This is a genomic window from Rhodococcus sp. NPDC059179 (assembly GCF_042754885.1).
Lineage (GTDB): Bacteria > Actinomycetota > Actinomycetes > Mycobacteriales > Mycobacteriaceae > Rhodococcus_G.
The window spans coordinates 57,407-104,822 of record NZ_JBHZBV010000015.1 but is presented as its reverse complement, the minus strand read 5'-3'; the positions used below and the strand labels follow the sequence as shown (position 1 = coordinate 104,822).

Below are 47,416 nucleotides of genomic sequence, written 5' to 3'. Positions count from 1 at the left end.
CCGCGGCCCGGGGATCGGTTTTTGTGTTTTTGGTATCTGTGATCCGTAATCCCGCCCCCCGCGTGGGGGGGCCCGTGGCCGGCGGGGCCCCGCCGCCCCCCCCCCCCCCCGCCCCACGGTCCGATTCCCCGCGAGCTAACGCGCCAGCGCCGCCGCCAGCTCGTCGACATCGGTCGCCGGCCGGTCGCAAACGAACCCCCGACACACGTACGCGGCCGGCTCCCCGTCGACCAGCGGGCGGTCGGCCAGCAACGGCGACGAGTCCGGCGCACCGCCGATCACCACCGCGCCGCCCGGCGCCTCCCGGCGGGCCGTGTCGAGCAGCTCGGCGGCGTCGCCCGTCATGGCCACCGCGACCTGGATCGGTCCGCGCACCGACGCCTCGGCGACGGCCAGCCAGTGCCCCGCGGACCGGGCGGCGCGCGCCAGCAGCAGCGCCCCGCGGTCGAGGGTGTCCGCGGCGGCCGCGGCGTAGCGCGCCGAGCTCTCCGGCCCGGCCAGCGCGGCGGCCGCGAGCAGTGCCTCCGCGATGGTGGATGCCCCTGAGGGCGTCGCCCCGTCGAACGGGTCGCGCGGGCGGGTGATCAGCCGCTCGGCGTCGTCGGCGGTGTCGAACCAGCTGCCGGGCTCCGCGGGGTCCTGGAAGTGTGCGATCGCCAGCTCGATCAGTTGCTCTGCGCGGGTGAGCCATTCGCGGTCACCGGTCGCCTGGTGCAGCGCCAGCAGCCCGACCGCAAGCGCGCCATGGTCATCGAGCACCGCGGCCGCCTCGCCGACCGCTCCACCGAGCGAGGCCCGTCGCAGCCTCCCGTCGACCAGATGCTCGTCGAGCAGCACCCCGGCGCAGCGCGCGGCGGCGTCGACCCACTCGGGGTGACCGAGCCCGGCACCCGCCTCGGCCAGGGCCGTGATGGCCAACCCGTTCCATGCGGTGACGACCTTGTCGTCGCGTCCCGGCTGCGGGCGTCGCAACCGCGCCTCGAACAGCCTGGACCGCACCGCTTCCCAGCGCGCCGGGTCGTCGGGATCCGCGGGCAGCTGCAGCACCGAGGTGCCCGCCTCGAAGGTGCCCGCCGAGCTCACCGCGAGCAGCCCGGCCGCCCACACCCCGTCCTCGAAGCCGAGGACCGAGAGCAACTCGTCCGGCGTCCACGCGTACGTCAGGCCCTCGATGCCGTCGGTGTCGGCGTCCAGCGCGGAAGCGAAGCAGCCGGTGTCGGTACGCAGATCGCGCAGCAGGAACTCGACCGTCTCCTCCGCGACCCGGATCGCGAGCGCCGAACCCGTCCGCCTGCCCAGGTGGGCATACGTCCGCAACAGCTGGGCGTTGTCGTAGAGCATCTTCTCGAAGTGCGGCACCACCCAGTCGGCGTCCACCGAATAGCGCGCGAAGCCGCCCGCGAGCTGGTCGTAGATGCCGCCACGAGCGATCGCCCCCGCGGTACGTTCCACCGCGGCAAGCACTTTCGCGTCCCCGGTTCGCTCGTAGCCGCGGAGCAGCCCCTCCAGCAACGCTGACGGCGGGAACTTGGGTGCCAGCCCGAATCCGCCCCTCGTCTGGTCCTCGTCGTGCAGAGCGGCGAGTACCGCGGCATCGAGCAGGTTCGCGTCGAGCACCACCTGGCCGCCCGGGACGCCCGCGGAATTGGCCGTCAGCTGCGCGGTAATCGAGGCCGACGCCTCCTCGACGTCGCCGCGCCTGCCCCGCCAGGTGTCGGCAATGGCCTCGAGCAGTTGGGTGAACGACGGCATCCCGCCGCGCGGCACCGTCGGGTAGTAGGTGCCGCAATAGAACGGCTCGGCCGAGGGCGTCAGGAAGCAGGTCATCGGCCAGCCGCCCTGACCGGTCATCGCGACCGTGGCATTCATGTAGACCGCGTCGAGGTCCGGCCGCTCCTCGCGGTCCACCTTGATGCAGACGAAGTTCTCGTTCATCAGCGCCGCCGTGGCCTCATCCTCGAAGGACTCATGGGCCATCACATGACACCAGTGGCAGGCGGAGTAGCCGACGGAGAGCAGGATCGGCACGTCTCGCACGCGCGCCCACTCGAGCGCCTCCGGGCCCCACTGCTGCCAATGCACCGGGTTGTCGGCGTGCTGGCGCAGGTAGGGACTGGTCGCCCCGCCGAGCGAGTTTCGGTCAAGGGCAGTCAAGGCGCGGTTCCTAGCTCGCCCCGCCGGTCGGCGGTTCCGAGTTCTTCTCGCTCGAGGGTGCCTCGCCCGCGGCTCCCCGGTCGGTGCCCTCATCGGCGGCCTGATCGAGCTCCGGATGCTCCGGCTCGAACGTGTCGGGCAGCTTCTTGAGCTGCTTGTTCATCGAGCGGACCAGCAGCACGGTGCCCACGAGCAGCGCCACGATGATGACGAACCCGATCGGCGAAGCCTTGCCGAACTCGGGTCCGACCGGATTGCTGGGGGTCTGCGCCAGCCAGCCGCCGACCGCACTTGCCAAGATCACTTCTTCTCCTCGTGGTGGCCTGCGCCGTGATGTCCGTAGCCGACGTGGTCGATGCCCGCGAACAGGTCGGACTCCGGGATCGCGGTGCTCACCCTCGTCTTCGCGAGCTCGAACTCCTCGGTCGGCCAGATCTTCTGCTGAATGTCCAGCGGCACCGCGAAGAACGAGCCATTGGGGTCGATCTGGGTGGCGTGCGCGCGCAGGGCGTCGTCCCGCTGCGGGAAGTAGTCACCGCAGGCGATCTGGGTGGTCACCCGAGCCATCAGGTCGCCGTGTTCGGTCTTCCACTTCTTCAGCCATTCCGCCATCGGGAACTCCTCGCCGCGACGGTCGTACTCCTCCTGGAACAGCTGCAGGCGCTTACGGATGAAGCCGTGCGAGTAGTAGAGCTTGAGCGGCTCCCACGGCTCCCCCGCCGCCGGGAAGCGCTCGGCGTCGCCCGCGGCCTCGTACGCGGCCATCGACACCTCGTGGCAGCGGATGTGGTCGGGGTGCGGGTATCCGCCGTTCTCGTCATAGGTGGTGATGACGTGCGGACGGAACTCGCGGATCACCTTGACCAGCGCCTCGGCGGACTCCTCCAGCGGCACCAGCGCGAAGCAGCCCTCGGGCAGCGGCGGCAGCGGGTCACCCTCGGGCAGACCGGAGTCGACGAAGCCGAGCCAGAGCTGCTGAACGCCGAGGATCCGGGCGGCCTCGGCCATCTCCTCCTTGCGCACGTCGCTGATCCGGTCCCGCACGCCCGGCACATCCATGGCGGGATTGAGGATGTCGCCGCGCTCGCCGCCGGTCAGCGTCACCACCAGGACCTCGTTGCCCTCGGCCGCATAGCGGGCCATGGTGGCGGCACCCTTACTCGACTCGTCGTCGGGATGGGCGTGCACGGCCATGAGACGCAATCCGCTCACAGTGCTCCTTCACCTCGGGTCCGACGCCGGCGTCCGCCGACAGCGCACCGTTGTCCTTCCCCTATAGTTCCACCCGGTACTTCCGCCGTCAGCCGTGGCCCCGCCCCAGCAGTACGCGAGGTACGCCGACCGGGCCGCCGCAGGCCCGGTGCCGCTGCACGAGAGCTGAGCGATATGACCGAGACGCCTCCCGCCGACCGTTACCCGACGCCCACCCGCGACCTGCGCGGGTCCCGGGTGGTGGCGATCATCCTGAGCATCGGCGTCGTGCTCCTTGGCCTGGCTCTCGCCTTCTTCGCGTACAACAAGTTCGCAGGCGACGACGTCGAGGGCCAATCGATCGCCTACAACCTGGTGGACGAGTCGACGATCAGCATCCGCTTCACCGTGACCCGCGAGAACCCGTCCGATCCCGCCGTCTGCATCGTGCGGGCAAGGTCCAAGGACGGCTCCGAGACCGGCCGCCGTGAGGTGTACCTGTCGCCCTCGGACAGCGGAACGGTCGACGTGACCACGCTGATCAAGACCTCGCAGCGTCCCGCGATCGCCGACATCTACGGCTGCGGGACCACCGTGCCGGAGTACCTGACCACCGGCTGACCCCGCGGCTCCGGCACCGAGCCAGCGCGACCGTGAACCTCAGGGAGAAATCCCTGCTCGTGCTAGAATCCTCGGGTACACGGTTCCGGTCTTGGAACCGTGTATTGCTGCATTTGCGTATAGAAGCACAGCGGCAGGGTGCACCGCTCACATGAGGTGAGCGAACCGGGGGGATCCAACCACCGGGGGTAGGCGCGCTCTCGTCGCCGAAGGCCACTGGAGTTCAGTGGCCGGCCCAGGGGACCCGAAGGGTTCCGACTACGAGGAGTGATCGAGCATGACCGAGACCCAGGTGACCTGGCTTACCCAGGAGTCACACGACCGGCTCAAGAGCGAACTCGACCAGCTCATTGCCAACCGCCCGGTCATCGCGGCCGAGATCAACGAGCGACGCGAGGAAGGCGACCTCAAGGAGAACGGCGGCTACCACGCGGCACGCGAGGAGCAGGGCCAGCAGGAGGCCCGCATCCGCCAGCTCCAGGAGCTGCTCAACAGCGCGAAGGTCGGCGAGGCGCCCACTCAGTCCGGTGTGGCACTGCCCGGTTCCGTGGTCAAGGTCTACTACGACGGCGACAAGTCCGACACCGAGACCTTCCTGATCGCCACCCGCGAAGAGGGTAACCGCGACAACGAGCTCGAGGTCTACTCCCCCAACTCCCCGCTGGGCAGCGCGCTGCTCGAGGCGAAGGTCGGCGAGACCCGCAAGTACACGCTCCCCAACGGCAACACCATGCAGGTGACGCTCGTCAGCGCGGAGCCGTACCACAGCTGATTCGCGGCTACGCCGCCCGTGCGCGCGTTGCACCCCGGTTGGGGTAAGACTCGCGCACAGTTCCACTTCCGGACCCCGGTTCGAGCACCTGCTCGGGCCGGGGTTTCGCGTCTATTGCGCCGCCCCTCGGAACTGGGCGCGGTGGGCCGCCGGACTGGTGCCGAGCATGCGGTGGAAGTGGTGGCGCAGGCTCACCGCGCTGCCGAAGCCGGTGTCGCGGGCGATCCGGTCCACCGTCTCGTCGGTCGATTCCAGCAGCAGCCGGGCGTGGTCGGTGCGCTGCTGCAACAACCACTGCTGGGGGCTGGTACCGGTGCGTTCCCTGAACCGCCGGGTGAAGGTGCGCCGCGACATCAGCGCCCGCCGCGACCAGTTGTCCAGGTCGATGCCGGTGTCGAGGTGGGTGCGGGCCCACACCATCGCGTGCTCGATCGGATCGTCGGTGTCGTCGTCGGGCACCGCGACCGGGATGAACTGGGCCTGAGAGCCGTTGCGGTGCGGTGCGGTGACCAGTGACCGAGCCAGCTCGGTGGCGGCGCGGGCGCCCAGATCGCCGCGCACGATGTGCAGGCAGCAGTCCAGTGCCGCGGCGACGCCCGCGGAGGTGATCACGTCGCCCAGATCGGTCCAGAGGGTGTCGGCGCGCACCCGTACCTTCGGGAATGCGCGGGCCATCTCCTCTGCGGCCGCCCAGTGGGTGGTGAGTTCCCGACCGTCGGCCAGACCGGTCGCCGCGATCGCCCAGGAACCCACGCACAGCCCGACCAGTCGTCCGCCCCCTTCGTGGGCGGCGTGTACCGCCTCGTTCAGCGCGGGCGACACCCCGTGCCCACGGAGCCAACCTGGGAAGACAACCATGTCCGCGCCTGCCACCACGTCGAGGTCGTGGCGCACGGTGATGTCGAAACCTGCTGCGGTAGAAAGTGTTCCAGGCCGTTCGGCGCAGACCCGCACGTCATAGGGCGAGTCGGATTCGACGCCGGTGCCGGATCGGCCGAGCACCAGCGTGGGTACCGCCAGGTGGAACGGACTGATTCCGTCGAACGCAACAACCGCAACCGACACCATGGCCTGATCTTAGCGATGTATGGCCTACAGGCCACTGTCGAGGCCGGTTGTGGTCTGCGAGAGTTTTCGCCGGAACGAGGCGAGCACTCGCCCCGCCCTGCTCGACGCGCCCCGCACCTCGCGAGCGCGGGTTCCACGCTGAGGAGAAGAAGTTGCGAAAAATGCGGACTGGGAGTCGGTTGCCTGCGATGGCACGCATGCTGCTCGTGTTGGTCGTGCCGGTGCTGGTGCTTGCCGGGTGCTCGGGCGGATCGGATTCCAGCGACCCCGTGCCGATCTCGACGTTCACGACCTCGGCCAAGGTGACCAAGTCGGCGGCGCCGACGAGTTCGGCGCCGCAGGGCGGGGCGCAGGGCGGGGCGCAGGCAGGCTCGGAATCGTGGGACGACCACTCGCCCACCCCGGCGGATGAGTCCGCGTACTACCAGTCGCCGACCCAGGAGATCCCGCCGGGATACAACTGCGTGCCTGGCCCTGAATGCGGGACCGACAGCTGCGGCCACACCGAGTGCGGAATGACCAGTGAAGGATGCCCGCCCGGGGTCCCGATCTGCGGGATCGGCAGCACTTGGACGGTTCCCCCGGCCACGACGACCGCCGCACCGCCGACCACGACCTCGCCGCCGGTGACGTCGTCGAGCACGGCCACCTCCCCGGCGAGCGCGTCGACGACCGAGCCCATCGACCCCACGCCTGCAGTCGCCGCGCCGGCACTCTAGACGGCTGCAGACCGCGGTCCCCTGCAGGAGCTGAACAAGGTGGAAGTTTGCCGTCGACGAGCGCGTCAACTTCCCCGACAGCAGGCTACTGGCCAAATCCTCCAAGGACTTTCGCTCCACCGCCGCGACCACCGCGCCGTTCAGCTCTCGACCGCGTAGTCCCCGGCCGCGAGCCGTCGTCGCGTCGTCGTCGCCTGCTGGTGTCCGAACGAGTACGCATACTTCTCGCCGGAGTCCACGACGATCTCGAGCACCTGCCCGTGGGCGCGCGCCGTGGGTACCGTCACCGCGGGGCGCGCCTGCTTCGTCGTGCGCGGCGACTGCCAGAAGATCATCTACCGCCCCCGGGCGCGCGTGAGCACCAGCTGCGAGCGGTTCTCCCGTACCCGGGTCAGCACCAAGTCGATCGCCGGCCCGCGCCGGGTGCAGGACCGGACCTTGAGCCGATCGAGGATCTCGGCGTCCGCAGGCCACTCGTCGGCGCGGTGGCAGTACACCTTCGAATCGGGGTCGGGGTTGCCGCGCATTCAACGGGTCGTCCGCCACGGCACCAGCCTAGGGAACCGTGCGCAGCCGCGTCACACCATCCGGCGGACCTTCATCCCGTCGAACACCGGCCCGACCCGGACCACGTCGCCGGTCTGCGGGGCGTGCACCATCTGCCCGTTGCCCATGTAGATCGCGACGTGCCCGGGCCCGCCCTGCCCCCCCTCCCAGTTGCCGAACAGCAGGTCACCGGGCCTGGCCTCGGCCAGCGGGATCTCCTCGCCGACGTGCCACTGGGTCTCCGAGGTGCGCGGCAGCTTAACGAGGTCGCCGGTCGCGGTGTACAGCGCGTAGGACGTCAGCCCGGAGCAGTCGAAACCGCCGCCGGACGGACCGTTGATGTTGCCGCCGCCCCAGACGTACGGCAGGCCCAGGTACCGCAGCGCCGCCTCGACGATCTTGCCGCCGACCCCCTCGCCGAAGTTGCCGACGAACGGCGTGAGGATCCCGGCGAATCGCGCCTCGGTGGCCCTGATCTTCTTCACGTACGGCTTGGTCTGGTTCTCGTAGTCGGGCAGGCCGGACGGCATTCCTCCCGACCGCCGTACCGCCCCGACCCCCGCGTTGTAGCCGGCGATGGCCAGGTCGAGGGTGTCGCCCTTGACCAGGCCCTGCTTCTGCCAGCCCTCGATCTCGGTGTACATGTCGCAGAGCAGGTGGCCCGACGCCATCACCGAGTCCGCGACGCCGAGGATGTCCACCTTGCCGTCGCCGTCGGCATCCTTGCCATACTTCGCCCAGGTGCCGGGCATGAACTGGCCCGGTCCGCGGGCCCCGTCCCTGGACACCGGAGCGGTCGGGCCGTATCGGAAGCCGTTCTCCGCGGAATAGAGCGCGGCGAGGACCGGCGGCTTGATGCCCTCGCAGATCTCACCCGCCTTCTTCAACCACGGCACGAAGACCGCGATGGCGCCGATCGGGGCCATGACCAGCTCCGGAAGGTCCGTCGACGCGGCGCCCGGCAGCATTCGACTCGGGTCGCCGCCGATCGGGGCTGCCTGCAGCGCGGGGGGCGCCGAGTAGCGGGGCGGCTCCGGCGCGGGCGGTGCCGCCAACGCGGGCGGTGGCGCGACGGGGGCGACCTGCGGCGCAGGCGGGAGGTACGGCTGGAGCGAATCCTCCATGGCGGCCGCCGCGTCCGTCACGGCTTGCTGCGCCTGATCCTGCACCTGCTCGGGCAGCATCCCGATGATGTCGTCGATCTGCTGTGAGGCCGCGGGCGCCGACGACTCGAGAGACTGAATTGCCTGTGCTGCTTGATCTTTCACCGGTAAAGGAATGTCAGCACCTTGAACCAAGCCGCCGAGCGCAGTGGCAATGGCCACAATCACCGCAGATGGATCAACCGGCATTCGCAACTCCAAACTCCCGAGCGAACTATCGATGCCCAACGCTAGGTCCCCCGGCCGCGCGACGGGGGGATTTTCGGCGACTTGGGCCGAACTCCCAGAAGACCCTCAGGTCCCTCTCAGACTCCGTCTGCATTTCCCCGGCCTACCTGCACCAACTGGGCGTGCGTCCGGCCTACTCTTGTGTCTATGGCCATTCGATCGGGGCCCGAGGTCGACCCTTTCCGCCGCCGCCGGTGGCTGATCGGATCGCTGCTGGTCCTGCTCGTCGCCGGCCTGGTCGTCGGGGCCCTCGCGCTCGCCTACGGCATCCCGCCGAACCTGATCGCGAACACCTCCACCCACCCCCGGACGCTCGCGATCGGCGCCCTGGCCCTGGCACTGTTCCTGGCGGTGGGGTGGGCGCTGTACCGGCTGACCCGCCGCGCCTGGCTCGCCGCGGCCGCGCAGGCGGTGCTCGCGGCGGCGGTGATCACGCTCGTCATCGTGCCGACGTTCCGCGGCACCGAGGTCCAGGAATCCGACCCGCTCGCCGGGCGCAGCACCGCACAGCAGGGGCAGGGGGAACAGGAGGTCGCGCACCAGATCGGCGCCGCCGACTTCGTCGGAATCGACCACGAGGCAACGGGTTCCGCGCGGTTGCTGGACCTGGGAGACGGCCGACGCGTGCTGCGCTTCGAGAACTTCGAGGTCGAGGCCGGACCCGACTACTTCGTGCACCTCATCGACGGAGCCGACGTTCGGACGCCCGAACCCGTCCGGCTGGGCGCGCTCAAGGGCAGCCGCGGCGACCAGAACTACGAGGTGCCCGCGGAGGTGGAGATCGGGCCCGTCAGCACGGCGCTCATCTGGTGCCGGGTCTTCGACGTCCCGGTCGCCAACGCGACGATCGGACCCTGACCGGCTCCGGTTGCCGCGCCCGAGCTATTCCTGCACCCGCACGGAGAAGCCGGCCGCCGCGAGGGCGCCGAGCACCTCGTCGCGGTGGTCCGTCCCCCGCGTCTCCAGGGTCAGCAGCACCTCCACCTCGTCCAGTCCCAGGTCGCGCGCGGTCCGCGAGTGCACAACGTCCACCACGCTGGCCTCGATCGCGCTCACCACGCCGAGCAGTCGCACCAGTCCACCGGGCCGGTCCGGGATGGTGACGCGCACCGCCAGGTAGCGTCCGGCGGCCCGCAGCCCGTGGGTGATCACGTGGGTGAGCAGCAGCGGGTCGATGTTGCCGCCGGACAGCACCGCGCACACGGGCCCGGCGAGCCGCAGATGCTCCGCACCGCAGGTCATCAGCGCCGCCACCGCGGCCGCCCCCGCGGGCTCGACGATCAGCTTGGCCCGTTCGCTGCACAGCAACAACGCCCGGGACAGCGCATCCTCGCTGACCGTGACCACCTCGTCGACCAGCGCGCTGACGTGCGCGAACGGCACCGCGCCCGGGCGTCCGACAGCGATCCCGTCGGCCATGGTCGACAGGGCCTGCGCCGCGACCGGTCCGCCCTCGGCCAGCGACCGCGGCCAGGCCGCCGCCTGCTCGGCCTGCACCCCGACCAGCCGCACCCGGCGTCCGGAGTCCCGGACCGCGGCCGCAATGCCCGCGAGCAGCCCACCGCCGCCGGTGGGCACCACGATGGTGCCGACCTCCGGAAGCTGCTCGAGGATCTCCAGCCCGACGGTGGCCTGGCCCGCGACGACGTCGACGTGGTCGAACGGGTGGATGAGCACGGCGCCGGTCGCGGCGGCGAACTCCTCGGCCGCCAGCAGCGCGTCGTCGACGGTATGCCCACGCAGGTGGACCGTCGCGCCGTACGCCCTGGTCGCGACGAGCTTCGGTAGCGCCGCCCCGATCGGCATGAAGACGGTGGACTCGATCCCGAGCCTGCTCGCCGCCCACGCGACACCCTGCGCGTGGTTTCCCGCGCTGGCCGCGACCACGCCGCCCGCGCGCTGCTCCGCGGTCAGGTTCGCGATCCGGTTGTAGGCGCCGCGCGGCTTGAAAGAGCCTGTGCGCTGAAGGTTTTCACACTTGAGCCACACGTCGTGGCCGCTTCGCTCCGAGAGCACCCTGGATGCGAGCATCGGGGTCCGGCGGATCACCGGAGCGAGCAGCTGCGCCGCCGCCGCGATCTGGTCCCTCGTCACGAGTTCCACGGCGCCAGCCTAAGGCGCCTGCGGCGCCTGTGAGTACTTGTGGCCCCTACGCGGGCCACAAGTACTCACGGGCGGCGGAGCCGCCTACTTCAGCGCCTGCTCCACGTCGGCAAGCAGGTCCGCGGCGTCCTCGATGCCGACCGAGAGCCGGACCAGGTCGTCCGGCACCTCGAGGGCTGAGCCCGCGGTCGACGCGTGGGTCATCGCGCCGGGGTGCTCGATCAGCGACTCGACACCGCCGAGCGACTCGGCGAGGGTGAAGATCTCGGTCCGCGAGCAGAAGTCGAGCGCGGCCTGCTTGCCGCCCGCCAGGCGCACCGAGATCATGCCGCCGAAGCGGCGCATCTGCTTGGCCGCGACCTGGTGGCCCGGGTGCGACTCGAGGCCGGGGTAGATCACCTGCGAGACCGCGGCGTGGCCGGTGAGCAGGTCGACGATCTTCTCGGCGTTCTCGCTGTGCCGCTCCATCCGCAGCGCGAGGGTCTTGATGCCGCGCATGGTCAGGTACGCGTCGAAGGGGCCGGGCACCGCGCCCGCGCCGTTCTGCAGGAACGCGAAGGCCGTGTCGAGTTCCTCGTCGTCGGTGACCAGCGCGCCGCCGACGACGTCGGAGTGCCCGCCGATGTACTTGGTCGTCGAGTGCAGCGCGATGTCGGCGCCCAGGCTCAGCGGCTGCTGCAGGTAAGGGGACGCGAAGGTGTTGTCCACCACCAGCTTTGCCCCGGCCTCGTGCGCGACCCCGGCCAGTGCCTCGATGTCGCCGATGTTCAGCAGCGGGTTGGTCGGGGTCTCCACCCACACCAGCTTGGTGTTCGGGCGGATCGCGGCGCGGACCGCGTCCACGTCGGACACCGCGGCCGGGGTGTGCTCGATGCCCCACTGGGTGAACACCTTGTCGATCAGCCGGAAGGTTCCGCCGTAGGCGTCGTTCGGGATCACCAGGTGGTCGCCGGGGCGCAGCACCGAGCGCAGCAGGCAGTCGGTGGCCGCCATGCCGGACGCGAACGCGCGACCGAAGGTGCCGGACTCGAGGGCCGCGAGGTTCGCCTCGAGCGGGCGCCGGGTCGGGTTCCCGGTGCGGGCGTACTCGAACCCGCTCCGCATGCCGCCGACGCCGTCCTGGGCGAAGGTCGAGCTGGCGTAGATCGGCACGTTCACCGCGCCGGTCAGCGGATCCGGCTCGTACCCGGCGTGAACGGCCCTGGTGGAGAATCCCTGCGCTGCGTTGCTGTGCTCGCTCATGCCGGTAAGCCTAGCGAGCCACTAATTCGGCAGTAATCGGGCAACCGAGACGAGCGCGTCGATGTACTCCGATTCGGTGTACCCCTGGTTGCCGTGGCTGCCTGCGTCGACGCTGCGGCCCGCCATCGTGAGTGTGTACACCGTGTCGTTGACCTTGATCACGAGGCCGCCCAGCTCGTCCGCCCGCGGCTCGTCGAGCACCCCGAGGCTCTTCTTCCCCCTCGAGGCCTCGAGCATCGCCTCGGTGAACCCGTTGCCCTTGACGCTGACGAAAAGGTTGCGCTGGGTCCCGGTGAAATCCCCCTCGGACCACAGGCAGAGGGGGTCGGTGCTGCCCGGCAGCGTGGTCCGGTTCGCCAGCGCCATCCCGACAAGCGCGCCGCCGAGCGCACCGGCCATCGTCTCGCAGTCCGGCGCCTCGGCCGCGGACAGTTCCGTCGCCGCGGCGCCGCCCCGGCCCGAATCGTCCGACACCGCAACCGGTGTGCCGCTCGTCAGCGTCGAACAGCCGGACACCAGCACCGCCACCGTCGCGGCGAGAATCCCCACCCGAGATCGTATTTCCCCCATGCGGGGATCCTAACGCCCGCCTGACGGTCGACCCCGTTCGAGCTATCCCCCGGCGCTGAGGAAGCCGAGCAGGTCGTGGCGGGTGATCACACCGACGGGCTTGCCGTCGTCGACGACCATCAGCGCGTCGGAGTCGCCGAGCGCCTTGGTCGCGGCGCCAACCGGCTCGCCCGAGCCGATCAGCGGGAACGGCGGGCTCATGTGCTTGGCGACCGGATCCGCGAGCTGCGCCCGGCCCTCGAACACGGCGGAGAGCAGGTCCCGCTCGGTGACGCTGCCCGCGACCTCGCCCGCCATCACGGGCGGCTCGGCGCCGACGACCGGCATCTGCGAGACGCCGTACTCGCGCAGGATCTCGATGGCGTCGCGCAGCGTCTCGGACGGATGCGTGTGCACCAGATCGGGCAGCTCGCCCGACTTGCCGCGCAGCACGTCGCCGACCGTTGGCTCGTGCGTCTTGCCATCCAGCGGGGTGCGCAGGAAGCCGTACGAGGCCATCCACTTGTCGTTGAAGATCTTCGAGAGGTAGCCGCGGCCGCCGTCGGGCAGCAGCACGACGATCACCGCGTCGGGCTCGCGCTCGGCCACCCGCAGCGCCGCCACCACGGCCATGCCGCAGGAACCGCCGACCAGCAGGCCCTCCTCGCGGGCGAGGCGCCGCGTCATGTCGAACGAGTCGGCGTCGGAGACCGCGATGATCTCGTCGGGAATCGAGGGGTCGTAGGCGGTGGGCCAGAAGTCCTCGCCGACGCCCTCGACGAGGTACGGCCGCCCGGTGCCGCCCGAGTAGACGGAGCCCTCCGGGTCGGCGCCGATGACCTTGACCTTGCCGCCGGAGACCTCCTTGAGGTAGCGACCGGTACCGGTGATGGTGCCGCCGGTGCCGACGCCCGCCACGAAGTGGGTGATCTTGCCGTCGGTGTCGCGCCAGATCTCGGGGCCGGTGGTCTCGTAATGGCTCTCGGGGCCGCCGGGGTTGGAGTACTGGTTCGGCTTCCAGGCGCCGGGGATCTCCTGCACCAGGCGGTCGGACACGTTGTAGTAGCTGTCCGGGTGCTCCGGCGGCACGGCGGTCGGGCAGACCACGACCTCGGCGCCGTACGCCTTGAGGACGTTGCGCTTGTCCTCGCTGACCTTGTCCGGGCAGACGAACACGCACTTGTAGCCACGCTTCTGCGCGACCAGCGCCAGACCGATGCCGGTGTTGCCCGACGTGGGCTCGACGATGGTGCCGCCGGGCTTGAGCTCACCCGACGCCTCGGCGGCGTCGACCATCTTGACCGCGATCCGGTCCTTGGAGGAACCGCCCGGGTTGAGGTACTCGATCTTGGCGGCCACCAGACCCGAGCCGGGCTCGACCACCGAGTTCAGCTTGACCAGCGGAGTATTTCCGATGAGGTCGACGACATGATCCGCGATGCGCATGCCTCCATGGTCCCAGAGCGCCCGGTGAGGGCAACACCAGGTCCCTCCTGAAGGGTCGCGGCGCGCTGACCCCACGCACCGCGGGCTTTCCCACTAGATTTGGGGCCGGTAGCACTCGCGACGAGCGGAGGGTGAATCCGGTGCCCACCAGCGGATGGAAGACGGCCGCGAAAGCAAGCGCGGCCGCGGTCGTCGCGGGATCCTCGGCAGGCACGGCGTCGTGGGCGCTCTACAACTACCTGATGGGCCAGGCCACCGCCGCGCGCGGCGTGATCGGCCGCAACGTCGCCAAACCGCCCGAGGCCGACGGTATCTACACCGCAGGCTGCGAGGCCCCCGAGCGATGGCGGCTCGGCGCCGCTTTCGACATCCACCTGATGATCTTTGGCGACTCGACCGCGGTCGGGGTCGGCTGCGCGGTCCCCGACGAGGTGCCGGGCGTGCTGGTGGCCCGCGGCCTCGCCGAGGAAACCGGCAAGCGGATCCGGTTGTCCACCAAGGCGATCGGCGGCGCCACGTCGAAGGGCCTCAAGGGTCAGGTCGACGCGATGTTCATCGCGGGTCCGCCGCCGGACGCCGCGGTGATCCTGGTCGGCGCCAACGACGTCACCGCCAAGAACTCGGTGCGCGCCTCCGCCCGCAGGCTCGGCGACGCGGTGGAGCGGCTGCGGCGCAACGGCAGCGTCGTGGTCGTCGGCACCTGTCCCGACCTCGGCGTGGTCACCGCCATCCCACAGCCGCTGCGCACCGTGGTCCGCAACTGGGGACACCGGCTCGCAGGCGCGCAGGCCACCGCCGTCCTCGAGGCGGGCGGTCACCCCGTCGCCCTCGCCGACCTGCTCGCCCCGGAGTTCCTGGCCGCGCCGGACACCATGTTCTCCGCCGACCACTTCCATCCGTCTGCCGCCGGCTACGAGCTCGCCGCCCGCCAGCTGCTGCCCGTGCTCGCCGCCGCGCTCGGGGAATGGGAGGGTGGTCCGCTGCCCGAGCTGCCCGCGGTCTCCGAGGCCGCCGAATCGCGTCGGGCCGTCGCCCGGTTCACCGCGGCCGCGAACCGGTTCCTCTGGCGTCGCGACACCGCACGCCGGGCGCGGCGCGGCGAACCCGGGGCCGATCAGGTGGCTCCGGAGCCGACCTCGGGCGTGCTCAAGATCGTCGATGACCGACGGCGTCGACAGCGCTCCGCGAGCGCCACGTAACGTCTCACTCAAATCGTCCAGTAATGCGTCACCAATAACGCAACGAAGAAATAAGGAGTTCTCATGCCCGAGGCCGTCATTGTCTCCGCCGTGCGCTCGCCCATCGGCCGCGCTGGAAAGGGTTCGCTCAAGGACGTCCGTCCCGACGACCTGGCCGCTCAGATGGTCGCCGCGGCCCTCGCGAAGATCCCCGAGCTGGACCCGACCGAGATCGACGACCTGATGATGGGTTGTGGCCAGCCGGGCGGACAGTCCGGCTACAACATCGCCAAGGTCGTCGCGACCACGCTCGGGTACGACTTCCTGCCCGGCGTCACCATCAACCGCTACTGCTCCTCCTCGCTGCAGACCACCCGGATGGCCATGCACGCCATCCGCGCGGGCGAGGGCGACGTGTTCATCTCCGCAGGCGTCGAGTCGGTGTCCAGCTTCGCCACCGGCAGCGCCGACGGCTGGCCGAACACCAAGAACGCCGCGTACGCCGACGCGCAGGCCCGCACCGAGCTGGCCACCCAGGGCGGCATCGCGTGGAAGGACCCCCGCGAGGACGGCCTGACCCCCGACATCTACATCTCGATGGGCCAGACCGCGGAGAACGTCGCGTCCCTGACCGGCATCAGCCGCGAGGACCAGGACCGCTGGGGCGTCCGCAGCCAGAACCGCGCCGAGGAGGCCATCAACCGCGGCTTCTTCGCCAAGGAGATCACCCCGGTCACCCTGGCCGACGGCACCGTCGTCAGCACCGACGACGGCCCGCGCGCCGGCACCGCCTACGAGAAGATCAGCCAGCTCAAGCCGGTCTTCCGTCCGGACGGCACCGTCACCGCCGGCAACGCCTGCCCGCTCAACGACGGCGCCGCCGCGCTCGTCATCATGAGCGACACCAAGGCGAAGGCCCTCGGCCTGACCCCGCTGGCGCGCGTCGTCGCCACCGCCGCCACCGGCCTGTCCCCCGAGATCATGGGCCTCGGCCCGATCGAGGCGGTCAAGAAGGCCCTCGGCTACGCGAAGATGACGACCTCGGACATCGACCTGTACGAGATCAACGAGGCGTTCGCGGTGCAGGTCATCGGCTCCGCCCGCGCGCTGGACCTCGACGAGGACAAGATCAACATCTCGGGCGGCGCGATCGCCCTTGGTCACCCGTTCGGCATGACCGGTGCCCGCATCACCAACACGCTGATCAACAACCTGCGTGAGCAGGACAAGACCTTCGGCGTCGAGACCATGTGCGTCGGCGGCGGTCAGGGCATGGCGATGGTGCTGGAGCGTTTGAGCTGATCCAGCGCCTGAGCTAGTTCCATAGCGTCCACGAACGGGCGGTTACCGGGCAGGCCTCTCGGCCGATGTCCCGGTAACCGCCCGTTCGTCGCTACACCGGAGCCCCGGCCGCGCGGAGTTTTGCGCGCACCCGGCGGACCAGTTCGGTCGGGCGGTCGTAGAGCAGCTCCGACCCGACGCGCACCACCGTCCACTCGAGCGCCTCGATCCGCGCCAGACGCTCGAGGTCCCACGCTCTCTGCCTGCGATCCGTCCAGTGGTGTTCGCCGTCGTACTCGACCAGCACCCGCCACTCCCGCCAGCCCATGTCCGACCGTGCCCACTCCCAGCCGTCGTCCCCGACGTGCACGATCTGCGTTTCCGGCCTCGGCAGCCCGGCGTCGACAATCACCAGGCGGGGGTGAGTTTCCGGCGATCCGCGATGTCGGCAATCGCCTCGGGCTTCGACTTCGTCGCGTTGCAGAGCGCATCGAGCGCGACAATCGCCTGCTTCCGCGGCAGCCGACGTGCCAGGTCGAAGCCCGCGCGCGCCGGGATCGCCACCTGCATCCCGTCTACGACGGTGACCTCGTCTGGTTCGAGGCGGTAGTCGTGCATCAGCAGCCCGTTGGCCGGTCTGTGGCGTCCGCGGCGGATCACCTCCGCCGGCTCCCCTGGGTCGATCCACCGCAACCGCGTTCGATCCCCGAAACGGCGCGTCGTAGATTCCCACCGCGTCAGCATCACCAGCCGCGACACCCTTCTGGCCACCGAAAAGCCAGGTTGTGGATAACTTTCCGGTGATCCACAACGCCGAACGGGCGGTTACTGGGCAGGCCTCTCGGCCGTTGTCCCGGTAACCGCCCGTTCGGGGGTTGAGCGCGTGCGACTAGTCGCTGTTGAAGTAGCTCAGCAGTCGCAGGATCTCGACGTACAGCCACACCAGGGTGACGGTGAGGCCGAACGCGACGCCCCACGCCGCCTTCTCCGGCGCCTGGGCCCGGATCAGCTGGTCGGCCGCGTCGAAGTCCAGCAGGAAGCTGAACGCCGCGAGACCGATGCAGACCAGGCTGAAGATGATCGCCAGGCCGCCGCCGTCGCGCAGGCCGAGACCGCCCGGGGTGAAGAAGCTGGCGACCATGTTGCCGAGTGCGAGCACCAGGACGCCGATCATGCCGCCGATGATCATCCGGGTCAGCCGCGGGGTGACGCGGATGGCGCCGGTCTTGTAGACCACGAGCATGCCGAAGAACACGCCGAACGTGCCGAGCACGGCCTGCGCGATGAGGGTGGAGCCGCCCGCGCCGCCGAACGTGATGTCGGTGAACATGAACGACAGCGCGCCGAGGAAGATGCCTTCCGCCGCCGCGTAGGCGAGCACGATCGCCGGGTTGTCCATCTTGCGGCCGAAGGTGGCGACGAGGACCAGGCCGAGTCCGACGAGACCGCCGCCGATCACGAACGGCGTCGCGAGGCCCGCATTCGCGTTGACCATGACGTAGGAGATGATCGCGGCGATCGTCAGCACGCCGAGCGTGATGCCCGTCTTGGTGACGACGTCGTCGATGGTCATGGCCCGCTGAGCCGGACCGGTCGTGTACGGCTCAGCCTGCGTGTACTGCGGCTGACCGAACTGCTGAGTCATCTGCCCCGCGCCTGCCGCGGCAGAACCGAACGAGGCATATCCGCTGCCCTCCTGCTTGGGGAGGTTGCGGAACACCGGGTTGCTGGTGGTGCGCACCGTGCGTGTCCCTTCTATAGGTCGGTCCCGAAGGACCCCTGCCGTGCCGCTGTGGCCCGACCGCGACGGGAAATCCCGTTCTGTTGGTAAAACGTCTCACACATGACCGTAAGTTCCCGCCACTTCGATCCAATCGATCCGGGACGGGACAGTTGAGAACTCTACCGTCCGCGGGTCGCTTCGCCCATCGCACGAAAACCGAGGTTCACCTGCCACGACTTGCCCGTGGCGGTGGCATCATTGACTCATGAGCACCGAGGACGGGCCGGACCAGACCCTCAGCGCCAGCGAATCCGTCGATTCGGACGAAGTTCGCAACTACGACGGCGACGATGTCGTGGACGCACCCGAGCATTGGAGCGAGGCCGACCGGTTCGGGACCACCGCGGCGGAGGCGGCCCAGGGCGAGAGCCTCGACCAGCGGCTCGCCGAGGAAGAACCGGACATCCCACTCGAAGACGACTCCCGTCCGCAGTCCGACGACGCCGAATCGGTGGAGGCCGAGATCGTGGACGGGGTCATCGTCGAAGATCTGGGCTTCGACCTCGGCCAGGTCGATGGTGCGCCGATCGACGGCGGACCGGTCCGGTAGCCGTCACATCCCCTTGACCGACCGGGCGACGGTGAACTTCGGGTTCCGCCCGACCAGCTCGGTGGGGCCGACCGATTTCCGCAGCGCGCCGCGGTACCCCAGGTGCGAGTTGTAGACGGTCCACAGCTCGCCGCCGTCGCGCAACACCCGGCCCGCGGCGCGGAACATCGACAGCGCCGCCCCGGTGTGCACGGCCGCGCCCACGTGAAACGGCGGGTTGCAGACGATCAGGTCGGCGGTGGCGTCACCGAGGGTGGACATGACGTCATCGCGCAGCGCGGTCACCTGGTCGCCGACCCCGTTCGCGCGCGCCGTGGCCGCCGTCGACGCGACCGCAGCCGCGGACTGATCGGTCGCGACCACCCGCAGGTCGGCGCGGGAACGGGCCAGCGCGACGGCGAGAATCCCTGTGCCGCAGCCGAGATCGATCGCCGAGCGGGCGTCCGGATTCATCCGGGGAAGGTAGTCGAGCAGGAACCGGGTTCCGATGTCGAGCTTGGTGCCCGCGAAGGCGGCCCCGTGAGCGACCACCTCCATGTCGAGCTCGCTCACCCGCTCGCGCACCGGGTAGGTCGGCTCGGCTGGCGGATCCAGCGGGCCGCGCGCGACGAGCACCCTGGACTTCTGTCGACCCCGGGTGGCGTGCACGTCGCCGAAGCTGCGGGCGAGCACCTCGTTCATGGCCGGGGTGATGTGCTTGTCGCGGCCGCCCGCGTAGATCACCACCTCCGGATCGGCGAACCGGGCCGCGGCCTCCGCGATCTCGGCGAGCGCGGACAGGCTGCGCGGCAACTGCACGAGCAGCACACGCGCACCGGCGAGCAGGTCCGCGTCGAGCCCGCAGGAACGGTAGGCGTCGCGCAGACCGGCGCGCGCGGCGTTGTGCGACAGCGCCAGCTCGCCGGTGAGCGGATCCTGGTGGACCCGGATGCCGTCGGCGCCGAAGCCGGCCGCCGCCCCCAGTGTGAGGGCGCCGTAGTGGTCGCCGATCACCGCGACCGTCGCCGGCGCGGCGCCCTGCAGCGCCGCGCCTGCCTCGTCCAGGATCAGCCGGTCCGCACCGTCGACCGCGAACAGGTTCGGCGCCTCCACGTCGGGGAACCGCCGCAGCTGGGAGAGGACTTCTTCGGGGACCGGCACCACTCGATTGTTCCAGGCCCGGGCCCCGACATGGACGAGCGACCACCTCAGCCGTCCGCCCCGTGACTGGACGCGCGACAAGTAGCGGGCCGAGAAACGAACGGGTACAACAAACTCAACGGAATTCACCCGACCGGGGCAGCGGTCGAGAATCAGGAGTCACAGCCATGCTTCTGCCGATGTCCCCCGCCGACTCGATGTGGTTGCTGGCCGAATCGCGCGAACATCCGATGCACGTCGGCGGGCTACAGCTTTTCGAGCCACCTGAGGGCGCCGACGCCGCCGACCTGCGAGGGCTGTTCGATGCCGCGATCGCGAATGACACTGCGGCACAAAGGTTTCGTCAGCGCGCGACGCGGTCGTGGTCATCGCTCGGACAGTGGGCCTGGGAAGAGGACGGCGGGTTCGAGCTGGGGTACCACGTTCGCCACGACGCCCTGCCGCAGCCAGGCGGGATGCGTGAACTGCTCGATCTGTGCGCACAACTGCACGCGGCACCCATGGACCGGCACCGACCGTTGTGGGAGATGCACCTGATCGAGGGCCTGCGCGACGGACGATTCGCGGTCTACACGAAGGTTCACCACGCCGTCTCGGACGGAGTGTCGGCGATGCGCATGCTGGTCCGCTCGCTGAGCGAGGACCCGACCGAACGGGCGATGCCCACAGTCTGGGACACCGGGTACCCGGCCCAGGAGACCCACGTGTCCGAGGACCCCACTGCCGAGACCGAAGACCACGGCGGCGTCCTCGGGCTGCCCATCTCCGCGGCCCGCGCAGCCGCCGAGATGGTGGGCGGGGCGGCCGCGATCGCCCCCGCGGTGGCGAGCACCGTGGCCCGCGCCCTGCGCGAACAGGGCGGCTCCCTGTCGTTCGCGGCCCCGAACACCATCCTCAACGTGCCCATCGCCGGGGCGCGGCGCTACGCGGCGCGGTCCTGGCCGATCGAGCGACTGCGCCTGATCGCCAAGGCCGTCGACGCCACCGTCAACGACATTGTCCTCGCGATGTGCTCGGGCGGCCTGCGCACCTTCATGCTGTCGCTGGACGCGCTGCCCGAGCTGCCGCTGATCGCCGCCGTGCCGGTGTCACTGCGCGGCAGCTCCGCCGACGAGCCCGTCTCAGAAGGCGGCGACTCAGCCGACGAGCCCGCAGGCAACTCGTTCGGCATCCTGATGTGCAATCTCGCCACCCACCTCGCCGATCCGGCGCAGCGACTCGAGACCGTCCGGACGTCGATGCTCGAGGGCAAGGAATCGCTGACCGGCATGCGCCCGTCGCAGATTCTGGCGATGAGCGCGGTGGGGATGGCCCCGGCCGCGCTGCACGTGGTCGCCGGCAGCAGCGGGGCGGTCCGCCCCCCGTTCAACGTCGTGATCTCCAACGTTCCCGGTCCCCGCACGCCGCGCTACTGGAATGGGGCCCGGCTCGACGGGCTGTATCCGATCGCGTTCCCGGCGGACGGGCAGGCCCTGAACATCACCTGCACCAGCTGCGACGACACGATCGCGTTCGGCCTGACCGGCTGCAGGCGCGCGTTGCCGGACCTGGATCCGCTCCTGGACCACCTCGACGACGAGCTACGCGCACTGGAGACCGCCGTCGGCCTGTAGGCAGCTCAATGCGCGCGGGGCGCGGACGAGCTGCCAATGACGTCAGCAAGTCCGCGCCCCGCGCGCATGAAAGTCGATCTCAGCCTAGGAGGCACTGCCCCAGGTCACACCGACTCCGTTGTCCCGCAGCCACACGTTCGGGTCGACCTGATTTCCGGCCGGGTCATACACCTCGAAGTGCAGGTGCGGCCCGGTGGACTGACCACGGTTGCCCACGGTCGCGATCTGCTGGCCGGCCGCGACCGGCTGGCCAACATTGACGAGGTGCTCGTTGATGTGGCCGTAGACGGAGATGGATCCGTCGGTGTGCTGGACGCGCACCCACAGCCCGAACCCGGAGGCCGGACCGGCGGAGATGATCGTGCCGTCCGCCGCCGACAGAATCGGGGTGCCAATGTTGGCCCCGATGTCGATGCCGCCGTGCTGCGTACCCCAACGCGGGCCGTAGCTGGACGTCAGCGTGCCGTTGACCGGCTGCACGGCGCGAGCCTTGAGCGGGGCGACCGAGCCGCCGGGGTTGAGCGCGCGGATCTGGTCGTTGACCCACTGCTGCGCCGCGGTGATGTCGGGCAGCGCGGCGGGCGCGGAGACGCTCTGGGGAAGCAGTTCCTGCGGGAGCTGGAAGGGCACGGCGGCGAAGGCCTGGTGATCGATCGGAGCGGCGGACGCGGTGGCGGATCCGAGCTGCATGCCCCCGACCAGGATCGCGCCCGTCGCGACGGCGACGGTGGCGCCCTTCAGGCGACGCGCGGTGGTGATCGAGTTGGAACGATTGAACGTCCTGCGGAGAGTTCCCACAGTCTTTACCTCATCTTCGTTGGCTTCTTGGTCGCAGCTTTTGGGCCGTGCAACCTCGGACCCCCACAACGAAGGTAACGAAACGATATCGACACGTCCACCGTGATCGAATCTTTATCTAAATACGATCTTGATCGATCGAGTTGCCGCCGTCCCACCTTGCCCATCGCCCCGATCCTCGGCGTCCACGCGCCTCCCCACCTGCGACAAATTGCGGAATCCACGCCGCCGACGGCCACAAACAAGTGGTCAGGCGCAGAATTCGCAGCGACACGATTTGAGTCACGGCGAGGTAACAAACCGGCCGGTTTTGCGCCGCGCGCGGTCGGAGCGGCCCAAGATCCGGCGAAATCGGACACCGGACCGACGCGAAGGATCGGTGACTGACGTCACAAGAATGACGGTGGGCGACCGGCTCGAATCGGTTCTCGAAGGTGCTAATGAAGCATCGACGAGCGCCGCGAGAGGGCCGGTTCGGCGCCGACTCGGGTTCCCCTGAGGATCGAACATTTCCCGCGCGGCGATCCACAGCACCTCAACGCCGGGCAATAGGCCTGGGATACTGCTCGACATGACGTTGTTCGCCGCTTCCCATCCGGACGGCGGCTGATCCAGTTGGCCGTCCCGCCCAGCCGCAGTCGTAAATCCAGGTACGCGCGTCGACGAAAGAGTCGAATGGATCGCGTCGAGCACGACCTCAGCACCCAGCACTGGACTGCACTCAAGGCGGCGTGGAATGGCTGCGCCTACTGCGGCGCGCAAGGTGAACCGCTCCAGCGCGACTGCGTGTTGCCGATTTCGCGTGGCGGTCGCTACACGCTCGGCAATATCGTGCCGTCCTGCGCGTCGTGCAACGCCAGCAAGTGCAACACCGAGGTCACCGCCTGGATGCGGCGCAAGGGGCACGACGAGAAGGCCTTCCTGCTACGCCAGCACGAGATCAACTCAACGATGAGCACGCGCTTCGCGAGCCCACCGGATACCGACCCACAGATGGATGTGCAGGACACACCCTGAGCAATTGAGGGACGCTGCTGCAGCGGCCTTCTCGACAGATCCGCCGCCAGCACTCCGACAACGGTTCTACCTGCGGAGACAGAGTGCCCCCAGTCGGACTCGAACCGACACTCGGCGGATTTTAAGTCCGCTGCCTCTGCCAATTGGGCTATGGGGGCGCTGCCATCGCATCAAGACAGCCGCATCCGGACCGACCGCGAGAACGGCCGGACCGGACACGTGGATGCTAGCGCGCCCGCCACAGCGATCGGCGCGGCTAATGCGAATCGCCGTTCCAGGTCGGCGAGATTCCACGCTCCTGGAGCCACTGGGCGGGGTCGATCTTCTGCCCATCGGGATTCGAGACCTCGAAGTGCAGGTGCGGTCCGGTCGACTGACCACGATTTCCGACGGTTGCAATCTGCTCACCGGCCGCCACCTGCTGGCCCACGTCGACCAGGAACTCGTTGATGTGGCCGTACACCGTGGTCGTTCCATCGTCGTCCTGTACGCGCACCCACAGCCCGAAGCCGGAGGCCGGACCCGCGGAAATGACGGTGCCGTTGGTGGCTGCCTGAATCGGGGTACCGATCGGCGCCGCGATGTCGAGACCACCGTGCTGCGTCCCCCAGCGCTGCCCGAAATGAGACGTCAGCGTGCCCGATACCGGCTGCACGGTTCGGGCCGGAGTCAGATTGTTCGACGGGAGCGCGCCGAGCTGGTTGTGCGCCCATTCCGAAGCGCCCTCGACGCCGGGCACCGGGGCCGTGGGCGCCGGGGCGAGCTGTGGCACCAGATCGGCCGGCGTCGCCTGGAAGGCCGGGGGTACCGGAACGACTGCGGGCGCCGGGTTGGCCAGGGGAAGCTGGATGCCCGCAGGCAGCAGCGCATCGGGAATCTCCAGCGGCGGCAGGCCGGGGATCTGAATCGGAACTGCCGTCGCGGTAGACGCGCCGAGCTGTGCGCCCCCGACCAGTATCGCGCCCGTCGCCGCGGCAACCGTGGCGACCTTGATCGGACCCGTACCGGCAGGTGCGCGGTGGCGGCCGCGTACCGCGACCTCGGCCTGGGTGTCGACTTCGACGGAACCCGCGACGGTCGCTGCGCAATGGCGGCCGTACGGGGAGCTGTGCCGGCCATGGATGGGGAGTGGATCAGTGGTGAAGTTCGAACGATTGCCCGTCCCGTGGTGATTGCCCACAGCACTACCTTCTTCTCGTTGGCTGGGCCGCTCATGTAGCGCGAGCCCTCGGACCCCCGTGACGAAGATAACAAGATGGCATCATTTTCGATGCTGTTACGAAATCTTTATCAAGATCTTCTTCCCCTGAACCCCGCGATGGGGTAGCGAAACCTGGGGGGCGCCGACGGCCCGCGGGCTGGCGCTACAGGATCGAGAGCGCGATGCCGTCGAGGATGTCGTGCTCGCTGACCACCAGTTCGGTGATCCCCGCCCGGCGTGACAACTCGTCGGCCAGCACGTCGGAGACGATCGCTCCCCCACCGATGACATCGACCCGTCCCGGGTGCATCGGCCCGAGGGCGGCGCGCTGGTCGTGGGTCATGTGCACCAGCTCGTCGTTCACCTCGTGCAGCCGGGGCAGCGTCATCCGCGACAGGTGCACCTTCTCGGCGTCGTAATGCGGCAGTCCCAACGCGACGGCGGCGATGGTCGTCATCGTGCCCGCCACGCCGACCCAGGTGTGGGCCTGCTCCACCGGCACCCGATCGAAGGCCTCGGTGAGCTTCGCAAGCGCGAACTCCCGAGCCTGCGCGATCTGCTCGGCGGTCGGCGGATCGTCGTGCAGGCAACGCTCGGTGATCCGCACGCAGCCGATGTCGGTCGAGTGCGCGGCGCGGACCCCGTCGCCGTCGCCGAGCACGACCTCGGTGGATCCGCCGCCGAGGTCGACGACGACGAAAGGCCCTGCGGCAGGATCGAGTTCGCCCACGGCGCCTGCGAAGGACAGCCGCGCCTCCTCATCCCCGGAGATCACCTCGGCCTCCGCACCCGCGATCACTGCGCCCAGGACCGACCTCGTCATCGCGAAGAAGTCCTCGCGATTCGAGGCGTCCCTTGTCGCCGACGTCGCGACCATCCGGACGGCGGTGGCACCGGTCTCGCGGATCATGCCCGCGTACTCCTCCAGGGCGACCCTGGTGCGATCGATGGCCTCGGGCGCGAACGCACCGGTCGCGTCGACCCCCTGCCCGAGGCGCACGACCCGCATCTCGCGCCGGACGTCGTGCAGCCGGCCCGCCTCGTCGGCGTCCGCGATGAGCAGGCGGATCGAGTTGGTGCCACAGTCGACGGCGGCGACCCGCCTCACTGCTCCGCCTCGTCCTCGCCCGGTCCCGTGTATTCCGGCCAGTCCGCCGGGATCGCGGTGCCGCGGAGCTTGCCCCTGGCGGCCAACGCGACGGACTCGTCGCCGAGCGGGTTGAGCCCCGGACCCTTTGCCAGCGAATGCGCCATCAGCACGTGCAGGCACTTGACCCGGTCGGGCATGCCGCCGCCGGTGAAATCCGTTCCGAGCGAATCGATCTCGTTCCGCTCGGCGAGGTACGACTCATGCGCACGCAGGTACGCCCGCGCGAGCTCCGGATCGCGGTCCAGGCGCTCGGTCATCTCCCGCATCACGCCTGCCGACTCCTGCCTGCTCGCCTCCGCGGTGAGGCGGGGATCGGTCAGGTAGTACAGCGTGGGGAACGGCGTACCGTCCGGCAGCCGGGGCGCGGTCTTGACCACGCCGGGCGTGCCGTCCGGGGCCCGGTAGGCGATGGCGAGCACGCCGCGCGGATCGCGGCCGAGCTGGGCGGCCACCGCGGCCAGGTCATCCTGGGAAACCGCGGGGCGGGAAGTGCTGTCAGCCGGATCGGTCACCCGACGGGCCCTCCTTGATCGTGAGGAATGGTCATCGAACCCGCGCCGGTCGAATCCGGTGCGGGCGGTGGCGGGCCGGGGGCCTGCGGTGCGGGCGACGGCGCCGGGCTTGGTTCCGGCTGCGGCTCCACGATGGGCCGCCACAGGTCGGTGTACCAGGGATCCGCGGTCCGCTTGCGCGTGCTGAGCTCCTCTGGCCTGGTCGCCACCTCGCCCGGCAGCTGCACCTGGAAAGGCGTCTCGCCGGGCTTGACGTACTGCAACCGCTCGCGGGCCTCCGCTGCGATGTAGGCGGGGTCGTCGTTCTGCTGTTTCTGCCTGGTCAGCCGCTTGAGGTCGTCCTCGAGATCCTGCTGCTGCGCGGCGACGCGATCCGCCTCGCTGCGCTGGGTGAGGTAGTTGCGCAGCGGGACGGCCAGGGTGAGCGCGAGGGCGCAGACCACCACCGCCAGCATCACGGCCTTGCCGGTGGAGAGCCCGAGGATGGTGCGTTCGGGCGTCTGCTCGCCCGAGGAACCGGCCCGCGAACCGCGCGCGCCGACGGGCTTCTCGCTGGACGACTCGCCCTCGAACTCCGGTGCGGGCTTGCCGCCCGCCGCGGGTCCCTGGCCCGGTGCCGACGCGGTAGGTCCGGTCGTGCGGCCCCGCGACGGGCGCCGCGCAGCCGACCCGTCGCGGGTGCGACGGGGGTCCCGACCGGCCGGGCTGCCGCCCGGACGTGACCTACCGCGTTGGCTCATAGGCTCAGTACCAGTTCCGCTCTCAGCTCGCCGAGCCGTCGAAGGTGAACCGCGGGAACGCGAGCTCGCCTGCGTAGCGGGCCGCGTCGCCGAGGGCCTCCTCGATGCGGAGCAGCTGGTTGTACTTCGCGACGCGCTCGCTGCGGGCGGGCGCGCCGGTCTTGATCTGACCGCTGCCGACGGCGACCGCGAGGTCGGCGATGGTGGTGTCCTCGGTCTCGCCGGAGCGGTGGCTCATCATCGTCTTGTAGCCGTTGCGGTGCGCCAGGTCGACGGCGTCCAGCGTCTCGGTCAGGGTGCCGATCTGGTTCACCTTCACCAGCAGCGCATTGGCGGCGCCCTTGACGATGCCCTCCTCGAGGCGGTCCGGGTTGGTGACGAAGAGGTCGTCGCCGACGAGCTGCACCCGGTCACCGATCAGATCGGTGAGGGCGACCCAGCCCTCCCAGTCGTCCTCGTCGAGCGGATCCTCGATGGAGACAAGCGGGTACGCGCCGAGCAGCTCGGCGTAGAACGCGCCCATCTCCGCGGCGGTCCGGTTCTTGCCCTCGAACTTGTAGCCGGTGCCGTCGGTGTAGAACTCGGTGGCCGCGACGTCGAGGGCCAGCGCCACGTCCGTGCCCAGCTTCAGGCCGGTCTTCGCGATGGCCTCGCTGATCAGGTCGAGCGCTTCCTTGGTGCCCGCGACGTCGGGGGCGAAGCCGCCCTCGTCGCCGAGTCCGGTGGACAGGCCCTTCGCCTTGAGCACCGACTTGAGCGAGTGGTACACCTCGGTGCCCCAGCGCAGCGACTCCTTGAAGGTGGCGGCACCGATCGGCGCGACCATGAACTCCTGGACGTCGACGCCGGTGTCCGCGTGCGCGCCGCCGTTGAGGATGTTCATCATCGGGACGGGCAGGACGTGCGCGTTCGGGCCACCGACGTAGCGGAACAGCTCGAGGCCGGACGACTCCGCGCCCGCGCGGGCAACGGCCAGCGACGCACCGAGCAGGGCGTTGGCTCCGAGCCGGGACTTGTCCGGGGTGCCGTCGAGATCCAGCAGGGCCTGGTCGACCACGCGCTGCTCGGTGGCGTCGATGCCGATGATGGCCGGGGCGATCTCGCCGAGCACGGCCTCGACGGCCTTCTCGACACCCTTGCCGCCATAGCGCTCGCCGCCGTCACGCAGCTCCACGGCCTCGTGCTCGCCGGTGGACGCGCCCGAGGGCACCGCGGCACGCGCGAAGCTGCCGTCGTCGAGCAGCACCTCGACCTCCACCGTGGGGTTTCCCCGGGAATCGAGGATCTCGCGAGCTCCGACCTGCTCAATGATGGCCACGGATGGTTCTCCTTCTGGCGGCGTTTCCAGTAGACAATTTCGCTACATAGTGCCAGGTCTGAGCCTAACGGCAGCAACCGGCCGTGTCGTCGCGCCGCGCGGTCACGGCCGGACCCGGCCGGGTGTCAGGGCCTGGTCCCCACCGAGTACGCGGCCGCGCGGTCGCGAACGTCCGTCAGGTACTCGCCGGAGAGGTTGTAGGCCATCAGGGCACGACGCCAGCCCTCCGCGGAGGTCAGGTCGCCGCCGCGCGCGCAGAGGTACCGCGCCGCGGTCAGCGCGGCGTCGTCGATGTTGTCCGGATCCGCGACGCCGTCCCCGTTCGCGTCGACGCCCCACCGGTTCCAGGTCTCGGGGATGAACTGCAGCGGGCCCATCGCCCGGTCGTGCACCGGGTCGCCGTCCATCTCGCCGCCGTCGGTGTCCGCGATCTCGGCGACCCCCGGTCCCCCGTCGAGCGGTATCCCGCGGATCTGCGGGCTGACGTCCCCCGTCGGCGCGACGCTGGAGCCGCGGTAGGTGCCGTGCCTGCTCTCGACGCTCGCGATGCCGGCCACCGTGGTCCAGCCGATGCCGCAGTCGGGGCGGCTCTGGTTCATCACCGCGGCCGCGTAGCCGTAGGCCTCGAGCGCGGTGACGGAGATACCGAGCGCGCCGGACTGCCCGGCGGCCCAGTCTCGCAGCTGATCGGCGGTGCGGCCGGGGGCGTCGACATCTATCGGAGGCACGGCCGACCCGGGGCCAGGCGGGATGCCCTGCGGGATGAGCACCCGCTGCTCACCGCCGCACCCGACGGCCACGGCCACACAAGCCGCGAGAACGACGGCCTGGCCCAGGAACGAGCGTTTACGACGATTCACTCCGCCCATCATCCAGATCGGCGGGCGCTTCATCACCCGGCCCTGGTCATCGGGCGTCAGTAGGCGCCGTCCGGGCGCAGTACCGCCCCCGCCGTCTTCCACAAGATCATGAAGTCCAGCGCGATCGACCAGTTCTCGACATAGCGCAGGTCCATCCGTACCGACTCATCCCAGGAGAGATCGCTGCGCCCACTGACCTGCCACAGACCGGTCAGTCCCGGCTTGACGAACAGGCGGCGCCGAACACCGCCGTCGTCGTACTTCTCCACCTCGGAGACGAGCGGCGGCCGTGGTCCGACCAGCGACATGTGTCCGGCCACGACGTTGAGCAGCTGGGGCAGCTCGTCGAGCGAGTATCTCCGGATGACGTGACCCACCCGGGTCACTCTCGGATCCTCACGAATCTTGAACAGCACTCCGGCACCCTCGTTGGCGTCCGCCAGGTCGGCGAGCCTGTCTTCGGCGTCCCGCACCATGCTTCGGAACTTGAACATCTCGAACTGCGTACCGCCCCTGCCGACGCGGGTTTGCTTGAACAGGGCAGGCCCCGGACTCGTCAGGCGGATCGCGCAGCCGATGACCACCATCACCGGAGCGAAGACGATCAGCACACCCAGCGCGAGCACCCGGTCAAGGGCGGTCTTGACCAACCATGCGGGACGGGTGAAGTTCGGCGCGCTCAACTGCAACAACGGCATCCCGGCGACCGGGCGAATGTGTAGGCGCGGCCCGACGATGTCCATCAGGGCAGGCGCGATGAGCAGATCCGCTCCCGTCCCCTCCAGGCCCCAGGCGAGCCGCTGGGTACGGATCGGTGACCAACCGGTCGACGGCAGTATCGCCACGGCCTCGTAGCCGTGCAATGCCACCAGCCCGACGATGTCGTGGTCGGTTCCGACAACGGGCACGTCATCGATCGCGAGCGGGAAACACGCGGCGTGATCGGCGTCGGCGAGGCACACGGCCTCGATCTCCCACCCCGCGTAGGAGGCTCGACGGGTCCGCCTGATGAGTTCTTGAACCGAGTCGATGTCCCCGGCGACCAGCACCGAGCGGAGGAACGCGCCGGATCGCCTGCCGATGTGCAGCCATTTCCGTAGTGCATACCGCCCGAACAGCGTCAGGACAGCGGCGAGGGGCAGCGCCCCGAACACCCACGACTGGCCCGCCGCCGTCCCCACCGCATACCCGATCAGCGCCAGCGCGGCGATCACCATGACATAGGCGTAGCCGACCCGTCTGAACTCCTCCGCCCCGGAGCCGAACACCCCTGGATCCCACGCGTGCGCCATCGCCAACGCGATCAGCGCCGTCAGCGGAACAGCCAGTACGACAGCGATATTGGACGGCGACGCGAGCACCGACTCGTTGTGATAGACCAGCGTGACCACCGCATCGGCGGCCAGAAGGCTCAGGCAGTCGGAGGCCACGGCCGCGTTGCGGTAGCGGCGTTCCCAGTCCGGTCGAACAGGGATCGGGGTTGCCAGCGGAGGGCGTCCGTCGCCCGCGGTTCTGTATCTGTGCGCGCACTCGGCGCACAGGAGGTCGGCCGATTCCATCGGCCGAGCTGATCTGAACTCGCTTTCTGCAATTCTTCCGCATTTGCACATTTTGGGCAGGTCCAAACTGGAGGGTCAGGCCGTCCGCTCCCCGGCAGCCCGACCCCAGAAACATACCGCAAGATTGTTATCGAAGGCAATGCTGAACATGTTCCTCTTTTAGCGCCATCAAAAGAGGAACATGTTCGGTAATCATGGCCGGGATCCGGCGCCCGCTCCCGCCCACGCCGAGATCCTTCCCCTGTCGAGCAGTTCACCCACTTCATCGACGGGCAAGGGGCGGCTGAACAGGAAACCCTGCGCCCGGAAGCAGCCGAGCTCGAGCAGGGTTCGCGCGGCCAGCTCTGACTCCACCCCTTCCGCGACCAGATCCAGATCAAAGGATTTTGCCAGGCTGACAATGGATTTGACGATGGCGAGATCCCCCGGACTGCGACCGAGGTCGCGGATGAACTCCTGGTCGATCTTGAGCGCATCGACCTCGAGTTGCTTGAGTTGGGCCAGTGCGCTGTAACCGGTGCCGAAGTCGTCGATCGCCACCCGGACCCCCAGGTCGGCAAGTCCCCGCAGGGTCACTCTGGTCCGCTCGAGGTCACTCACCACCGCATTCTCGGTGATCTCCAGGCACAGGTCCTCGCCTGTTATCGCGTACTCGTCGAGGACCTGGGCGGCGTAGTCGAGGAAATCGAGACCGACCAGTTGCGCCGGGGACACGTTGACTCGCAGGCAGATGTCGAGTCCTTCGATATCGGTACGCCACCGCGCGAACTGGCGGCAGGCGGTTCGCAACACCCAGGCCCCGAGCTCCGATGCCAGGTTCGTCGATTCCGCGACCTCGATGAAGGACGAGGGCAGCAACAGCCCGAGCACCGGATGGTCCCATCGCACCAGCGCCTCCAACGCGAGAACCCTGCCGTCGCGCAGGTCGACCTCCGGCTGATAGACCAGATGCAGGGACTCGTCGTTGATCGACGTCCGGAGACTCAACTCGATGATGTCGCGGATCTCGCTCTCTGCCCGCATGTCCTCGGTGAATGCGGCGATGGTGTTGCCGCCCTGCGCTTTCGCGGCCAGTACCGCGCGGTCCGCCTGCCAAAGCAGGTCCGCGCCCGAGCACTGCCCAGGCATCCCGACGGCGATGCCGATGCTCACGCCGCGGCTCACCGACACGCGGCCGAGCCGAACGTCTTCATTGACGAGCACATTGATCCGCGCCGCCTCACCGCGAGCCGCCTCGAGGTCGAGTTCCCCGCCGAACAGGACGACGAACTCGTCCCCGCCCATTCGGGCGACGATGTCCCCGCCGTCACTGTGCCTGCGCAACCGTTCGCTCACTTCCACGATGAAGGCATCGCCTGCGCTGTGACCAAGGAAATCGTTGAGAGACTTGAGGCGGTCCAGATCGAAGAACAGGAGCGCGACGGGCCCCGGCATGTCGCGGGCCATCCGGCGCTCCAAGCACTCGAGAAGACAGTGCCGGTTCGCCAGCCCGGTGAGTTCGTCGTGGTCGGCCCAGAATCGGAGATGATCCTCGACGCGGACCCTCTCCTGAACCTGCGTCAGCAGTGCCGCAATCGCCTTGAGTACGTTGACTTCCGCAATGCTCCACACGCGGTCCCCGAACTTGATGAAGCCCAACGTCCCCGTCGTCACGTCTCCCGACAGCAGCGGCACCGCGGCCAGCGTCACCTGCGGCACGCCGGAGGCCTCGGCCACCCGGTCCTGGTACTCGTCACTGTCCTGGCCGGGATGAACGAATCCGACCTCCTTCAGGTGTTCGGCCCTGGCGAATTCCGGGTCGGCGTCGGCGAAGTAGACGATGCCGAGCGGGTCCGGATCGGGCACGAACGGCCGCTTCGGCCATTCGGCTATCAAGATCGTCGCGCGGATCTTGTGGTCGTTGCGCCTCAGGAAGCAGGCATCGAGGTCGAAATAGTCGACCAGGTCTCGGAGTACCTCCTCCGCCGAGGACACCCACGTCCCAGAGTGGGTCGCGGTCAAGCGCGACGCGACTGCGGTGACCAGTTCCTCGAGGGTGTGCAATGCCATCGTTCCTCCTCAGCCTTTCGCACGCCCGGCGGCGGGGACGAACGCGGGACGGCGGCGACTGCGAATCGACGCACGGCGCGCATGGCTCAGACGCAGGATCAGGGCGATCGCCTCGCCCTGGGCCACGCCGAACAGGTCCCGCACCGCATGTCGCCCCTCGGACAGCTCTTCGGCGTACGCAGGCGCCAGCTCCTGGAGATCGGCCGCGTCCACCCCGTAGAGGAACACCGGCGAGATCGGCTGTACGGCCAGCCCGTGCTCCTCGGCGCGAATCCACACGCTTTCCGCGGCGCCGCCACCGCGGAGGAAGTCCCGCGGTGCGCACCCACCGACGACCACCGCCGCGAGCGCTGAACTGGACCCGACGCGGGCGCGGGTGATGTTCCCGAGCGCGTTGCCCAGCCCCCACTCCGCCAGGTGGGCCATCACGTCGGGCCTGCTCACGATGTGCAGCATCGCCAGTCCTGCGGTGTCCAGCTCCAGTGACCGGATGTCGATCCCCGTGTCCGATCGGCCCTCGGGCCCGCTTAGCTCGCCGATCATCTCCCGGTGCAGTCGCGGGTCGAGAAAGCGGACTCGATCCGATGCGGCGAACAGGTCGGCGGCCGCGCTGATGCCGGGCCGCTCGGTGACCACCGACAGACGCGCGCCCTCTACCCGCGCCGCGCCCCCCAACGCCAGAACCGTCGCGTCGTCGAGATGCTTCGGCGTGCCGCCGCGACGGTTGGTGCCGCGGCGGAGCATCCCGTCGTATCTGCGGGCGAGGTCGTCGTCGGATCCGTTTCCAAAGGTCATGCCTGCGACCAGGTTCGGCTCATCGTCGTCGTCACAGAACAACTCGATCGGCCCGAGCTTGTGATGCGCCGCAGCTGCAACCCTGGCGTTGTACAGCGCAGCCCCGAGCGCGACGAAACTCGCGCGGAGGTTCACATCCATGGCCGTGGTCCGGTCGGGATCGATGTAGAGCCGCAACCCGCCCGCGTCGGCACGGACCCTCCAGGGCTGGGAGTTCCCACCCGACGGGGCCCTGGTGACGGCGTGAGCGACCGCGGCGACGGCGTCGTCCGGCGGCGCCGAGGTCGATGACGTCGCGGGCGGGGCGCACGACGGTTCCTCGCAGCCGAGCACCGTGAGCGTCGGTGCCCGCAGCGCGTCCAGGCTGTCGTCCAGGTCGATGCGGACCCGCCCGGAAGGAAGGGGATTCCCCAATCCGAACCGTCGCACCGCCGCGGCCATCGCCCCGCCGCCCAGCAGCACGTCGCCGCCGAGCTGCGGCCAGGTCGAGAGCGTGCTGCCGAGCTCGACCAGGGATGCGGCCATCCGGGACGAGATGTCCGCGGCGCCGAGGATCCGCAACGCAGGCGCCACCTTCTCCCTCACCGACAGCCCTGCCAGCGATGCCCCGTCCGAATCACCGAGCAGACCGTGGAACAGGGGCCGATCGGGCTCGCGGTCGTACCGTTCCACGTCGATCAGACCTCGGTCGCTGGTCTGCATCAGCACCGGGATCCGACGCGCGCGGGCCTCCACCCGCACGGCGACCTTCACGTCCAGCGAGTCGCATTCCTCGATGACGAGGTCGAGTCCACGGAGGAACTCGTCGAGTGTGTCGGTGTCGACGCCGCTGGTCTGCACCGACACGGTGAGATACGGGTCGATCTCGGCGATTCGCCGGGCCGCGACGATGGCCTTGTTCACCCCGAGGTCGAACACCGTTGCCGGTACCCGGTTGAGATTGGACAGCTCGACCACGTCGAAGTCCGCGAGCCTGAGCGCACCGCAGGTGCCTTCCATGGCAAGAGCGAGCGCCACTGCGTGACCGGCGCTGAGCCCGACGATCCCGACCTCCAATTCGGCCAGTCGGGCTTGTTCCGCACGGGTGATCTTGTTGCGGTTTCGATCGAGGCGCAGCAGCCGGAACCCGACGGGCCCGAGAATCCTGACAGCGGACCGCCGCCATGGGTAGTAGGCCCAGACCGGCGGCTCGTCCCGATCCACCGACTCCGGCGCCGAGTGGATCGATTCGATGCACTCCCGCTGCGTTCCGAGTTCGTCGTGGAAGGCGACCCCCGGACTCGCCCGAAGCGAGGCGAGCAGGTCCGCGTCCTCACCGCACCCGTCAGCAAGCAGCGTCGCCGCGTACTGCTGGCGGGGCACCTCCATGACACGCTCCGAGCCTCAATTCGACCGGTGCAGCCTGACTGACCCATCATCGTCGTCGATCGGCGACGGCGCACGCATCCGGATGAACTGATTCGCCTTCTTGGCCACACCGAGATTCTGACGGTTGCGCCGATCCCACCACATCATGCGAGTGCGGTACCGGTCATCGGGATACGCAGCGGGCGGAATGTGTTGCGCCACCTCACCCCCCGACGACGCCCACAGCGCAAGTACGTGCTCGGCCGCCGTTGCCAGGAGAAACTGGACGTCCAGTATTTCCATGGTGCAACAACCGAATCCGGCGAGCGAACGGGTGAGGTCGGGTCGACGGGCGGCACTGTCCGCCACCCACGCGCCCTTCATCTCGACGACCCCGAACGGGATGCGATCGGTGATCATCGACCGAACGGCGACCGCCCCAGGTTGCCCATCCCACTCCACGATCGCGTGCGCCTCGTCGGCCTCGCGATACGGTCCCTGCGCCCGTAGCCCACCAGCCGCGGACCCATCGGGCGCGATGGCGACGAAGAACAACGCCGTCGACCTGCCATCGCGAATCTGGTCGTACTCCAGCGCCTTCTCGGCGCCGTACTTGCGGTAGCCGACTCGTGCACCGGCGAGATATGTCGACCAGAGCGCCGGCTCGGCAGCAGGACATGCGGCAACGAATCGGCATTGCGACCGCGGGTCCCACTGGCTACTGGTTTCGATTTGCTGATTGGCCACCGGCGTTGCCGTGCAGACAGCCTGAGTTGCCATGCCGATCGCTCCATTCCGGGGTCGGTTTGCCGACTGAGGGATGTGCGAGAAGCCGTTCAGCGATTTCTGCCCGACTATCGCACTCGGCACCCAGGATTTCGCTTCTGACTAGCAACTCTTCTCGCTTGCGAGCGCTTTGTCATCACGCGACCGATCCCAGGCCGAGGATGGCGCGGAAAGGGGGACGAGTCCACTATTCGAGGGAAATGTAGAGTTCGACCACACTCGGTGCGCGGGTGATCTCGATCTCCTCGGTGAAGGCGCGATCGATGACCCCCTCCTTGGCCGCCAGCTCCGCCTGCCGCCACACGTCCTCGACCGGATCGTCGACGAGTCCGTCCGAGGTGAACACCGCGAAATAGCCGGCAGGCACGCGCACCATGACATCACCGACCGCGAGTTGTTCGGTGTCACCACACGGGTAACCGATCACCGCCGAGGACCCGCCCATGGGGTTCGGCACGAACACCGTGACGATCTCTGTCACCCCGCGCGCGAGGATGCGCTCGCGGGTGAACTCGATGAGCCCACCGGAACGTTCGCCCGGCCCGATCTCGATATCCGGCAGGACCAGTCCCCCGAAGTCCTGCATGCTTCGCTTGACGATTTCAAAGCTCATGCCGGAGCCTTCCCGTTCGCGGGTCCGACTGCCACGTACAGATCTATTCGAAAGGCATTCGGATATAGCTCGAAATCACCGGTGAAGGCGCGGTTGATACGCCCGGATTCCTCCGCGTCACGAATTTGCTCCCACAATGTGGCCACCACGTCCGGGAATTCGCCCAGCGACACGAACCTCGCGTACCGCCCCGCAGGCACCCGGGCAAGCACATGCCCACGCAGGACCTGGTTGAAGTCCGAACACTGGTATCCGACGACTTGTGTGTAGTACGAATCATTTTCGGGCGCGTGATCGGTGTAGATCGACGCGAGCTGCCCCGGCATGTCCTCCTGCAGCACGCTCGCCCATGCCTGCTCGACATTGTGGTCCCGCAGCGCCCCGAGCGGACGCTTGGGACTGCGCACCGGCAGGCCTGCCACGAAGGTTTCCCCGAGTTCAACGAACTCGATCTCAGTCGGCCGCCTGCTCATGACGCAGATCCTCCCTGGAACGGGCCACCCGTGACGGCGGCAACCGACTCCGCGAACGCAGATCAACCATACCGCCGACGCAATGCCGAAAGCGGCCTACGCAGGCGGATCCTGCGTAGTTGCGTGCCCGAACGACGCGCCGATTCCGTGGTTCCGACCCCAACGAAGTCAAATAACCTACCAATGGTCTGTTTTTCTCTTGATTGACGACTTTGGGTGTGGTTAGTTGGATAGATCGAACCCATCGGGGCCGAACTGATCCATTTGCCAGACGTCCGCCTTACCAAGCGCGTCCCTCGATCGGGTTGATCGGAAGGACATGGCGTGCGCTGCCGACTCTGCTCCTCGAACCGCCTCCTGAGCGTCCTCGACCTCGGCGCGACCCCGCCGTGCGAGAAGTTCCTCACGGCCGACGAACTCGATTGCCCCGAGCCGACCTACCCGCTGCACCTGCGTCTGTGCGAGGACTGTCTGCTGCTCCAGATCCCGGCCCTGATCACACCCGAGGACACTTTCACCGAGTACGCCTACTACTCCTCGTTCTCGGACACCTGGGTCGAGCACGCCCGTCGCTTCGTAGACCAAGCGGTCGGCCGGCTCGGCCTGGACGAACGCTCGCTGGTCGTCGAGGTCGCAAGCAATGACGGCTATCTCCTGCAGCACGTGGTGGCCGCAGGCATCCCGTGCCTGGGGATCGAGCCGTCGCTCAACGTCGGCGCGGTGGCACGCAACCGCGGGATCCCGACGATGTCCGAGTTCCTCGACGAGCAGCTCGCGGCGTCCACCCGGTCCGAGCACGGGGCGGCCACCCTCGTGGTCGCGAACAACGTGTACGCGCACATCCCGGACCTGATCGGCTTCACCCAAGCGCTTCGTGCGCTCATGGCCGACGACGGCTGGCTCAGCATCGAGGTCCACCACGCATTGAATCTCGTCGCACTCGGCCAGTTCGACACCGTCTATCACGAGCACTTCCAGTACTACACGCTGCTGTCCGCCGCTCGGGCGCTCGCCACGGCCGGTCTCGCCGTCGTCGACGTCGAATCGCTGCCGACGCACGGCGGATCGATTCGTATCTGGGCACGGCCGGACGCTGCGGCCGACGAGCCCGGCCCGCGGGTACGGGCGCTGCTGTCGGCCGAGGAGCAGGCAGGACTCCACCATGCAGACGGCTACCTCCACCTCGCCGGGCTCGCGCGAAGCGTCCGGCACGAACTGCTCCGGTTTCTCCTCGACTGTCGCGACCGGGGAAAGACCGTCGTCGGCTACGGGGCACCGGGCAAGGGCAACACCCTGCTCAACTACTGCGGCATCCGAACCGACCTGATCGAGTACACCGTGGACCGAAACCCCTACAAGCACGGACGTTTCACGCCTGGCACGCGGATACCGATCCTCGATCCCCGCCAGATCGCCAAGGACCGCCCGGACGTGGTCCTCGCGCTGCCGTGGAACCTCGAATCGGAGCTCACCGAACAGCTCCGGTACATCACCGAGTGGGGCGGCGAACTCGTGTACCCACTCCCCCGACTGCACTCGGCCGCGCTGGCCGGATAGCCGCCGATCCAGCGAATCTCGAAGGAGGCGAACGCCATGAAGGTCGTTCTGTTCTGCGGCGGATACGGGATGCGCATGCGCAACGACCGAAGCGACGAGATCCCCAAGCCGATGCAGATGGTCGGTCCACGCCCGTTGCTGTGGCACATCATGCGGTACTACGCCCACTTCGGCCACACCGAGTTCATCCTGTGCCTCGGCTACGGAGCCGCCAAGATCAAGGACTTCTTCCTCGACTATCACGAGGAGCAGTCAAACGACTTCGTGCTCCAGGGCGACCGAGTCGAGATGCTGCACACCGACATCAGCGAGTGGTCGGTCACCTTCGTCGACACCGGCCTCGAATCCGCCATCGGCGAGCGACTGCGCCGGGTCCGCAAGTATCTGAACGGGGATCCCTACTTTCTCGCCAACTACGCGGACGTCCTCACCGATGCCCCGCTCGACCGCGTGATCGAGCGGTTCCACGAGTCGGGCGCCACCGCCTCCATCCTTGTCGTGCCACCGCAATCATCGTTCCACTGCGTCGATGTGGCCGAGAACGGCGAGATCAAGGAGATCACGCCGATCAGTCAGTTCCCGATCTGGGAGAACGGCGGCTACTTCGTCCTCAGCCAGGAGATCTTCGACCTGCTCCCCGCCGGCGGTGATCTCGTCGCGGACGTGTGCCAACCCCTCGCAGGCCAGGGCCGGCTCTTCGGCTACCGGCACGAGGGATTCTGGAAGCCGGCCGACACGTTCAAAGAACGCGCAGAGCTCGACGACGGCTACACCCACGGTATCCACCCATGGACCGTCTGGGAGCAGCCCCAACCCGTCCCGCGGCCATGAACGATCTCAACGCGCTCAGCATCGGCGAGATAGCCGTACTCGGCGCCCACTGTGACGACATCGCAATCGGGGTCGGCGGTACCCTGCTGACCCTCACGAACGCCATGCCGGACTTGCGCGTGCGCGCATTCGTGTTGTCCGGCACCGATTCACGCCGTGAGATCGAGGAGCGGCACGCACTCGCCGCCCTGTGCCCCGGCGCGGACATCGAACTCAAGGTCCTCGACATACCCGACGGCCACGCGCCAGGGTATTGGGACCCGATCAAGACCGCGCTCGAAGCGTTCGCGCGCGAGGCCTCCCCCGACGTGGTGTTCGCGCCCCAACGCGGTGACGCACACCAGGATCACCGCCTGCTGGCAGAGCTGGTGCCGACGGTGTTCCGTGACCACCTCGTCCTGGGCTACGAGATCCTCAAATGGGAGGCAGACACACCCGCGCCCTCGGTGTATCACCCGCTCACGACCAGGGTGGCCGAGGAAAAGGCTCGGGTGCTGCTCAAGCACTACCCGTCGCAGACCGCGCACGACTGGTTCGACGATCAGGCCTTCCTCGGCCTGTCCCGGTTGCGTGGCGTGCAGTGCCACCGGGCACACGCCGAGGCGTTCGTGCTGGAAAAGGCGACCCTCCGGTTCGGAAGGGCATGACATGCGGGTACTCGTCACCGGACACCAGGGCTACCTGGGCACCGTCATGGTTCCGGTTCTGCAGGCTGCCGGCCATGAGGTCGTCGGACTCGACTCCGGGCTGTTCGCGGACTGTGTGCTCGGACCGGCCCCCGTGGATCCACCGTCGATCGAGGTGGACGTCCGCGACGTCGCCGAGGCGGACCTGGCGGGTTTCGACGCGGTGGTCCACCTAGCCGCGTTGTCGAACGATCCGCTGGGATCTCTTGCACCCCAGATCACCTACGAGATCAATCACCATGCATCCGTGCGGTTGGCCAGGCTGGCGAAGGACGCCGGGGTCCGGCGGTTCCTGTACGCCTCCACCTGCTCGGTGTACGGCTCGGCAGGCGCCGACCTGGTGACCGAGAGCGCACCGCTGCGCCCGCTGACCCCGTACGCGACGAGCAAGGTCCGGGTGGAGGACGACGTGGCGGCGCTCGCGGATTCCGGCTTCTCCCCGGTGTTCCTCCGCAATGCCACCGCGTTCGGATTCTCCCCACGCCTGCGTGCGGACATCGTGTTGAACAACCTGGTCGGGGTCGCGGTGTTGACCGGCGAGGTACGGGTGCGCTCCGACGGAACGCCGTGGCGTCCACTGGTGCACGCGCAGGACATCGCGACCGCGTTCGCCCGCGCGCTCGAGGCACCGATCGAGCGGATCCACTGCGCCGCATACAACGTCGGCGGCGAGAGCAACAACGTGACGGTCGCACAGATCGCCGACGCGGCCGCCGCCGCGGTGCCCGGTTCCACCGTGGCCATCACCGGGGAAACGGGGCCCGACGCCCGCTCGTACCGTGTGGACTTCTCCGCCGTGCGGTCAGCCTTCGAGGGATACCAGCCGCGGTGGAGCGTCGCGGACGGCGCTGTCGAGTTGTACCGGCACTACACCAGGTGGGAAGTGTCCGGAGCGGACTTCACCGGACGATTCACCCGGCTGAGCCATCTCGAGGAACTCAGGGCGGCAGGGCTACTCGATTCCGCACTCCGGTTCCAACGGATCGAAGCCCGACATGGCTGAGCGCCGCCCGCCGACCGGTTCAGAGCGACTCCAGGAGTTGGGACCATCCGCCCGCGGTCGCGTCCCTGACGCTGACCAGCGACACCGGCAACGGCCACGCGATCCCCAGGTCCGGATCGTCGTAGGCCACTGCGAGATCCTCCGCCGGATCGTGTTCGCGATCGATCCGGTAGCAGACGTCGGCTGTGGGCGTGAGGGCCTGGAAACCGTGCAGGAATCCGCGGGGAACGTACAGGTGAGCGAAGTCGACGTCGTCGAGGATGAACGCCTGCTGCATCCCGAAAGTGGGCGAACCCCGCCGGATGTCGACGAGCACGTCGTGCACAGCGCCGTGCGCGCAGCGGACCAACTTCGCCTCACCCTGCCCGGACCTGCCGTGCATACCCCGAATCACACCGAGCACCGACCTCGACTGCGAGTCCTGGACGAAGTCGGCGGCCCTGACCGGACCACCCTCGGCGGTCCGGTCAGCCAGTTCGTTGTCCAGGATCCGCGCGTCGAAGGTCCTGGTGAACAGCCCGCGCGCGTCCCGGAACGGCTCGGGACGGAACACCAAAACATCTGCCAGATCAGCGGTTTCGACGCGCATGTGGCCATCTTGCCGCATTCGGTCGGTCGAGACCATACGTTCGCGCCCCGAGGGGGACACCATGACGTGTAGAGCATGCCCCGGCACCGAATCCGACCGCGTTCTCGACCTGGGAAGGGTGCCGGCCGCGGACTTCTTCCCGCTCGCGTCGACCCCGGTATCGCCGGACGAATCCGCCCATCCCCTGGCGATGGATCTGTGCACCTGCTGTGGACTCGCGCAGCTCGCGGACGATGACACGATTGCCGATGAACCCCGCGGGGTCGAACCGCAGGCCCTGAAAGACCAGGCGGTCGACGCTATTCGAACCGTCGCCGAAGCCGGTGAGCTGACCGGCGACACGGCGATCGAGTTCGGCAGCCCGCACGGCGGCAGCTGGCTACCCCTGCTGGCGGATCGCGGATTCAGTCGACCGGCGCGCGGCGCACGGGCGTCGGTGGTTCTCGACTGCTTCGGCATCATGCACGAGCCCGATCAACGGGCCGCCTTTCGTCGCCGCGCGGCAGCCACGGACCGTGACGGCGTACTGCTGATCCAGTTCCATTCGCTGCGCACGATCATCGAACACGAACAGTGGAACGCGCTGCGCCATGGGCACTTCGCGTACTACTCACTGACCGTGCTGCGTCGACTGCTCGCGGAGGTCGGAATGACGGTCACGGCGGCATGGGAGTTCGATCTGTACGGGGGCACCGTCCTGATCGCGGCTCGGCACGGTCGTGCGGCCGACACCGGCGCCGCGGTCCACAGGATCTTGGATGCGGAGGGAATTCTCGGGATCGACCGGCCCCGAGCCGTCAGCCGACTGCAGCATGCCGCGGACCGGCACTCCGACTGGTTGCGCGTCCTGCTCGAATCGATGGTTTACCACGACCGACGCGTGTTCGGGTACGGGGCCGCGTCGCGAGCCGTCGCATTGTTCAGCCGAGCCGGGATCGACAGCCGGCTAATCTCCGCCGTCGCGGACGCCTCGGCATCGAAGCAGGGTCGGCGGATGCCGGGGACCGACGTGCCCATCATCTCCCCCGGGCAGCTCCTCGCGGCCGACCCCGACTGGGTCCTGCTCACCCTTCCCGACCTGCTGCCCGAGGTGCAGCGCCAGTTCCCCGGATTGGGTGGACGATGGGTTGTCAACTGGGCCGGTGGCGACAAACCGAGGACCAGGGAGCCACGCGCTCAGCAATCCGGCCGGGCGGGTGGGCTGACGAAGCGGGCATCGATGGCCACCCGCGGTGAGTAGGGCCGACTCGATGAGTGCGCATCCGCCGCCATGGCCACGAATGGTCGTCGACCAGGTCGCGGTCGACCTGATCGATCGCGAGTCCGCGATCTCGCTGATCTTCGACGCACTCACCGCCCCTGGACCGCTCGCCGTCGCTTCCGCGAACCTGGACCATATTCACCACTTCGGCGCCTGCGACTCGTGGGTGGACCGCCCTCCGGCCGTATCCGTGGACGGGCCGACAGCCAATCTGCGATGGCTCACCCTGCTCGACGGTGTCCCGCTGGTACGCAAGGCGAAGGCACTGACAGGTCGCGAATGGCCGAAGCTGTCCGGCAGCGACCTCATCGAACCGATTCTCGAGCGCGCGGCGAGAGACGGCGCCCGCATCGGGTTCCTCGGCGGGTCGGCCGAAACACATGGGCAACTGAACGAGGCGATGGACGCCCAGTACCCGAGACTCGAGGTGGTCGGGACCTGGGCGCCCGACCGGTCCGAGCTGACCGACGTCGCGGCGTCCGCGCGCCTGGCGCAAGAGATCCGCGAGGCGGCTGTCGAGATTCTGGTGGTCGCGCTGGGAAAACCCCGTCAGGAGAAGTGGATTGCCCAGTTCGGCGTCGCCACGGACGCACGGGTACTGCTTGCCTTCGGTGCGGTCGTGGATTTCCTGGCTGGCCGAATCCCGCGGGCACCGCATTGGGCTACCAACGACGGGCTCGAATGGGCGTGGCGGCTGGCCAGGGAGCCCCGGCGACTGGGCCACCGTTACCTGATCGAGGGTCCGCCTGCCTTGCTCTGCCTCGAGCGGAGGTCTCGCGCAGTGGCGGCCGGGTCGACAGATTCCGCACGGACGGCAGGCGCCCGGGAAACGTTCGTACCGATGGGCAGCGCGGCTGCGGTGACGATCGTGGTGGTGACGTACAACAGCGTCGGCTATCTGTCGGCCCTGATCGACGGGCTCCGAGTCGCCGCACGGGAACACCGAATTCGGCTGATCATCGTCGACAACCAATCCTCGGACAGCACAGTCGAATTCCTTCAGGACCACCCCGACATCCACCTCATCCAAACGGGCGGCAACCTCGGCTACTCGGGGGCAATCAACGCTGCGCTTCCGGTCGTCGATCCGTGTGATGCGGTGCTGATCCTCAATCCGGACCTCGAGGTGCGGCCCCACGCGGTGGGCAACCTGCTGTCCGCGCTCGATGATCCCGGGGTCGGGGCGGTGGTCCCGACGATCCTCGACGGCGATGGGGCGATCTACCCCTCGCTGCGGCGTGAGCCGTCGCTGACCCGCGCGATCGGTGACGCGCTTATGGGCAGCCACTTCCCGTCTCGACCCGGGTTCCTATCGGAGATCGACTATCGGCCAGCGGATTACGCTACGGCGCGGGATGTGGACTGGGCGACCGGCGCCGCGATTCTCGTGCGCTCCACTCTGGCTCGCGAGTTGGGCCAGTGGAACGAGGAGTTCTTTCTGTACTCGGAGGAGACGGAATACTGTCGCAGGATCAGGAGTTCCGGGAACCGGATCCGATACGAGCCGTCGTCGGTCATGTCGCATCACGGTGGCGGTTCGGGGACGTCGCCTGCCCTGGCGACGCTGATGGCGGTCAACCGGATTCGCTACGTGCAGCGGTACCACGGCTTCGTGTACACGACGCTGTTCCGCGGTGTGGTCGCGGTGGCGGAGGTTTTGCGGTCATACGATCCCGATCACCGTCGAACCCTTGGCACCGTGCTCCGCCGTAGGCGCTGGCTGGAACTCCCCTGCGCAGACAGTCCCGCAGCACAGAACTCGATCTCGGGCGAACTGCGCCGAGGGTCGGTGGTGGTTCCCGCCTACAACGAGTCGGCGGTGATCGAACGCACCCTCGCACCCCTGAGCCGGGCGGCTGTCGATGGCTATATCGAACTGATCGTGGTGTGCAACGGCTGTCGCGATGACACCGCGGACATCGCCCGCGCGATTCCTGGCGTCACCGTGCTGGAACTGGTCGAGGGATCGAAGACGGCTGCCCTCAACACCGGGGACGAGGCGGCGACCTTGTGGCCGAGACTGTACCTGGACGCCGACATCCAGGTCTCCGCGTCGGCGGTGCTCGCGGTGCTCGACCGGCTTGCCGACGGCGACGCGCTGGCCGCGAGGCCGACCGCGCGCTACGACTACGACGGCGCCAATGCGATAGTGCGCAGCTATTACCGCGCGCGACAACGAATTCCGCAGCACCGGCTGGCGATGTGGGGCGCCGGTGCGTACGGGCTCAGTGCCGCCGGGCACGAGCGGATCGGCGCGTTTCCCGACTGCACCGCCGACGACCTGTTCGTCGACGCCCAGTTCGACGCCGACGAGAAGGCCGTGGTGGCGACCGATCCCTCGGTGGTGACCACGCCCGCCAACGCGCGCAGCCTGCTCGCAATCCTTCGTCGCGGCTACCGGGGCGTCACCGAGGCTGCCCTGCCGGCCGATCACCGATCCGCTCGCCGCGCCAGGCCGCACGGCGCGTCCACCGCGCTCGAGCTGTGGGGTTCGGTTCGTGGACCGCGCTCGGCCGCGGACGCGATGGTGTACACCGGGATGGCGCTCGCGGCCAGGGTGGGCGCGAGGCGTTCGGCGTCGGCGCCATGGGAGCGAGACGACAGCAGCCGATTGGACCCGTCGCGGCCGAGTCAGAGCGAGACACAATGAGTGTCAAGTCCCCGCCGGCGCACAGCTGTCGCCACCGGTGATGCGATAGATGTGGACAGCGTTGGCATCGGCGAAGGTGTCGCGAAAGGTGCCATTCGTGATCGGGATCGTGCGGTTCTCCTCGACGACCTCGACGGAAGTCGCGTCCCCGCAGGTAATTGCGAACGCAGCGTCGGTTTCGGCGCTCTGCTCGGACCCGACGAGAAGGTAGAAGCTGCCGTCGTGAAACTTGGCGGCAATGTCGACCGGCTCATCCGACCGGGCGAAGCCGTCGACGAAGGGCGCATTGAGCACCGGGGCCAAACGCCGAATCTGCTGGTTCACCGCGGTCACATCACCGCGGACCGCATCCCCGCATGAACCGCGCAGGACGTTGTGAGAGATACACGGGCCGCCGAAGTTGTGGTTGAAGTAGACGATTCCGCGCGCGCCGTTGATGATGCTGCTCCACACGGCCGCCCGGATCTGCGGTCCGGTGATGGTGGACCCCTTTCCGGTGGCCATGGGATGCCCCACCTCGACGAAGTTCCAGACCGGTATCGCAGCCCTTGGCTGGACGAGCGAGCGAACGTACTTCGTCGTGACACCGTAGTTCGCCGCCAGGTGACATTCCCCGTCGGACAATGAGCGCTCACCATTCGCCTTCAGCGCGCCGCCTTCGGTGGCGTCGCAAATGTTGTTGTCGGTGAACCAGTAGTTGTCCACGGACACAACGTCCTGGAAGTCATTCACGAACCGTGCGGCGGCGTCTCTCGGTTCCCAGAAGGTGACGCCCTTCCCGTAATTCGAAAAGACCATGACACCTGGTGGGACCCTTCGCCGGAGCTGCCACATCACGGTATAGCCGCACTCTGCCTCGGCCGGAATGCAGATGGGGTCGTCGGGCGGAGTCTTGCCGGTCCAGGGAGCATCTCCCGGCCCTGCCCACATGTCGGCCTCGTCGGTCGTCAATTGCCCCGTTGAAGGGGTACGTCCCGAGCTGGGGATGGCGTACATTCCGCCGTCAGCGATCAACTGAAGATTGCTGTCCTCGGTCAACTCCACGTAGGTGTTGAGTCCCACCGCGCGATCGGCCGCGATCTCCTGTGCGGTCCGGGTGTTCGTGAACCAGACTCCCAGCGGAAAGAAGTCCGCCGAGGTGGGCAACGAGTTCTTGAACGCGTCGTAGTAGCGATCGCCGCCGTCGACCGCGCGCAGCGTGGGCCCGGTCGGCTCGAACACCACGTCGACGAAGTAGCCGAGCCCATCGCTCGATTGATCCGGGAATCCACCGGTGGGAGCGAGAACCCCGCCATGGGCTGTGATCCAGCCGCTGGTCACGGTGCGGCCCTGCGCGAACGTGGCCCGGTCACTCGGGTAGCGCCCATTCGGGGCGTGGTACGAAATCACGTAGTCCTCGGTGGCCGTCACGCGCACCGGCTCGTCGAACGGGACCTCACGCCAACCGCCCCGGCCCGGGGGCACGGACACCGTTGCCAGGGCAGTCCCCTTGGACGTCCACAGGGTTGCCGCCCCGATGGCCATGTCGTCGCGGCCCTGATAGAACCGTGCGGCGACTATCTCACCGCCGCTCGCCGTCGAGAACCTCGTGCCGACCTCCACGGAGCGCGTGTCCGGATCATTGGGGACAGCAGGTACGGCCTCGTCCGACCAGATCCTGCCGTCTGCAGGCGCCGGGATATCCGCGGCGTGATCGGGCGATACGCATGACGAGCAGACAACGGCCACTGCGGCGATCGCGGCGATTGCCGAGATCGCACGCGCCCGGATCGTCCGTCGTTCGCGGTTCCTACCGGCGGCGCGCATCGCTCCGCCCGTCAGGCGCAGGTTCCGCGGTGACGCCTGGGGGTGTCTCTGCCGGAGGGTCAACCGAATGATTGGAGTATGCCGACCACAGCAGGCCGAACAGAATGAAGTAGACGAACGTCGCTTGTTGATAGCTGAACAGGTCAAACGTGACGCTCGACGAGGCGATTGCGACCAGCGCACCTCCCATCGCGTACACCTGATCGCGGTCCCGGCGCGACCTCGCGCCTCGCAGTCCTGCCGGTATCCCGACTAGGCCGCTCGTGATCACCAACGTCATTGCGACGAATCCTGCGATGCCACCCTGCACGATCGCCTGCAGCCATTCATTGTCCAGGAATCGATACACGGTCGGGTCGGATGCGCCGAGGCCCAGGCCGAACCACGGATGCGCATGGAAGGTTTGTGCCACGGCAGCGTAGTCATCGATGCGGGTCAACACGCTTCCATCGTCCTGTGACGTGACGA

General features: G+C 68.6%; 44 protein-coding genes, 1 tRNA gene and 1 pseudogene (1 of these 46 only partly in view). 14 read left to right on the top strand and 32 right to left on the bottom strand.

What is annotated here, in order from left to right:
- Positions 1-135: 135 nt before the first annotated feature.
- Genes ACFXMV_RS21400 through mca form a run of 3 tightly spaced genes read right to left on the bottom strand, consistent with a single transcriptional unit; the run spans position 136 to position 3,366 of the window.
- Positions 136-2,154 carry a thioredoxin domain-containing protein gene (locus ACFXMV_RS21400; RefSeq protein ID WP_378499783.1) on the bottom strand — a complete coding sequence of 673 codons (2,019 nt, stop codon included), beginning with the start codon at positions 2,152-2,154 and terminating at the stop codon, positions 136-138.
- A 10-nt stretch (positions 2,155-2,164) separates the two neighbouring features.
- Entirely contained in the window at positions 2,165-2,458 is a 294-nt protein-coding gene (locus ACFXMV_RS21395; RefSeq protein WP_378499782.1) for a hypothetical protein, read from the bottom strand.
- The gene (gene mca, locus ACFXMV_RS21390; RefSeq protein ID WP_378499781.1) at positions 2,455-3,366 is read right to left on the bottom strand and encodes a mycothiol conjugate amidase Mca; all 912 of its coding nucleotides are present in this window, start codon (positions 3,364-3,366) and stop codon (positions 2,455-2,457) included. Before mca ends, ACFXMV_RS21395 begins: the two co-directional genes overlap by 4 nt.
- A gap of 174 nt (positions 3,367-3,540) precedes the next feature.
- On the opposite strand from mca, the gene ACFXMV_RS21385 reads away from it, so the two are divergent.
- Both ACFXMV_RS21385 and greA read left to right on the top strand, forming a co-directional pair.
- Positions 3,541-3,966 (top strand): DUF4307 domain-containing protein, encoded by a 426-nt coding sequence (locus ACFXMV_RS21385; RefSeq protein WP_378499780.1) that lies wholly within the window; start codon positions 3,541-3,543, stop codon positions 3,964-3,966.
- 277 nt (positions 3,967-4,243) lie between these two features.
- On the top strand, positions 4,244-4,738 hold the full coding sequence (greA, locus tag ACFXMV_RS21380; protein WP_378499779.1) for a transcription elongation factor GreA: 495 nt from the start codon (positions 4,244-4,246) through the stop codon (positions 4,736-4,738).
- 111 nt (positions 4,739-4,849) lie between these two features.
- Here greA and ACFXMV_RS21375 read toward each other — a convergent pair whose 3' ends face one another.
- From ACFXMV_RS21375 to ACFXMV_RS21360, 4 genes and pseudogenes are all read right to left on the bottom strand, one after another.
- A complete protein-coding gene (locus ACFXMV_RS21375; protein ID WP_378499778.1) occupies positions 4,850-5,806 on the bottom strand; it encodes a GlxA family transcriptional regulator in 957 nt (318 codons plus the stop codon).
- Positions 5,807-6,227: 421 nt separating this feature from the next.
- Positions 6,228-6,488: a hypothetical protein gene (locus tag ACFXMV_RS21370; protein ID WP_378499776.1), complete on the bottom strand. Its 261-nt coding sequence runs from the start codon at positions 6,486-6,488 to the stop codon at positions 6,228-6,230.
- Between the two features lie 100 nt (positions 6,489-6,588).
- Positions 6,589-7,028 (bottom strand): annotated as a pseudogene (locus ACFXMV_RS21365) (hypothetical protein); the annotation flags it as partial.
- Between the two features lie 75 nt (positions 7,029-7,103).
- Positions 7,104-8,423 (bottom strand): NlpC/P60 family protein, encoded by a 1,320-nt coding sequence (locus tag ACFXMV_RS21360; protein ID WP_378499775.1) that lies wholly within the window; start codon positions 8,421-8,423, stop codon positions 7,104-7,106.
- Positions 8,424-8,609: 186 nt separating this feature from the next.
- On the opposite strand from ACFXMV_RS21360, the gene ACFXMV_RS21355 reads away from it, so the two are divergent.
- A complete protein-coding gene (locus ACFXMV_RS21355) occupies positions 8,610-9,320 on the top strand; it encodes a DM13 domain-containing protein (protein ID WP_378499774.1) in 711 nt (236 codons plus the stop codon).
- Between the two features lie 24 nt (positions 9,321-9,344).
- Here the strand turns inward: ACFXMV_RS21355 and ilvA are convergent, their stop codons facing one another.
- The 4 genes from ilvA to ACFXMV_RS21335 form a co-directional block, all read right to left on the bottom strand.
- Positions 9,345-10,565 (bottom strand): threonine ammonia-lyase, encoded by a 1,221-nt coding sequence (gene ilvA / locus ACFXMV_RS21350; protein WP_378499773.1) that lies wholly within the window; start codon positions 10,563-10,565, stop codon positions 9,345-9,347.
- An 84-nt stretch (positions 10,566-10,649) separates the two neighbouring features.
- Positions 10,650-11,807 (bottom strand): cystathionine gamma-synthase, encoded by a 1,158-nt coding sequence (locus ACFXMV_RS21345; protein WP_378501437.1) that lies wholly within the window; start codon positions 11,805-11,807, stop codon positions 10,650-10,652.
- 21 nt (positions 11,808-11,828) lie between these two features.
- Positions 11,829-12,377 carry a hypothetical protein gene (locus tag ACFXMV_RS21340; RefSeq protein WP_378501438.1) on the bottom strand — a complete coding sequence of 183 codons (549 nt, stop codon included), beginning with the start codon at positions 12,375-12,377 and terminating at the stop codon, positions 11,829-11,831.
- Between the two features lie 42 nt (positions 12,378-12,419).
- Positions 12,420-13,802, bottom strand: coding sequence for a cystathionine beta-synthase (locus ACFXMV_RS21335; RefSeq protein ID WP_378501439.1), 1,383 nt, complete (start codon positions 13,800-13,802; stop codon positions 12,420-12,422).
- 140 nt (positions 13,803-13,942) lie between these two features.
- Here ACFXMV_RS21335 and ACFXMV_RS21330 point away from each other — a divergent pair, with 140 nt between their 5' ends.
- Positions 13,943-15,001, top strand: a complete 1,059-nt coding sequence (locus ACFXMV_RS21330) for an SGNH/GDSL hydrolase family protein (protein ID WP_378503322.1) — start codon at positions 13,943-13,945, stop codon at positions 14,999-15,001.
- A 63-nt stretch (positions 15,002-15,064) separates the two neighbouring features.
- Positions 15,065-16,282 carry an acetyl-CoA C-acetyltransferase gene (locus ACFXMV_RS21325; protein WP_378502456.1) on the top strand — a complete coding sequence of 406 codons (1,218 nt, stop codon included), beginning with the start codon at positions 15,065-15,067 and terminating at the stop codon, positions 16,280-16,282.
- Between the two features lie 91 nt (positions 16,283-16,373).
- On the opposite strand, the gene ACFXMV_RS21320 is transcribed toward ACFXMV_RS21325, so the two are convergent.
- The 3 genes from ACFXMV_RS21320 to ACFXMV_RS21310 form a co-directional block, all read right to left on the bottom strand.
- The gene (locus ACFXMV_RS21320) at positions 16,374-16,673 is read right to left on the bottom strand and encodes a hypothetical protein (protein WP_378500624.1); all 300 of its coding nucleotides are present in this window, start codon (positions 16,671-16,673) and stop codon (positions 16,374-16,376) included.
- Positions 16,670-16,879, bottom strand: a complete 210-nt coding sequence (locus ACFXMV_RS21315; RefSeq protein ID WP_378500623.1) for a hypothetical protein — start codon at positions 16,877-16,879, stop codon at positions 16,670-16,672. The genes ACFXMV_RS21320 and ACFXMV_RS21315 overlap by 4 nt, the downstream gene beginning before the upstream one ends.
- A 271-nt stretch (positions 16,880-17,150) precedes the next feature.
- Positions 17,151-18,002, bottom strand: coding sequence for a Bax inhibitor-1/YccA family protein (locus tag ACFXMV_RS21310; protein ID WP_378500622.1), 852 nt, complete (start codon positions 18,000-18,002; stop codon positions 17,151-17,153).
- 247 nt (positions 18,003-18,249) lie between these two features.
- Here ACFXMV_RS21310 and ACFXMV_RS21305 point away from each other — a divergent pair, with 247 nt between their 5' ends.
- Positions 18,250-18,594: a hypothetical protein gene (locus ACFXMV_RS21305; RefSeq protein WP_378500621.1), complete on the top strand. Its 345-nt coding sequence runs from the start codon at positions 18,250-18,252 to the stop codon at positions 18,592-18,594.
- 3 nt (positions 18,595-18,597) lie between these two features.
- On the opposite strand, the gene ACFXMV_RS21300 is transcribed toward ACFXMV_RS21305, so the two are convergent.
- A complete protein-coding gene (locus ACFXMV_RS21300; RefSeq protein WP_378500620.1) occupies positions 18,598-19,734 on the bottom strand; it encodes a class I SAM-dependent methyltransferase in 1,137 nt (378 codons plus the stop codon).
- 167 nt (positions 19,735-19,901) lie between these two features.
- On the opposite strand from ACFXMV_RS21300, the gene ACFXMV_RS21295 reads away from it, so the two are divergent.
- Complete coding sequence (locus ACFXMV_RS21295) at positions 19,902-21,347, top strand: wax ester/triacylglycerol synthase family O-acyltransferase (RefSeq protein ID WP_378500619.1); 1,446 nt, start codon at positions 19,902-19,904, stop codon at positions 21,345-21,347.
- Positions 21,348-21,431: 84 nt separating this feature from the next.
- On the opposite strand, the gene ACFXMV_RS21290 is transcribed toward ACFXMV_RS21295, so the two are convergent.
- Complete coding sequence (locus tag ACFXMV_RS21290; RefSeq protein WP_378500618.1) at positions 21,432-22,145, bottom strand: M23 family metallopeptidase; 714 nt, start codon at positions 22,143-22,145, stop codon at positions 21,432-21,434.
- Between the two features lie 675 nt (positions 22,146-22,820).
- Here ACFXMV_RS21290 and ACFXMV_RS21285 point away from each other — a divergent pair.
- Positions 22,821-23,162 (top strand): HNH endonuclease, encoded by a 342-nt coding sequence (locus ACFXMV_RS21285; protein WP_378503321.1) that lies wholly within the window; start codon positions 22,821-22,823, stop codon positions 23,160-23,162.
- Between the two features lie 84 nt (positions 23,163-23,246).
- Here ACFXMV_RS21285 and ACFXMV_RS21280 read toward each other — a convergent pair.
- The 13 genes from ACFXMV_RS21280 to ACFXMV_RS21220 form a co-directional block, all read right to left on the bottom strand.
- Positions 23,247-23,320 (bottom strand) — tRNA-Leu (locus ACFXMV_RS21280).
- A gap of 98 nt (positions 23,321-23,418) precedes the next feature.
- Positions 23,419-24,156, bottom strand: a complete 738-nt coding sequence (locus ACFXMV_RS21275; protein ID WP_378503327.1) for a M23 family metallopeptidase — start codon at positions 24,154-24,156, stop codon at positions 23,419-23,421.
- Between the two features lie 370 nt (positions 24,157-24,526).
- The gene (locus ACFXMV_RS21270; RefSeq protein WP_378500667.1) at positions 24,527-25,471 is read right to left on the bottom strand and encodes an exopolyphosphatase; all 945 of its coding nucleotides are present in this window, start codon (positions 25,469-25,471) and stop codon (positions 24,527-24,529) included.
- The gene (locus ACFXMV_RS21265) at positions 25,468-26,025 is read right to left on the bottom strand and encodes a DUF501 domain-containing protein (RefSeq protein WP_378500668.1); all 558 of its coding nucleotides are present in this window, start codon (positions 26,023-26,025) and stop codon (positions 25,468-25,470) included. The genes ACFXMV_RS21270 and ACFXMV_RS21265 overlap by 4 nt, the downstream gene beginning before the upstream one ends.
- Positions 26,022-26,765 carry a septum formation initiator family protein gene (locus ACFXMV_RS21260; RefSeq protein WP_378503320.1) on the bottom strand — a complete coding sequence of 248 codons (744 nt, stop codon included), beginning with the start codon at positions 26,763-26,765 and terminating at the stop codon, positions 26,022-26,024. Before ACFXMV_RS21260 ends, ACFXMV_RS21265 begins: the two co-directional genes overlap by 4 nt.
- A gap of 22 nt (positions 26,766-26,787) precedes the next feature.
- Positions 26,788-28,083, bottom strand: a complete 1,296-nt coding sequence (gene eno, locus ACFXMV_RS21255; RefSeq protein WP_378500670.1) for a phosphopyruvate hydratase — start codon at positions 28,081-28,083, stop codon at positions 26,788-26,790.
- 125 nt (positions 28,084-28,208) lie between these two features.
- Positions 28,209-28,955, bottom strand: coding sequence for a lytic transglycosylase domain-containing protein (locus tag ACFXMV_RS21250; RefSeq protein ID WP_378500672.1), 747 nt, complete (start codon positions 28,953-28,955; stop codon positions 28,209-28,211).
- Positions 28,956-28,999: 44 nt separating this feature from the next.
- Entirely contained in the window at positions 29,000-30,502 is a 1,503-nt protein-coding gene (locus ACFXMV_RS21245) for a sugar transferase (protein WP_378503319.1), read from the bottom strand.
- A 192-nt stretch (positions 30,503-30,694) separates the two neighbouring features.
- Complete coding sequence (locus ACFXMV_RS21240; protein WP_378501318.1) at positions 30,695-32,551, bottom strand: putative bifunctional diguanylate cyclase/phosphodiesterase; 1,857 nt, start codon at positions 32,549-32,551, stop codon at positions 30,695-30,697.
- Between the two features lie 9 nt (positions 32,552-32,560).
- Positions 32,561-34,714 carry an Rv1355c family protein gene (locus tag ACFXMV_RS21235; RefSeq protein WP_378501317.1) on the bottom strand — a complete coding sequence of 718 codons (2,154 nt, stop codon included), beginning with the start codon at positions 34,712-34,714 and terminating at the stop codon, positions 32,561-32,563.
- A 15-nt stretch (positions 34,715-34,729) separates the two neighbouring features.
- Entirely contained in the window at positions 34,730-35,473 is a 744-nt protein-coding gene (locus ACFXMV_RS21230; protein WP_378503318.1) for a hypothetical protein, read from the bottom strand.
- Positions 35,474-35,666: 193 nt separating this feature from the next.
- Complete coding sequence (locus ACFXMV_RS21225) at positions 35,667-36,092, bottom strand: effector binding domain-containing protein (RefSeq protein WP_378502221.1); 426 nt, start codon at positions 36,090-36,092, stop codon at positions 35,667-35,669.
- A complete protein-coding gene (locus ACFXMV_RS21220; RefSeq protein WP_378502220.1) occupies positions 36,089-36,565 on the bottom strand; it encodes a GyrI-like domain-containing protein in 477 nt (158 codons plus the stop codon). Before ACFXMV_RS21220 ends, ACFXMV_RS21225 begins: the two co-directional genes overlap by 4 nt.
- A gap of 324 nt (positions 36,566-36,889) precedes the next feature.
- Between ACFXMV_RS21220 and ACFXMV_RS21215 the strand changes: the two genes are divergently transcribed.
- The 4 genes from ACFXMV_RS21215 to ACFXMV_RS21200 are packed head-to-tail and all read left to right on the top strand — an operon-like array spanning position 36,890 to position 40,642.
- On the top strand, positions 36,890-38,122 hold the full coding sequence (locus ACFXMV_RS21215; RefSeq protein WP_378503317.1) for a class I SAM-dependent methyltransferase: 1,233 nt from the start codon (positions 36,890-36,892) through the stop codon (positions 38,120-38,122).
- Between the two features lie 36 nt (positions 38,123-38,158).
- Positions 38,159-38,953 carry a glucose-1-phosphate cytidylyltransferase gene (locus ACFXMV_RS21210; RefSeq protein ID WP_378498267.1) on the top strand — a complete coding sequence of 265 codons (795 nt, stop codon included), beginning with the start codon at positions 38,159-38,161 and terminating at the stop codon, positions 38,951-38,953.
- Positions 38,950-39,600: a PIG-L deacetylase family protein gene (locus ACFXMV_RS21205; RefSeq protein ID WP_378498268.1), complete on the top strand. Its 651-nt coding sequence runs from the start codon at positions 38,950-38,952 to the stop codon at positions 39,598-39,600. Before ACFXMV_RS21210 ends, ACFXMV_RS21205 begins: the two co-directional genes overlap by 4 nt.
- A gap of 1 nt (position 39,601) precedes the next feature.
- Positions 39,602-40,642: an NAD-dependent epimerase/dehydratase family protein gene (locus ACFXMV_RS21200; RefSeq protein WP_378498269.1), complete on the top strand. Its 1,041-nt coding sequence runs from the start codon at positions 39,602-39,604 to the stop codon at positions 40,640-40,642.
- Between the two features lie 19 nt (positions 40,643-40,661).
- On the opposite strand, the gene ACFXMV_RS21195 is transcribed toward ACFXMV_RS21200, so the two are convergent.
- On the bottom strand, positions 40,662-41,231 hold the full coding sequence (locus ACFXMV_RS21195; protein ID WP_378498270.1) for a dTDP-4-dehydrorhamnose 3,5-epimerase family protein: 570 nt from the start codon (positions 41,229-41,231) through the stop codon (positions 40,662-40,664).
- A gap of 61 nt (positions 41,232-41,292) precedes the next feature.
- Here ACFXMV_RS21195 and ACFXMV_RS21190 point away from each other — a divergent pair, with 61 nt between their 5' ends.
- Entirely contained in the window at positions 41,293-42,471 is a 1,179-nt protein-coding gene (locus ACFXMV_RS21190) for a transferase (RefSeq protein ID WP_378498271.1), read from the top strand.
- A 10-nt stretch (positions 42,472-42,481) separates the two neighbouring features.
- Entirely contained in the window at positions 42,482-45,142 is a 2,661-nt protein-coding gene (locus ACFXMV_RS21185) for a WecB/TagA/CpsF family glycosyltransferase (RefSeq protein WP_378498272.1), read from the top strand.
- 3 nt (positions 45,143-45,145) lie between these two features.
- On the opposite strand, the gene ACFXMV_RS21180 is transcribed toward ACFXMV_RS21185, so the two are convergent.
- Both ACFXMV_RS21180 and ACFXMV_RS21175 read right to left on the bottom strand, forming a co-directional pair.
- Positions 45,146-46,948 carry a DUF4082 domain-containing protein gene (locus ACFXMV_RS21180; protein ID WP_378503316.1) on the bottom strand — a complete coding sequence of 601 codons (1,803 nt, stop codon included), beginning with the start codon at positions 46,946-46,948 and terminating at the stop codon, positions 45,146-45,148.
- Positions 46,932-47,416, bottom strand: partial view of an O-antigen ligase family protein gene (locus tag ACFXMV_RS21175; protein WP_378503315.1) — the 3' end only. It continues 916 nt past the right edge of the window; only the last 485 of its 1,401 coding nucleotides appear in the window; its start codon lies beyond the right edge, outside the window; the stop codon is at positions 46,932-46,934. The genes ACFXMV_RS21180 and ACFXMV_RS21175 overlap by 17 nt, the downstream gene beginning before the upstream one ends.

What these genes read in the sequence shown, in the direction of transcription:
- ACFXMV_RS21385 (WP_378499780.1), top strand. Translation starts at nt 3,541, where the DNA reads ATGACCGAGACGCCTCCCGCCGACCGTTACCCGACGCCCACCCGCGAC.
- ACFXMV_RS21370 (WP_378499776.1), bottom strand. Translation starts at nt 6,488, where the DNA reads ATGGGCTCGGTCGTCGACGCGCTCGCCGGGGAGGTGGCCGTGCTCGAC.
- ACFXMV_RS21250 (WP_378500672.1), bottom strand. Translation starts at nt 28,955, where the DNA reads ATGATGGGCGGAGTGAATCGTCGTAAACGCTCGTTCCTGGGCCAGGCC.
- ACFXMV_RS21355 (WP_378499774.1), top strand. Translation starts at nt 8,610, where the DNA reads ATGGCCATTCGATCGGGGCCCGAGGTCGACCCTTTCCGCCGCCGCCGG.
- ACFXMV_RS21325 (WP_378502456.1), top strand. Translation starts at nt 15,065, where the DNA reads ATGCCCGAGGCCGTCATTGTCTCCGCCGTGCGCTCGCCCATCGGCCGC.
- ACFXMV_RS21360 (WP_378499775.1), bottom strand. Translation starts at nt 8,423, where the DNA reads ATGCCGGTTGATCCATCTGCGGTGATTGTGGCCATTGCCACTGCGCTC.
- ACFXMV_RS21260 (WP_378503320.1), bottom strand. Translation starts at nt 26,765, where the DNA reads ATGAGCCAACGCGGTAGGTCACGTCCGGGCGGCAGCCCGGCCGGTCGG.
- ACFXMV_RS21225 (WP_378502221.1), bottom strand. Translation starts at nt 36,092, where the DNA reads ATGAGCTTTGAAATCGTCAAGCGAAGCATGCAGGACTTCGGGGGACTG.
- ACFXMV_RS21345 (WP_378501437.1), bottom strand. Translation starts at nt 11,807, where the DNA reads ATGAGCGAGCACAGCAACGCAGCGCAGGGATTCTCCACCAGGGCCGTT.
- ACFXMV_RS21205 (WP_378498268.1), top strand. Translation starts at nt 38,950, where the DNA reads ATGAACGATCTCAACGCGCTCAGCATCGGCGAGATAGCCGTACTCGGC.
- ACFXMV_RS21235 (WP_378501317.1), bottom strand. Translation starts at nt 34,714, where the DNA reads ATGGAGGTGCCCCGCCAGCAGTACGCGGCGACGCTGCTTGCTGACGGG.
- ACFXMV_RS21305 (WP_378500621.1), top strand. Translation starts at nt 18,250, where the DNA reads ATGAGCACCGAGGACGGGCCGGACCAGACCCTCAGCGCCAGCGAATCC.
- ACFXMV_RS21335 (WP_378501439.1), bottom strand. Translation starts at nt 13,802, where the DNA reads ATGCGCATCGCGGATCATGTCGTCGACCTCATCGGAAATACTCCGCTG.
- ACFXMV_RS21245 (WP_378503319.1), bottom strand. Translation starts at nt 30,502, where the DNA reads ATGGAATCGGCCGACCTCCTGTGCGCCGAGTGCGCGCACAGATACAGA.
- ACFXMV_RS21195 (WP_378498270.1), bottom strand. Translation starts at nt 41,231, where the DNA reads ATGCGCGTCGAAACCGCTGATCTGGCAGATGTTTTGGTGTTCCGTCCC.
- ACFXMV_RS21295 (WP_378500619.1), top strand. Translation starts at nt 19,902, where the DNA reads ATGCTTCTGCCGATGTCCCCCGCCGACTCGATGTGGTTGCTGGCCGAA.
- ACFXMV_RS21230 (WP_378503318.1), bottom strand. Translation starts at nt 35,473, where the DNA reads ATGGCAACTCAGGCTGTCTGCACGGCAACGCCGGTGGCCAATCAGCAA.
- ACFXMV_RS21190 (WP_378498271.1), top strand. Translation starts at nt 41,293, where the DNA reads ATGACGTGTAGAGCATGCCCCGGCACCGAATCCGACCGCGTTCTCGAC.
- ACFXMV_RS21180 (WP_378503316.1), bottom strand. Translation starts at nt 46,948, where the DNA reads ATGCGCGCCGCCGGTAGGAACCGCGAACGACGGACGATCCGGGCGCGT.
- ACFXMV_RS21200 (WP_378498269.1), top strand. Translation starts at nt 39,602, where the DNA reads ATGCGGGTACTCGTCACCGGACACCAGGGCTACCTGGGCACCGTCATG.
- ACFXMV_RS21220 (WP_378502220.1), bottom strand. Translation starts at nt 36,565, where the DNA reads ATGAGCAGGCGGCCGACTGAGATCGAGTTCGTTGAACTCGGGGAAACC.
- ACFXMV_RS21315 (WP_378500623.1), bottom strand. Translation starts at nt 16,879, where the DNA reads ATGCACGACTACCGCCTCGAACCAGACGAGGTCACCGTCGTAGACGGG.
- ACFXMV_RS21240 (WP_378501318.1), bottom strand. Translation starts at nt 32,551, where the DNA reads ATGGCATTGCACACCCTCGAGGAACTGGTCACCGCAGTCGCGTCGCGC.
- ACFXMV_RS21285 (WP_378503321.1), top strand. Translation starts at nt 22,821, where the DNA reads ATGGATCGCGTCGAGCACGACCTCAGCACCCAGCACTGGACTGCACTC.
- ACFXMV_RS21340 (WP_378501438.1), bottom strand. Translation starts at nt 12,377, where the DNA reads ATGGGGGAAATACGATCTCGGGTGGGGATTCTCGCCGCGACGGTGGCG.
- ACFXMV_RS21185 (WP_378498272.1), top strand. Translation starts at nt 42,482, where the DNA reads ATGAGTGCGCATCCGCCGCCATGGCCACGAATGGTCGTCGACCAGGTC.
- greA (WP_378499779.1), top strand. Translation starts at nt 4,244, where the DNA reads ATGACCGAGACCCAGGTGACCTGGCTTACCCAGGAGTCACACGACCGG.
- ACFXMV_RS21375 (WP_378499778.1), bottom strand. Translation starts at nt 5,806, where the DNA reads ATGGTGTCGGTTGCGGTTGTTGCGTTCGACGGAATCAGTCCGTTCCAC.
- ACFXMV_RS21210 (WP_378498267.1), top strand. Translation starts at nt 38,159, where the DNA reads ATGAAGGTCGTTCTGTTCTGCGGCGGATACGGGATGCGCATGCGCAAC.